This window comes from Ruegeria sp. BC3 (assembly GCF_056539265.1).
In genome coordinates this window covers 57,077-110,342 of record NZ_JBQFUP010000010.1, presented here as the reverse complement: position 1 = coordinate 110,342, position 53,266 = coordinate 57,077, and the positions used below count along the sequence as shown (strand labels likewise).

General features: G+C 55.1%; 49 protein-coding genes (1 of these 49 only partly in view). 18 read left to right on the top strand and 31 right to left on the bottom strand.

Annotated elements, in window-relative coordinates; genetic code table 11:
- Positions 1-501: 501 nt before the first annotated feature.
- Positions 502-1,197 carry a porin family protein gene (locus tag ACR0MV_RS20245; RefSeq protein ID WP_480703485.1) on the bottom strand — a complete coding sequence of 232 codons (696 nt, stop codon included), beginning with the start codon at positions 1,195-1,197 and terminating at the stop codon, positions 502-504.
- A gap of 538 nt (positions 1,198-1,735) precedes the next feature.
- Positions 1,736-2,299 (bottom strand): lipocalin family protein, encoded by a 564-nt coding sequence (locus ACR0MV_RS20240; RefSeq protein WP_480703483.1) that lies wholly within the window; start codon positions 2,297-2,299, stop codon positions 1,736-1,738.
- Positions 2,300-2,690: 391 nt separating this feature from the next.
- Between ACR0MV_RS20240 and ACR0MV_RS20235 the strand changes: the two genes are divergently transcribed.
- The gene (locus tag ACR0MV_RS20235; RefSeq protein WP_480703482.1) at positions 2,691-3,014 is read left to right on the top strand and encodes a hypothetical protein; all 324 of its coding nucleotides are present in this window, start codon (positions 2,691-2,693) and stop codon (positions 3,012-3,014) included.
- Positions 3,015-3,232: 218 nt separating this feature from the next.
- Here ACR0MV_RS20235 and ACR0MV_RS20230 read toward each other — a convergent pair whose 3' ends face one another.
- Both ACR0MV_RS20230 and ACR0MV_RS20225 read right to left on the bottom strand, forming a co-directional pair.
- Positions 3,233-4,057 (bottom strand): hypothetical protein, encoded by an 825-nt coding sequence (locus tag ACR0MV_RS20230; RefSeq protein ID WP_480703481.1) that lies wholly within the window; start codon positions 4,055-4,057, stop codon positions 3,233-3,235.
- Positions 4,058-4,138: 81 nt separating this feature from the next.
- Positions 4,139-5,452 carry a serine hydrolase domain-containing protein gene (locus ACR0MV_RS20225; RefSeq protein WP_480703480.1) on the bottom strand — a complete coding sequence of 438 codons (1,314 nt, stop codon included), beginning with the start codon at positions 5,450-5,452 and terminating at the stop codon, positions 4,139-4,141.
- Positions 5,453-5,926: 474 nt separating this feature from the next.
- Between ACR0MV_RS20225 and ACR0MV_RS20220 the strand changes: the two genes are divergently transcribed.
- Together ACR0MV_RS20220 and ACR0MV_RS20215 are read left to right on the top strand one after the other, a co-directional pair.
- Positions 5,927-6,733, top strand: coding sequence for a VOC family protein (locus ACR0MV_RS20220; protein ID WP_480703479.1), 807 nt, complete (start codon positions 5,927-5,929; stop codon positions 6,731-6,733).
- Positions 6,730-7,059, top strand: coding sequence for a hypothetical protein (locus ACR0MV_RS20215; RefSeq protein ID WP_480703477.1), 330 nt, complete (start codon positions 6,730-6,732; stop codon positions 7,057-7,059). Before ACR0MV_RS20220 ends, ACR0MV_RS20215 begins: the two co-directional genes overlap by 4 nt.
- Before the next feature lie 420 nt (positions 7,060-7,479).
- Here the strand turns inward: ACR0MV_RS20215 and ACR0MV_RS20210 are convergent, their stop codons facing one another.
- Both ACR0MV_RS20210 and ACR0MV_RS20205 read right to left on the bottom strand, forming a co-directional pair.
- A complete protein-coding gene (locus ACR0MV_RS20210) occupies positions 7,480-7,983 on the bottom strand; it encodes a hypothetical protein (RefSeq protein WP_480703476.1) in 504 nt (167 codons plus the stop codon).
- Complete coding sequence (locus ACR0MV_RS20205) at positions 7,980-9,161, bottom strand: tyrosine-type recombinase/integrase (RefSeq protein WP_480703475.1); 1,182 nt, start codon at positions 9,159-9,161, stop codon at positions 7,980-7,982. The genes ACR0MV_RS20210 and ACR0MV_RS20205 overlap by 4 nt, the downstream gene beginning before the upstream one ends.
- A 167-nt stretch (positions 9,162-9,328) precedes the next feature.
- On the opposite strand from ACR0MV_RS20205, the gene ACR0MV_RS20200 reads away from it, so the two are divergent.
- Positions 9,329-9,736, top strand: coding sequence for a DUF6538 domain-containing protein (locus ACR0MV_RS20200; RefSeq protein ID WP_480703473.1), 408 nt, complete (start codon positions 9,329-9,331; stop codon positions 9,734-9,736).
- Here the strand turns inward: ACR0MV_RS20200 and ACR0MV_RS20195 are convergent.
- The 13 genes from ACR0MV_RS20195 to ACR0MV_RS20135 form a co-directional block, all read right to left on the bottom strand.
- A complete protein-coding gene (locus ACR0MV_RS20195; protein ID WP_170602883.1) occupies positions 9,721-11,502 on the bottom strand; it encodes a thiamine pyrophosphate-binding protein in 1,782 nt (593 codons plus the stop codon). The genes ACR0MV_RS20200 and ACR0MV_RS20195 overlap by 16 nt on opposite strands.
- Complete coding sequence (locus ACR0MV_RS20190) at positions 11,502-12,911, bottom strand: aldehyde dehydrogenase family protein (protein ID WP_480703472.1); 1,410 nt, start codon at positions 12,909-12,911, stop codon at positions 11,502-11,504. Before ACR0MV_RS20190 ends, ACR0MV_RS20195 begins: the two co-directional genes overlap by 1 nt.
- Positions 12,892-13,806: a sugar phosphate isomerase/epimerase family protein gene (locus ACR0MV_RS20185; RefSeq protein WP_480703470.1), complete on the bottom strand. Its 915-nt coding sequence runs from the start codon at positions 13,804-13,806 to the stop codon at positions 12,892-12,894. Before ACR0MV_RS20185 ends, ACR0MV_RS20190 begins: the two co-directional genes overlap by 20 nt.
- Positions 13,807-13,960: 154 nt before the next feature.
- Positions 13,961-15,151 (bottom strand): Gfo/Idh/MocA family protein, encoded by a 1,191-nt coding sequence (locus tag ACR0MV_RS20180; protein ID WP_480703469.1) that lies wholly within the window; start codon positions 15,149-15,151, stop codon positions 13,961-13,963.
- Positions 15,144-15,818, bottom strand: a complete 675-nt coding sequence (locus tag ACR0MV_RS20175) for a hypothetical protein (RefSeq protein WP_480703468.1) — start codon at positions 15,816-15,818, stop codon at positions 15,144-15,146. Before ACR0MV_RS20175 ends, ACR0MV_RS20180 begins: the two co-directional genes overlap by 8 nt.
- Positions 15,808-16,995, bottom strand: a complete 1,188-nt coding sequence (locus ACR0MV_RS20170) for a Gfo/Idh/MocA family protein (RefSeq protein ID WP_254445877.1) — start codon at positions 16,993-16,995, stop codon at positions 15,808-15,810. Before ACR0MV_RS20170 ends, ACR0MV_RS20175 begins: the two co-directional genes overlap by 11 nt.
- Positions 16,985-17,800 carry a citryl-CoA lyase gene (locus ACR0MV_RS20165; RefSeq protein ID WP_480703466.1) on the bottom strand — a complete coding sequence of 272 codons (816 nt, stop codon included), beginning with the start codon at positions 17,798-17,800 and terminating at the stop codon, positions 16,985-16,987. The genes ACR0MV_RS20170 and ACR0MV_RS20165 overlap by 11 nt, the downstream gene beginning before the upstream one ends.
- Positions 17,797-18,669 (bottom strand): shikimate dehydrogenase, encoded by an 873-nt coding sequence (locus ACR0MV_RS20160; protein WP_480703465.1) that lies wholly within the window; start codon positions 18,667-18,669, stop codon positions 17,797-17,799. Before ACR0MV_RS20160 ends, ACR0MV_RS20165 begins: the two co-directional genes overlap by 4 nt.
- A gap of 1 nt (position 18,670) precedes the next feature.
- Complete coding sequence (locus tag ACR0MV_RS20155; RefSeq protein WP_480703464.1) at positions 18,671-20,557, bottom strand: bifunctional sugar phosphate isomerase/epimerase/4-hydroxyphenylpyruvate dioxygenase family protein; 1,887 nt, start codon at positions 20,555-20,557, stop codon at positions 18,671-18,673.
- Complete coding sequence (locus tag ACR0MV_RS20150) at positions 20,557-21,852, bottom strand: TRAP transporter large permease (RefSeq protein ID WP_170328647.1); 1,296 nt, start codon at positions 21,850-21,852, stop codon at positions 20,557-20,559. The genes ACR0MV_RS20155 and ACR0MV_RS20150 overlap by 1 nt, the downstream gene beginning before the upstream one ends.
- The gene (locus ACR0MV_RS20145; protein ID WP_170460347.1) at positions 21,849-22,424 is read right to left on the bottom strand and encodes a TRAP transporter small permease; all 576 of its coding nucleotides are present in this window, start codon (positions 22,422-22,424) and stop codon (positions 21,849-21,851) included. Before ACR0MV_RS20145 ends, ACR0MV_RS20150 begins: the two co-directional genes overlap by 4 nt.
- 30 nt (positions 22,425-22,454) lie before the next feature.
- Positions 22,455-23,465, bottom strand: a complete 1,011-nt coding sequence (gene dctP, locus ACR0MV_RS20140; protein ID WP_170429695.1) for a TRAP transporter substrate-binding protein DctP — start codon at positions 23,463-23,465, stop codon at positions 22,455-22,457.
- 100 nt (positions 23,466-23,565) lie between these two features.
- Positions 23,566-24,648, bottom strand: coding sequence for a Gfo/Idh/MocA family protein (locus ACR0MV_RS20135; protein ID WP_480703463.1), 1,083 nt, complete (start codon positions 24,646-24,648; stop codon positions 23,566-23,568).
- 208 nt (positions 24,649-24,856) lie between these two features.
- Here ACR0MV_RS20135 and ACR0MV_RS20130 point away from each other — a divergent pair, with 208 nt between their 5' ends.
- The 4 genes from ACR0MV_RS20130 (at position 24,857) to ACR0MV_RS20115 (ending at position 28,401) form a co-directional block, all read left to right on the top strand.
- Positions 24,857-25,510 (top strand): GntR family transcriptional regulator, encoded by a 654-nt coding sequence (locus tag ACR0MV_RS20130; RefSeq protein WP_170460349.1) that lies wholly within the window; start codon positions 24,857-24,859, stop codon positions 25,508-25,510.
- A 264-nt stretch (positions 25,511-25,774) separates the two neighbouring features.
- On the top strand, positions 25,775-26,722 hold the full coding sequence (locus tag ACR0MV_RS20125; protein ID WP_480703489.1) for a DMT family transporter: 948 nt from the start codon (positions 25,775-25,777) through the stop codon (positions 26,720-26,722).
- 225 nt (positions 26,723-26,947) lie between these two features.
- Entirely contained in the window at positions 26,948-27,178 is a 231-nt protein-coding gene (locus ACR0MV_RS20120) for a hypothetical protein (protein ID WP_480703461.1), read from the top strand.
- Between the two features lie 71 nt (positions 27,179-27,249).
- Entirely contained in the window at positions 27,250-28,401 is a 1,152-nt protein-coding gene (locus ACR0MV_RS20115) for a metal-dependent hydrolase family protein (protein WP_480703459.1), read from the top strand.
- A gap of 173 nt (positions 28,402-28,574) precedes the next feature.
- Here the strand turns inward: ACR0MV_RS20115 and ACR0MV_RS20110 are convergent, their stop codons facing one another.
- Complete coding sequence (locus tag ACR0MV_RS20110; RefSeq protein ID WP_170429673.1) at positions 28,575-28,793, bottom strand: hypothetical protein; 219 nt, start codon at positions 28,791-28,793, stop codon at positions 28,575-28,577.
- A 211-nt stretch (positions 28,794-29,004) separates the two neighbouring features.
- On the opposite strand from ACR0MV_RS20110, the gene ACR0MV_RS20105 reads away from it, so the two are divergent.
- The 4 genes from ACR0MV_RS20105 to ACR0MV_RS20090 all read left to right on the top strand — a co-directional run bounded on the left by ACR0MV_RS20105 (position 29,005) and on the right by ACR0MV_RS20090 (position 33,962).
- Entirely contained in the window at positions 29,005-29,505 is a 501-nt protein-coding gene (locus tag ACR0MV_RS20105; RefSeq protein ID WP_170429699.1) for a Dps family protein, read from the top strand.
- 47 nt (positions 29,506-29,552) lie between these two features.
- On the top strand, positions 29,553-29,840 hold the full coding sequence (locus tag ACR0MV_RS20100) for a sll1863 family stress response protein (RefSeq protein ID WP_480703458.1): 288 nt from the start codon (positions 29,553-29,555) through the stop codon (positions 29,838-29,840).
- 32 nt (positions 29,841-29,872) lie between these two features.
- A complete protein-coding gene (locus ACR0MV_RS20095) occupies positions 29,873-31,147 on the top strand; it encodes a DUF2254 domain-containing protein (RefSeq protein WP_480703457.1) in 1,275 nt (424 codons plus the stop codon).
- An 808-nt stretch (positions 31,148-31,955) separates the two neighbouring features.
- Positions 31,956-33,962, top strand: a complete 2,007-nt coding sequence (locus ACR0MV_RS20090; protein WP_480703487.1) for an AsmA family protein — start codon at positions 31,956-31,958, stop codon at positions 33,960-33,962.
- A gap of 11 nt (positions 33,963-33,973) precedes the next feature.
- Here the strand turns inward: ACR0MV_RS20090 and ACR0MV_RS20085 are convergent, their stop codons facing one another.
- The 7 genes from ACR0MV_RS20085 to ACR0MV_RS20055 form a co-directional block, all read right to left on the bottom strand.
- The gene (locus ACR0MV_RS20085; RefSeq protein WP_254445826.1) at positions 33,974-34,411 is read right to left on the bottom strand and encodes a hypothetical protein; all 438 of its coding nucleotides are present in this window, start codon (positions 34,409-34,411) and stop codon (positions 33,974-33,976) included.
- A 432-nt stretch (positions 34,412-34,843) separates the two neighbouring features.
- Positions 34,844-36,127, bottom strand: coding sequence for a HupE/UreJ family protein (locus ACR0MV_RS20080; RefSeq protein ID WP_480703456.1), 1,284 nt, complete (start codon positions 36,125-36,127; stop codon positions 34,844-34,846).
- Positions 36,120-37,871: a hypothetical protein gene (locus ACR0MV_RS20075; protein ID WP_170427171.1), complete on the bottom strand. Its 1,752-nt coding sequence runs from the start codon at positions 37,869-37,871 to the stop codon at positions 36,120-36,122. Before ACR0MV_RS20075 ends, ACR0MV_RS20080 begins: the two co-directional genes overlap by 8 nt.
- Positions 37,872-37,910: 39 nt before the next feature.
- Positions 37,911-38,747: a transporter gene (locus ACR0MV_RS20070; RefSeq protein ID WP_480703454.1), complete on the bottom strand. Its 837-nt coding sequence runs from the start codon at positions 38,745-38,747 to the stop codon at positions 37,911-37,913.
- Between the two features lie 114 nt (positions 38,748-38,861).
- Entirely contained in the window at positions 38,862-40,010 is a 1,149-nt protein-coding gene (gene gntH / locus ACR0MV_RS20065; protein ID WP_480703452.1) for a guanitoxin biosynthesis MBL fold metallo-hydrolase GntH, read from the bottom strand.
- An 85-nt stretch (positions 40,011-40,095) separates the two neighbouring features.
- The gene (locus ACR0MV_RS20060; RefSeq protein ID WP_480703451.1) at positions 40,096-40,689 is read right to left on the bottom strand and encodes a hypothetical protein; all 594 of its coding nucleotides are present in this window, start codon (positions 40,687-40,689) and stop codon (positions 40,096-40,098) included.
- A 75-nt stretch (positions 40,690-40,764) separates the two neighbouring features.
- Positions 40,765-41,043, bottom strand: coding sequence for a hypothetical protein (locus ACR0MV_RS20055; protein WP_170427175.1), 279 nt, complete (start codon positions 41,041-41,043; stop codon positions 40,765-40,767).
- Between the two features lie 218 nt (positions 41,044-41,261).
- On the opposite strand from ACR0MV_RS20055, the gene ACR0MV_RS20050 reads away from it, so the two are divergent.
- Positions 41,262-43,058 carry a tetratricopeptide repeat protein gene (locus ACR0MV_RS20050; protein WP_480703450.1) on the top strand — a complete coding sequence of 599 codons (1,797 nt, stop codon included), beginning with the start codon at positions 41,262-41,264 and terminating at the stop codon, positions 43,056-43,058.
- An 879-nt stretch (positions 43,059-43,937) separates the two neighbouring features.
- Here ACR0MV_RS20050 and ACR0MV_RS20045 read toward each other — a convergent pair.
- The 4 genes from ACR0MV_RS20045 to ACR0MV_RS20030 are packed head-to-tail and all read right to left on the bottom strand — an operon-like array spanning position 43,938 to position 49,047.
- Positions 43,938-44,882 carry an ABC transporter substrate-binding protein gene (locus ACR0MV_RS20045; protein WP_170427177.1) on the bottom strand — a complete coding sequence of 315 codons (945 nt, stop codon included), beginning with the start codon at positions 44,880-44,882 and terminating at the stop codon, positions 43,938-43,940.
- A 40-nt stretch (positions 44,883-44,922) separates the two neighbouring features.
- Positions 44,923-45,930, bottom strand: coding sequence for an ABC transporter permease (locus ACR0MV_RS20040; RefSeq protein ID WP_480703449.1), 1,008 nt, complete (start codon positions 45,928-45,930; stop codon positions 44,923-44,925).
- Positions 45,927-47,453: a sugar ABC transporter ATP-binding protein gene (locus ACR0MV_RS20035; RefSeq protein ID WP_480703448.1), complete on the bottom strand. Its 1,527-nt coding sequence runs from the start codon at positions 47,451-47,453 to the stop codon at positions 45,927-45,929. Before ACR0MV_RS20035 ends, ACR0MV_RS20040 begins: the two co-directional genes overlap by 4 nt.
- A 40-nt stretch (positions 47,454-47,493) precedes the next feature.
- Entirely contained in the window at positions 47,494-49,047 is a 1,554-nt protein-coding gene (locus ACR0MV_RS20030) for a UxaA family hydrolase (RefSeq protein ID WP_480703447.1), read from the bottom strand.
- 84 nt (positions 49,048-49,131) lie between these two features.
- On the opposite strand from ACR0MV_RS20030, the gene ACR0MV_RS20025 reads away from it, so the two are divergent.
- The 5 genes in view from ACR0MV_RS20025 to ACR0MV_RS20005 are tightly spaced (at most 1 nt apart) and all read left to right on the top strand, a layout consistent with a single transcriptional unit that may run on beyond the window.
- Entirely contained in the window at positions 49,132-49,869 is a 738-nt protein-coding gene (locus tag ACR0MV_RS20025) for a GntR family transcriptional regulator (RefSeq protein ID WP_480703445.1), read from the top strand.
- Positions 49,866-50,918 carry an aldo/keto reductase gene (locus ACR0MV_RS20020; RefSeq protein ID WP_170427181.1) on the top strand — a complete coding sequence of 351 codons (1,053 nt, stop codon included), beginning with the start codon at positions 49,866-49,868 and terminating at the stop codon, positions 50,916-50,918. Before ACR0MV_RS20025 ends, ACR0MV_RS20020 begins: the two co-directional genes overlap by 4 nt.
- Positions 50,908-51,336 carry an RbsD/FucU family protein gene (locus tag ACR0MV_RS20015; protein WP_170427182.1) on the top strand — a complete coding sequence of 143 codons (429 nt, stop codon included), beginning with the start codon at positions 50,908-50,910 and terminating at the stop codon, positions 51,334-51,336. Before ACR0MV_RS20020 ends, ACR0MV_RS20015 begins: the two co-directional genes overlap by 11 nt.
- Positions 51,333-52,163 (top strand): amidohydrolase family protein, encoded by an 831-nt coding sequence (locus ACR0MV_RS20010; RefSeq protein ID WP_170427183.1) that lies wholly within the window; start codon positions 51,333-51,335, stop codon positions 52,161-52,163. The genes ACR0MV_RS20015 and ACR0MV_RS20010 overlap by 4 nt, the downstream gene beginning before the upstream one ends.
- Position 52,164: 1 nt before the next feature.
- A protein-coding gene (locus ACR0MV_RS20005) for a fumarylacetoacetate hydrolase family protein (protein WP_480703443.1) crosses the window boundary here: on the top strand, positions 52,165-53,266 show its 5' portion. It continues 11 nt past the right edge of the window; only the first 1,102 of its 1,113 coding nucleotides appear in the window; it begins with the start codon at positions 52,165-52,167; the stop codon falls past the right edge of the window.

Below are 53,266 nucleotides of genomic sequence, written 5' to 3'. Positions count from 1 at the left end.
GCAAATCCGCCGCATAATCAAACCAACCAGATGAGCCACATCCTCTCTTAGATCAGAGCGCCATCTGTCCCAAAATCCCTGACGACGGACAGTCGCCAAGGTCAAGGCCGCATATACCCTCACCGCTCATCGGGTTGAAGCGTTCTGATCTTTGAACCACGTGGCGAAGCCGGCTCCCTCCTTACTTTCAATAGCAATCCGCGGATCCCACGGCGCTATTGCTTTCTTATTCCCCTCTCTTTCGAATGCGCTTTCGACGATCACGAAGGCGAAACTATCCGCATCACAGACGTTGCTGTTGAGGGTGAGGAATGTAAGCTTTCTGCGCTTGGTGGTGAATTACGCAGTATTTAGTTGCGGACTAAACAGGCGTTCACTCATAGGACTTAACCTCCTATTTCGCTTGGGTCGACTGTTGGAAGCAACATCACGCGACCCCAAAGGGCCGCACCATTATATTTCTGACGCGACCAGCTTGCAGCAATCGCATTGCTCATTAATTCAGAATGCGTATCGCAACCCGACCAGGAATCCACCGCCATCAATTCTTTGAGAATAGGTAGAGCCGTCGCTAAGCGAATAATCGGCCTCTGCGAACGAGCTCACATACCGGTATTCTGCAGACAAGAACACCCGCTCTCCCGTCCAGTACCCAAGTCCGAGAATGGCCTGCGCGGCAGCTTCTGTAGCCCGGTCCTCTAGGTCGCGCATTCCGCCGGGCAAAGTCACGCTTACGCGAGAGTATTCAGAGCTGATGACCCCGAGACCGAAGCCTACATACGGCTGAAAACGCCGGCCCTTGTTGAAGTCATAGTATCCATTGAACATAAGGCTTGTAGTCCGGGCCTCTCCTGCCTCTGCGGCAAGTAAAGAAAAGCTCACTGCTCTGACGTCTGTCTTGAAATAGCTGAGACCACCTTCCAAGCGCCATCCGCTCGGAAACGCATACCCAACCGAAATCACACCCATCGGTCCATAATCCGCATCGACATCGCCGACGACGCCTACGTCCGGAATTTCGAATGAGTTTTCGCTAAAAAAGTCGCCGGCCGCCCCCAACATTCCGCTGACGTAAAACCCTTCGGATTGTTGGGCGTCCGCAGGCGATACACACATACCCCACAGACCCGCCGCAGCACCAAGCAGAACGTATCTTGTCGCCTGAGTTCGAGCTTTCCCAGTAGTGTGCATGTTCATCTGCCACATCCCTTCTTTGTTCGAAAGATACTTTGTGCATACACGGTTTCTTTTCACCGTCAATCGGCCGAATTGCGCGATGCTGTATCTCCGCCCCGAGCTGGGATGCCGTCATCTACCCTGGCTTTGAAGGCGGACCACCGACCGTTCATTGCTATATCTGTGAGTGTCAGAGGTGTGACGCTTCCGGCATGGGCTCAGAGGGGTCGTTCGTTTCGTTCCGTCTCAATTACCGCTCTGTAGATGAAGCTGCCTTGCGCACCTGCGGCTATTGCTGGCGCGGAACTGGTTTGCAGTTGCGGCGCACTTTTCGCTGCTTTGTAGCCAACGTGGTCAGACCGGTCATTCGTTAGTGCCGATTTCTACCGAACTAAGACTGCACTTTCGCTGCAACCTGGTCAGAGCATCGAGACGCGAACAAGGTAGACAAAAAACTCCCAGCCTTTCGCCGACCGCAGGTGAACGATCTCCTCAAAACAGGCTATTCTGGCTCGGCTTTTGGATGAAGTGAAGGACAGCTGATGCGTCCGTAGCCTAGTTATGCCGGAGGCTGCAGTACATTGATTAGTTGCAAAGTGTCGTAGCCGTTTGCCCGTAAAATCGCCTCCGCTTCAGTACGACGTGTCTGAGAAATTTCTGGTGTTCGGGCCAGTATCCAGCCTGCGCCGCCGGAAGGCACGCCGACGACTGCTGTCATGTAATCGTCGTCCACCCACAGAATCCAATAGTTGCCTCGGACGAACGGAACCCCGTCGAAGCTGACTTTAAGTTGTCCCGGTCCAACTACTTCTGCAGCACCGGCAATCTGCTTCGCTGGGCCGTCTGGCGCGCCCTCCCTGCAGGTATTCAAAACACTGATTGAATTGGAGCCAAGCGAAGCGTATTCCGCCGTGGTGGCAGTACAGTCTTGTTGAAACGAGACTGGAAAGCGAGCAATTTCGTACCAAAGGCCTAAATACCGAGCTGCATCGAAGTTGTTAACCGTGGACATCGGAACGGATTTATCTCGATAAGAATTTCCGCACGCGGTTAAAAGAAGAATTAGAACAACAAAAAGATATCGCATACTGCCAATGAAGCCCATTGCTAAGGTTTGCGTCAAGGACGCCACGCTTGACGACAAAAGTACCAACAAAGGCAGGAGCGATCATCTGACTATCTTTCCGAGAGCTTTTTTGCCCGCTGAGCGGCTATTCTTCACGGTAATCCGAACTTTCCGCCGTGAATTAGGGCTTCAAGCAACGGTGAAAACTAACAAAAGCTCGTCTTCTAGAGGTTTGTGGACAAGGCTGCCAACTTTACTCCGCGGCGCGAGCAATTTGACTGGCCGCACCACATAGTTGCTTCGAATTTGCGGTCTATTCAATTTCAATGAGATCGGTGATCCCCTGGAGCAACTCCACATCTTAAAGAGCTTGGAAAGTTGTTTGCCTTTGGTGCTAAGCTATCTGGAGCACGGTGAAATTCTCCTAGAGGAAGTGAGGAATAAAAGAATGAAACCAATACCGTTAGCCGCTTGCGCGATCCTTTTCACTGTGTGTGGTGTCCAAGCTCAAGAGCTGAAAAAGGGCCTAAAAGATGATGCCGCCACGTGTCTAATCGAGGCAGAGTGGCCTTTGATTGAAGAAATAAGCATCAATACCAGACTTTCACAGCCATATCTGAAAGAGGTAGTTGGTATCATAGTACGGGACCTCGAAAACCCAGAGTTTATGATACAAGCTTACAGAAAAGTTGCCGAAGATTTTGGCGATGACCCGTCCGGCTTGAGTGCGTCAAGAAGAGCCGAGTGTTTGGAGCCTTTATTGAGTCAATAACAAGCTCTTGAACGGTAACGGGAGCCGAAGCCAACAACTTGGCTAACTGCATGGGGCAAAGGAAACTCGCGTGTTCAGTGGGCTAATCTAGAACGACGTCCCAAAGCAATTGAACCGAATTCTGGGCTAGTCTGACTTTGTCACCAGCAATCGTGCGAAGTGTCATCCGACGTTCTGGGTGCAATTCGTCTTCATGTTATACAAATGCTATCGATAGTTCAGAAAAAGAAGGACAATCCCAACTTGAACTGCCGATCTGGCCCACCATTTGGCTTGCGTTCCAAGGCGTAGTAACCAACGCTCACGTCCATTGCAGTGCCTTTGGATTCGTTGATTATTGAAGTCTTCCCAACAGTCAAGCCAAGCGGTATCGCCCATGCTTCGTCGTTACTCGCTGCGTTCCAGTTGTAGGACAACACGTTGTTGTATCCAAAGTACCAGCCTTCCCCCAATCCATAGGTCAAAATGGGTTGGAGGATCGTAACGTTAAAATCGTTTTCGCCCCACATATGAGCGATAACACCGCCCCATGATAGGTCACCCGTTTGCCCAAACATGACAAAGGCAGGGCCGGCGCCCCAACCAGCACCCTGTAAAGCGTCATTTGTGTGCGTCGGCAAGGAAACCTGAAGACCATACCCCAATGCGATCCCGCTGGCCCCCGGTGTCGGGGAGTAGAAAGCTTGCACGGTTGAGTCACCTATACCCCAAGTCAGGTCATCCTCCGGCGAGGGGTTGACGATTCCGGGCGGCAAAACGGCTCCGGGCTGAACGCCTTGAATGGGTATAATGCCCCGCAAAACCAACGTCGCGTCTGTCAACGGCACCGAATAAACCGGTTGCAACTGAAAATTATAGCTGTCGTCGTCGTTTGTTCCTGTCCGGAAAGCGACCGTGTTATCAGTGATCAAGGCTTTGGTGTCGGCAAGCGGGTTGGCTGCCTTGCGCGCAGCCTGACACGCGGCGTCGCAAGCTTGGGCGTCACGAATGCCAAACGTGAGGCACATGACAGCAGTGATAGAGGCGAAAAATATCTGCCTCATACTGAATTCAGGTTGCGTCAACATTTGATCCTATCCCGTTCGCTCATGATGTATTGACCAATTTCACCGCCTCTGGTGGTGTCATTCTCCCGCCAAGTAATCGTTGATTGCGTCAATCGCCGCGTATGTGAAATCATCGTAGAACGCGCCTGTCGACTGAGGTTGTGAGGCTTGCCTGATGAAGGCCGTGTTGTTAGCCCGATCAATGTAAATCCACTGACCGTGAATACCGAGCGCTGTGAAGGCTTCACGGCCTTCGTTGTGACGCACCCACCACTGTGCACGATAGCTACCTTCTCCATCGGGCATTTCGTTGACATTGGGACCGTTCGTCCAGGCGTCTCTATCACCCCCTGTTTCCAACGCTTCGATTACGGCCTCAGGTACGACGACTTCACCGTTCACCATTCCATCATTCAGCATCATGGCAGCAAATCGTGCCAAGTTGTGCGGTGTTGCATTCAGTCCACCGCCAGCAAATAGGGTGCCATTTTGATCAAGCAAAACGTAGGTCTCACCTTCAGCGCCGACCTTCTCCATTAGTTCTGTGAGTTGGTCAAAGAAAGACTGATCTGTCACACGATTGGTGACCCAGTTGACCACGTCTGTTTTGGGGGTTTGGTAGTGAAACACTTCTCCATGTGCATGTTCTGGATCAATGTCCAGGGTCGGCAAATACCCATAAATGCTGTCAGGCAAGTCCTCTCCAGGGTTGGAGGGAAGCAGGCCAAGAACGCGTCCATACTGTTGGATACCGGAATTGGGGTCAGCATATTCTTCCGTAAATGCCATAGAATTAGTCATATCCAAAGCTTGTCCAAAGGTCGCTTCCCCAAAAGCTCCAGAGGGTGCCAGTTCCGGAATGATTTCTTTCAAAGGAGCGTCTTCTTGAACAAGCCCTGCATCGACGGCCATCAAGCCAAAGAGACCTGCAAAGGACTTAGTTACCGACATCATTTGATGCGGTTGATCGGCGTGCATTCCGTTCAGATATCTTTCAAAGACAATTGTGTCGCCACTCAGAACCAAAAACGCATCTGTGTAAGTTTGCTCTAGGAAGTCATCGAGACCTACATTCTCGCCATCTGGATGCGCGATGCTTAGTCTTTCAATCCCTCCATCTGGGGAGACCCTCAGCTTGCGTGGAGCTGTGGAGGGAGGGATGTTCGCCGAGGGATAAAATTGGCGCATGTTTTGGTACGACCATCGATTGTATGGCACACCAAACAACGCATTGTTGCGAGTGACACGCTTGTCGGCCGGAGGCGGAAAGCCCTTCATGAGACCGAGTTCATTATGTGTGGCGTAGGGATTGTCCCCATGCTCATCGGCTGACGAAAAAGTCGCTGAAATAGCAAGAATTGCGGCTGTTGTGGCAAGCGTTTTGATCAACATTTTTTAACTCTCCCAAGATGAGATTAACACATCAGGTTTTTTGAACGCTCGCAACTTTCCTGCGCGAGCAACTCTTGAGGAATTGAAAAAATGAAAGTCCGTTCTGGGCTCAAAGCAGTCTTTCGCCGCGTAATGCATCAATGACCGCTGTGCGGACGGAGCTGCCTGATGCGTCCGAAGTGAAAAACACCTTGATTGCTCGACCGATTCACTGTGTTGTCCGCGGCGGCGCGGCATCATTTCCAAAAACCGGACATTCGAATCGTGCAAAAGGTCCAAAACCAATCCGGCCATTGACTGCACGACCGTCGGATGTTTCACATGCGGCCGTAATCGCCGTTTGCTGAAGTGCCGCTCGGGTAGATTTCCTTGGAAACCGGACCCCGACTGACCGTCAAGTGACGGTTGATTTGGCGGAGCCGGCCTGATTAACTCACCGAGTTCGACCAAAGTGAATTGTTGGGATTTGATTTGATGATGAACCGCAGAATGTTGCTGGGAACTTCCCTGGCTGCGTCGGCACTGCTAATCGCCGGATGCGCCGCTACGCGTCAAAGTATCGTGCCCGGCAGTTTTGCTTGGTTTGATCTGATCACCAGCGACCCTGATGCGGCGAAGTCCTTTTATGGCGGCATGTTCGGCTGGCAATTCGGATCCCCGGCCAGTGACGGGTATATTCCTGTCAGCGGAGGTGGAGAGGCGCTGGGCGGTGTGATTGCTTCTGCCGATGCGGGCTCTGATGTCGAGTTTCCGTCGCAATGGGTCCCCGTGCTGACCGTCGTCGATACCATCGCCGCAACGAAGGTTGCCCTGGGCAGGGGTGGCAAGCAGGTCAGGTCTCCCTTCGCCACATCTGCCGGGACGTTCTCGACCATTCGCGACGCAAGCGGGGCGTTGCTGGTGCTGTATGACGGGCCGGGCGGGTTCCCGCTGAACGGTTCACTGCGGGAGAACACATGGTACTGGGCCGATCTTCTGACTGACAACCCCAGCCGGGCCCGGTCTTTTTATCACGCGCTCGCCGGATGGGAGACCGCGCAGAAGAATGGTCAAACCGTCTTTTCCAGCGGTGGCGCCGTCCGTGGCGGGTTGGTGCGGATATCCCGACGCAAAGCGGAACCGACATGGCTGCCCTACGTTGGTGTCTCGGATATCGGTCGGGCCATTGCCCGGTCTCAGGAACTGGGCGGAGGCCCGCTGACCGTCGCAGAAGATGCAGCCGTGCTGCTCGATCCCACCGGCGCGGCGGTTGGGGTGTCGCTGATCGGAGGTGCGGCATGATGGTGCCCATACTGCGCCTGACCTTGCCCGTGGCTCTTGTCGCTGCGACCTTCGCACTGACCGCCTGCGGGCCTACCACTGGCCAGCCCAACGTGCGGACCGGCGTTTCCGTCCATGTCGGCTATGGTCGTGGCCCCTGGTGGCGCTGGGGTGGTTACTATCCGCGCCCGCCGGGCGTTCTGCCGCCCGATGTCTTACCACCTGAGCCCGGCTTGCCGATCGAACCCAGCCCGCCAATTGCGGTTCCGCTCCCGGAACCCGATTTTGGTGGCGGCGATTTCGGAGGGTTTGACGGCGGCTTTGATGCTGGCGGTTTTGATCTCTGACCCGGCAATCCGGCTGAGCAATCAAGGTGATTTCGCTGCATCAGCGACCGGCAAAAACGTCCGCGTTGCAGACACGGCCCCTTCTGTCTTCGCTGCGGACCAAACGAGCGTCCGGTTCTAATGCTGCCTGCGGCTGGCCAAGAGTTACTGCGGGATGCCGCAGTTGCGAACTTGACAGAAGCAGGGTGTCTCCCTTGGCCTCCATTCGGTCATCTGACGGTTTTACCCAGATGTCCGCAATCTGCGCATTTCGGACATTCAATACCAACCTCCACCGCAAAGCGGCATCCGATCGAGAATTTGTTCGCTAGCCTTAAGGATTGCCGTCGTATCGCAAACCGCCATGACCTAGGTGGTGAGCTGTTCCTGTCGGCAATCCGCGTCGTCGCTACCGTCATCTTCTGGTTATCCGGCCAGACCCTATTTCAGCAGGTCGGAAAGTGGTGGACCCCGCCACTGATCTTCTATGCCTAACGCCTTGCACCCTTGTTTGATGCTCTTGCGCATTTTGTCGAAATCCTTGGGCTTCTTAAATATGCCATGAGTCGGAAATGTCTTTTCCGTCTCCTCAATGAGCTTGCGCAACGTGATTTCCAATCCCTCGTCCGGGGCAATCCCGCGCACCTTTTTGATGCGTTCGGCCATTGCGTAGAGACAAAACGCTCGTTTGCTGTGTTTTGTAAAACGCTTGTCTTTTATGCTCGGCCGACCCGGCTGCCTCTTCTGGTTTTCGAGCACTTTGGATATTATCTCAAGCTGCTCATATTCGAGACCCTTCAACACCAACTCTCGCGCCCTTTCAGATGCGCCCAAGCCAAGGCCGATGCCGCGTAGGGGGTCCGGTTTGCCATGGTATTTCTCTGCAATCTCCTCGTCCGAAAGGAAAATATCTAGCAAGCCCTCCGGCTGATGATCATCGCTCATGACTGCGCTCCTATCCTGACAACCTCGCCGCGCAAGGCAAAGAGATAATCGCACCACTGCTCCATCAGTTTGCGCCGCTTCTGGAACAGATCTGAGCGGGCATACGCGGCCTCAACCTTGTCTGCTTTCACGTGGGCAAGGGCTGCCTCGGCAACTTCGCCAGGAACGTTGGTGCGTTCCTGCGCCCACGTCCTGAAAGATGAGCGGAAACCGTGAACCGTGCTGTTGATACCGAGTTCCCTCACCAGCTTGGAAAGGGTCATGTCGGAAAGCTGCTTGCCTCGGGCGGATGGAAACACCAGCCCGGTTCCATCGCGCAGAACTTCCGCTTGCCGCAAAACTTCGACAGCACGGCGCGATAGCGGCACCCGATGTTCGCGGTTCATCTTCATTCGCTCTGCCGGAATGATCCACACAGCATTCCCAAGGTCAACTTCTTCCCAACGGGCACCGCGCACCTCGCCGCTACGCGCGGCAGTCAGAATCGTGAACTCGATTGCCAGCTTGGTGGACGCCCAGGCTTTGGATGCCTTAACGGTCTCGATGGCATCGGCAACCTCATTGTAGGGAAGCGCACGGTTGTTCTTTTGCTTAAGTTCCAGTTTCGGTAGTGCAAGCGCATCACCGGTCGCCGGGTTGGTGTCTCGCAACCCCTCGGCAACCGACCACTTGAACACGCTGAGAATGCGGTGTTGCACCTTCACGCTCAGGTTCGGCACCTTTTCACGGCAAGCTAGAACAGCACGTCTTATGTCGGCAGAGGTTACATCGGCAACGTCGGTGCTTCCGAAATACGGGAAGGCGTAGGTTTTTAAAGACGACAGGAACGCCTGCGGCTCCTTCTTTCCCTTCCATGAAGGCGCCAGTTCATCGCGGGTACGCAGTGCAGCCTCGGCAAATGTCAGTCGCTTCGCGGCCTCGGCCTTTGCTTTCCGTTTTTCCGAAATTGGATCGCCACCGGCAGCGGCAACCCTCTTGTTTGCCAGTGCAGTTTCACGGGCTTCTGCCAGCGAAACTGCAGGATATCCGCCCAGCCCGATATCGCGACGCCGCCCGTGTATCGTGATGCGTTGCATCCAGTTTCGGCGACCGCTGTCCAGAACCCGAAGGATGAGCCCTGTCCCTTGCCCGTCTGGGTAACGCCCCGGCGGTAGCGCAGCGACGCTTCGTGCCGTCAAACTCTTACTATCCAATTTCCGCGTCACTTAATCTGCCCCACAATCTGCCCCACAGAAAAACGTAGAACTCACCGCTTCTTGTTGGAACCCGTTGGAAGAAAAATCAACCTAAATAACGTTAATTTTAATAGTAATTTGGAAGCAGCTGTAACGCTTTGGAAACAGTCATGGCTGCTACCACCCCAGCCACCTTTTCCAGAAAAGCTAGGAAAATAAGGGGCGACAGAGCCTCCGGAAAATTCGATGTGACACAGCCAGCCAAAAATCGACCCAGCAGTCGGTTGCGCAAACCCCGTTACCATGCCGGTCCCTACCTCATGCGCCGTGGCCGTATTTTCTATTTCCGAAAACGCCTGCCAAAAAAACTATCAAACCAGGTCCCAAACCAGTTTCTTTGTCTGTCGCTGCGAACCGACCTCCCGCTCGACGCCGTGAAGCGCGCAGCCGCGTTGCTCACCGTCCTCGAGCAGATGGAGAAAACACACGTGGACGCACTGACCAAAGATTCGCCTATGCATTGGCCCAAGAAACCGGGCGCGTCTGAACGCGCCCAGTTTCGTCAAGTCGCGACGTGAGAAACATCCTTGTCCGGCGAATAAATGTCCAGGATGTTCCAATGACCGGTCGTTGGTGTCGGGTTGTTGATCATTGGCACGTCCAGCACGGTTGGCTTGCCACTGGCGATTGCCGCTTCCAATGCGGGCAACAGTTCGTCGGCAGCGCTGAGTCTGTGCCCTTCCGCGCCGTAGGCTCGCGCTATGTCGGCATAGCCCGGTCCGTTTGCGGGTGCGGCGGCTGATCCGGGGAACGTGGTTCCATAGGTCAATCCGTAATGCGCCTTTTGAAGGCCCGCGATAGTGCCGAAGGCGTTGTTGTTCATAACCAGCCAGATGATGCCCAGATCAAGCTCGACCGCGGTTGCCAGCATCGACGGATTCTGACCGAACCCCCCATCGCCAACAAGACTTATCACCACACGGTCAGGGGTTGCCAGTTTTGCGCCGATCGCGCCCGGAGGACCGAAACCCATCGTCGCGAACCCGCCCGGCGTCAGGATAGAACCCGGTGTCAGAATATCGAACTGTTGCCCAACACCGTTCTTGTTCCAGCCAACGTCCGTGGTGATGATGGCATCCTCAGGCAGTGCCTTACGGGTATCCGCCAGAATACGCTCGGGCATCATCGGAAAGGCCGATGAGGTCGCCATTTCCTCGTTGCGCGCTTTGAAGTCCGTCCGGAAGCCAGCGATCTTCTGCTCCAGCGTGGGGCGCTTGAAGCCGTCCGGATACATCTCGCGGGCGACCCGGTTGAGGACGCGCAATGCGGCCTTGGCGTCAGCAACGGCTCCGATCTCAGTGGGATAGTTCCGACCGATCTCCTGCGGTTCGATGTCGATATGGATGACCTTCGAGCCGGGAATGTTGAACGTATAGCCGGGATACCAGCTGGAACAATCGGCCTCTTTGAACCGGGTTCCCACCGCAAAGATGTAGTCCGCATTCAAGCAGGACTGGTTGACCAATTCGGTGCCCCAAAACCCGGTCATTCCCAGTACAAGCGGATGGTCGTCTCGCAACGCGCCTTTACCCATCAGGGAATGCGCGACGGGCAGGCCCATATGCTCAACAAATTCTCGCAACTCCTCGCTGGCCTGTGCCAGAAGAATACCGCCTCCGACATAAGCGACTGGGCTTTCGGCTTTAGCCAACGCTTCGACAATCTCGCCCGCTGTCTCGTCGTCAATCGACGGTTTCTTGAGAGCGCGCGTGTTGTCGCGAATACGGTCGAAACTGTCCGAGGGGATCACCTCTGAAAAGATGTCCATGGGAACATTGACCAGTACCGGCCCGGGCTGGCCGCTTTCAGCCAGATGGAACGCCTTTTCAAGAATCTCGGCCATTAAATCTGCACGGTCGACCCGCCAAGCGCGCTTCACGAAGGGTCGGTAAATCTCCCATTGGGCTGCGTCTGCATGCAGGTTCACTTCCTGATGCGGATGTTTACCGTAGTAATGCGTGGGAATGTCACCCGCGATCACGACCATCGGGATACAGTCCAGTGCGGCGTTGGCGACCCCGGTGGCGCAATTGGTCAGCCCTGGGGAGAGATGGGACAGCACCACCGAGGCCTTGCCCGTCACGCGGGCATAAGCGTCCGCCGCGTGGCTGGCTATTTGTTCGTGCCGTACGGTGACGAAATCGATGGGGCTTTCCGCCAGCGCGGCCAGAACCGCTATATTCGTGTGACCGCATAGACCGAACACATGTTTGACCTCACGACGCTCAAGGAAATCGACGATGTGCTCAGCAACGGTTTTGCCTTCCAATTTAGCCCCGTCCATCACGCGACCTCCTGTCCGTAGAACTCACCGAACAAGTCCGGCTCCGAGGGGCGATCCTCGGGGATGGGTCGACTGACCCAAGTGTAGTTCATCATGTGTTTCATGGTGACGTTGTCGTTGGTGATGTTGCCCCCCCAAATGCCGCAGCCCAGGCTGCTGGTCATAGGCATGCCATTTGTCCAGGCACCCGCATTGGCCTTGGATTGAGGCTGTCGCACCATCATACGGCTGACCGGAGCCAGACGCGCCAACCGGTCGATGTGATCGTCATTGTGGCTGTAGATGCCGCAGGAATGGCCCTTTCCCCCGGTGTTGTAGATCTGGCTGACCGTTTCCAGCGCATCATCGAACGTTTCGAAGTGATAAAGCGCCATCAGCGTGGTCAGTTTTTCCTTGGAGAACTTGTGCTGCGGCCCGATTTGCCCCTGATTTTCAACCATCAGAAACTTGCGATCTTCGGGGATGCTAAAACCGGCGACCTTGGCCGTTTGCTGCGGCGGACAGGCAATGGTCGGAAACGTACGGTTTCCCTTTTCATCCCACATGGCCGCTTCGAGCATGGCCTTCTCTTCATCCGAACACAGGTAGCCTCCCTCGGCCTGAAGCGCCTTGACCATATCGTCGTAAACTGAGCGCTGGATGATGATGTTGCCGTCGGCCGAGCAGCCCGACCCAAAGTCGGAGGTCTTTGAAATACGGGTATTCCGCGCGGCGATATCCAGATCGGCTGTCTCGTCGATGACGATGGAGGAATTCCCCGCGCCGACGCCATAGGCCGGACGTCCGGAACTATACGCCGCTTTGACCATCGGCTTGCCACCCGTTGCCAGAGTCAGGTCGCAGATCTCCATCAGATGTTGCGTCATTGGAATCGACGGTTTGCGAATGGATTGGAACAAGTCCTCGGGGGCACCGGCAGCACGACAAGCTGCACGCATGACTTCGACCATTTCATAGGTGGTATGGGCGGTTCGTGGGTGCGGACTGAAGATAACCGCATTCCGGGCGTTCGCGGCGGAAACGCCGGTCACCGGTGGCGTCATCGCCGGGTTGGTCATCGGGATCAGCGATGCGATCACACCGGCAGGTTTGGCATATTTGACCAGACCCTTTTCCTCATCAACCTCGACAATACCGGTCGATGGCGTGCGCAGGACATCACGCAATACCATATGGATTTTGAAGCGCTTCGCAGGGCGTCCTTCGCGATCTCCGATGCCGCTCTCGTCCACGCCTTGCTGGGCCAGACGGGTGAAGGTTTTCTCGTTGCCTGCGTACCATGCAATGGCCTGAGACAAGCGGTCCAGCCGATCCTGATCCCAATCCTCGATTTCGGCCATGGCAGCGCGGGCGCGCGCCAGCATATCGGCCGCGATTTGTCGGTCGTTTTCAGTGAGCTCTTTGCCCATGATGATCCTCTTGGTGTTTTGGAATTGCTGCATCGGGCATACGACGCTGTGACCGCGCCTGGCCGAAAGTTCGCTTGGCGTGGCTGAGACAGCGACGCGCGTGTTCTTCATATCCCAACTCGGCAACGCGGCTTTGGTTGGGCAGTTCAATAGAATAGTCGACGGGCGGCATCCGTTCGATGATGCCGGCGAAGTCAATCCAGCCTTCTCCGGGATAGAGCCGCGCATCGCGGGCCAGCTGGATCATGCCCTCTCGCGTATCGGCGATCCCGGGTAGGCAATCGGAGATATGCAGGAAGTGAAACAACTCCGAGGGGACGTGCAGAAGCTCTCCGAGATCAACGCGACTGAGGTGCAGATAAAGCGTATCGACCAGAATACCGCCATTCGGTTGATCAGAGGCGCGGACAATATCCAGAGCCTCATCCAGAGTGCGCAAGCGAGAGAAGCTTGGGAATTCCAAGTCCACTGTTAGCCCGTAGGGCGCCGCCAGTTCGCAGGTTTCAGAATAGACGTCGATCAGGAAGTCACGATCATCGCGGGTGTTTGTCCACGCGCTCATGATCATGCGTTTGGCGCCCAGCTCCCCGCCCACCTCCAACGAAGGCTCAAAACCGCGCGGATCGACATCTTCGGTGATGCGCGCAAGCTCGACATCAAGGACTTTCAAGCCTGTGGTTGAGAGAGCCGTTTTGGTGGCCTGAACCTGCGCCTTGTCGATTGGAGACTGAGTGAATTCACCGGGCACATGCATCGGAATAAACCGAGGGCTGACGGCATCGTAACCGGCCCGCGCGGCGATATAGACCAACTCGGGCGGCGTACAGCCAATCAGCGTCAGATGCGCCAAGGAATAGAGAGAGGGGCTTGCGCCAGCCTCTTCGGGTTTCACCATGAACGACAGCTCCACGTGTCTGCGAATCTCAAATTCATCACACGTAGTAAAAAATATCTGATATTTTTTAAAATATCAACTTTTAATACTGAGCAGGAAATGAAAGCGCCCGGGCAACTGCCCGGGCGTGTTTTACATTCTTGTTGGCAGAGCCTTAGAGAGTAACCCAGTCACCTCCGGACTGGTGAGAGCGCACGGAGGCTTCAATAAACCGGACGCCATCTGCACCTTGTTCGACACTGGGATAAGTAAGCCAATCATCCGGAACGGTAACGCCATCCCGACGCGCGGCTACGGCCATAGCAAATTCCGTATAGAGGTTGGCCCAGGCTTCGATAATCCCTTCTGGGAAGCCGCGCGCGGTCCGGATTAGACGTTCTGCGCCGGGGCCGATGCCATGCCCGTGACCTCGGCTGATGATACGATCCGGCTCACCGAACCGATTGAACTTCAGCTGCTCCGAGTTCTCCAAATCCCATTCTAGCCCGCCTTCGCTCCCGAAGATCCGCAACCGCAACCCACCCCGATTTCCGGGGGCAAGGCGTGTTGCCATCAAGGTTCCCGGAATTTCATTTTGGTAGCGGGTGAACATGAACACCGTGTCTTCCAAAGGCTTTGGCGCGCCGCAAACATGGAACTCGGCCCTCAGGTCGGTCAAGAGCAGACCCGAGACAAAGCTGGCGAGATGCGCGGCATGGGTGCCGATATCGCCGACACAGCTGGTCGGACCAGAAATCTTTGGGTCCAGCCGCCATTTGACGTGGGGCGCATCAGCCACATCATCGGGCGTCATCCAGTCTTGCATGAACTCGACGTGGATTTGGTTGATTTTACCGATGCCGCCTTCCGCCACGATTTGTTTGGCCTGACGGATTACTGGAAAACATGACATCGCATAGCCGACAGCAAAGATGTGTCCCGTGCGCGCGGTAATCTCCTCAATCCCTTCGGCCTCCGCGACTTCGTTGGTCAGGGGCTTATCGCACAGCACGTCAATGCCCGCCTCCAGAAAGGCTTTGGCCGCTTCGAAATGAACGTGGTTCGGGGTGGTGATCATGACGGCATCTACGCCATCCGGGCGTGCCGCCTCGGCCTTTGCCATCTCGTCGAAGGACGCATAGCACCGGTCGGCCGGCAGGAACCACTCGGCCCCGCGCGCCTTGCTTCGCATGGCGTCAGAACTGAGCGCTCCTGCGACGACCTCCCACCGGTCGGTCATCCGCGCGGCCGTTGCCTGCGTGACAGAGATACGTCCGCCGCCAACAACACCCAGCCGCAAACGGCGAGACAATCGGGGGAAAGGTCCGTCAAAGTTCAGGTCTTCGGAAAAAAGTCTCTCAGCCATTCTGAATCTCCATTTCCGGGACCCGTACGCCTTCCGGCAGCATTTCCACCGCCATGAAAATGCTGGGGGTAATCGTCTCGTACTGATGCCAGGGATAGTTGCCTTCGGCGTCATACATCGGTTTGTGCGTCGAGCCGGGGGCCATGAATTCTTCGAGGTAAAGGGATTCAACATCCCGCTCACGGCATTGCTGCATTTTCCCAAAGCCTACGATTTGTGTATGCACTTCGCGAAACCCCGGTACCGGGCAGAACGGATGATCCTTGTGCAATCCGACATTCAGCGGCACCGAGCCGGAATGGTACATGGTCAGCCCAACGTTACCCACAAAGACCTTTGGCGACATGTAGTGGCTGACACCGCGTAAACGCTCCTCTTGGCGAACATCAAAAGCAGATGGCCATGTATCTTTCACCCATGCGAACAACTCGTTGTCATCGGCATGGGCGTCGAAATCGTGGACAATGACTGCACGTTCCACGCCGCTAAGCGTGCTGTCTTGCACGATCACGGAGGAAAGCGGTGCAACGGTTTGATCCTCGACAGAGAGATTTTGCCCCCCAAGGTTAAGGACGATGGCGCGACCCTCGATAGAAATTCTGCGCTCGTCAGTTATGTGCTGGACGCGAAAGAATGGCTGAGCAAAGTCGAGTGTCTCAATCGGCATGAACCAATTCCTTCCTCTCATCGTTAAGGAAATCGACCGGCAAAGGCTCCGGAGCCGCGCAACGGCTTTCTATCGTTTGATAGGCGCCGAATTTCGGTGCGCGTTCAATTGCGTCCATGACCTCGAAAACGTGGTAGGCAAGCGCTCCACTTGCACGAGGTTGGCGTCCTTCTTGTGCCGCCAGGGCCAGATCCAAAAGGCCGAGACCACGGCTGTCCTCATTGAACCCATGTTTGTTGTCGACCACCTGCCAGCCATCGCGACCGGTTGGGCGCGGCTGATGAGACCAGCGCGAGGTCTCCCGCGTTTTCAGCCAGACATCCCCCTGAAAGATGTTGGCACCATGTACCGGGTCAGGGTCTGGGATGCTGATGGTGCCTTTTTCACCGTAGATCTCGAACCGCGGCGTTTCGCTATCCCAGACGTCAAAGCTCATGGTCATCGACCCTATAGCCCCGGAAGAGAACTGCAGCAGGCTTAGGGAATGCGTGTCGACCTCGACATCCATCCATTCACCGTTGCGAGGGCCGTTTTCGATCATCCTTTTGTCGAACGTGCGCCGAGCCATTCCGGCGACCCGGTCAACCGGACCAAGGCAGCAAACCATGGCGGTCAGGTAATATGGCCCAAGGTCCAGCAAGGGCCCGCCACCGGCCTGGTAGTAGAAATCCGGGTTGGGATGGTGGCGTTCCGTCCCGTGGGTACCGACATGGGCAAAAACCCCTGTCGGTTTGCCAATGGCACCCTCATCGATCAAGCGCCGAACGGTTTGCCAACGACCGCCCAGAAATGTGTCGGGTGCGCAACCGACCAGTAGCCCCTTTTCAGAGGCCATGTGCAGAATCGTCTTACCATCCGTTCGATCCATAACCAGCGGCTTCTCGGAATAGACGTGCTTGCCCGCCTCCAACGCACGCAGGCTGATTCCGGCATGCGCCGCCGGAATTGTCAGATTCAGAACGCAGTCAATCGTCGGATCGTCAAACACCCCATCTGGCGCACAGGCCTTGGCGATACCGTATTGATCTGCCTTGGTGCGGCTTTCCGAAGGGTCAAGGCTTGCACAAGCCACGACCTCAACGTTTGAGAATTTGGATAGTGTTTTTAGATAAATATCGCTGATACGACCACAGCCGATAAGGCCGACCCGGAAGGATTTCGATGTCTCACGTGTCATCATTCCTGTCTTCGTAGAGGGGTAAGTAATTAGGGGGCATCGGCCCTTTGTTGCGGCCACCCTGGTTCATCTGTTCCCAAGCGTGGGCGAGTATTCCGACCGAGCGGGACAGGCAGAACAGCCCTCGCGACAAGGGCGCGAGAAAGCCAAGTTCACAGAAGATCACAGCTGTCGCGCCGTCGATATTCATGGCAATTGGCCGACCGCCGCGTTGACGACCCAGTTCGGCTTGAACCTCTTCTCCGATATCGGCAAACCGGCCAGAAACTGTGCCTTCTGCCGCCGCATCTCGAACAAGTTGCATCAATCGTGGTGCGCGTGGATCGACGGGCTTGTGAAACCTGTGACCAAAGCCCGATACAATCTTGCCGTAGGTCTCGCGCCAACTGTCCAAGCCATCCCGAACAGCGTCATTCAGCGAAGCTCCTGCATCCAAACGGACCGCGATATCATAGTACAGCTCTGCACACTGCTCGCCCGCCCCGCCGTGCACGTCGCCCAGCATGTTCACCGCGGTTGCCATCGCATTATTGAGACCTACCCCGCAGGTGGCGGCCATACGCGCAGCCGCGATTGAGGGAGCCTGTGGACCATGATCCACGCCTGCGACCAAAGCAGCCTCGAACAGACGCGCCTGTGCGTCGCTGGGCAGATCACCCCGCACCATCAGCCAGATCATCTGCGGGAAAGATACGCTCCCGATCAGGTCCTCTATGGCGTTGCCACGAAAAGCGATCTGACCGGGCTTCATGTCGATGATGGAGGTACGCCACCATTGGCGGATAGCTTGCTCGTCGTTTGTCATACCGTTGCACCTCTAAACTCGCGCATGCGCTGCTGACGAAGTGAATCGAAAACGCTTTGAAGACGACTGATTGAGGCGGTGCAGCCGGTGAAGATTTCAAAAGACGCTGCAGCCTGATGAACTGCCATTCCAGCACCATTCATCACTTTTAACCCAGTTGTGCGGGCGCTTCTCAGAAGGTGTGTCTCGAGCGGGAAATATACTATATCTGCCACCCAAGCATCCGGCCGCAACAATGATGGATCAATCACCGACCCGGGGTACTTATCCATCCCGAGCGGTGTTGCATTGACCACTCCGTCCACAAATTTGACCCGTTCCAACGAAATCGAGGGGGAACCCTGAAGCTTTGCACAAGGGCGCAAGACCTTTAGTCGACTGACCAGCGCCTGCGCTCGGTGGAAGTCAGGATCGATGATCTCCAGGTTTCGAACACCTGAATCAAGCAAAGCCAAAGAGACTGCACTGCCCGCGCCTCCAGCACCAAACATGAGAACCGTTTCAGCCTTCGATGATCCCAAAAAATCTCCGAAGGCACTGTGGAAACCTATGTAGTCGGTGTTGTGGCCAACCATTCGGTCGTCACAAAAAACCACCGCGTTTACAGCTTGAAGCTCCTCAGCGGTTTTGGAAAGCTCATCGAGATGATCAATGACTGATGCTTTGAAGGGGTGTGTCACGTTGACCGCCGCACAGCCTAATTCAACTGAGTAATGCAATAAATCAGCGACCGACATTCCACGAAATGGCTCTTTTGCCGTGTCGATCCTACCGTAGCTCAGATCGATACCCTGCGCCCGGCCCTCCGCCTCGTGCATCTCAGGCGTCATGGAGCCAGAAATCCCTTGTCCGATCAGTGCGGCCTTCATATTAGGTTGTTCCTTCCGCCACGTGGTGTCGCGTTTGCGCCGCTAATCGAAACGCAGCGTTACGCGCGCCATAGCCGGCGTAACCAGTTCGGCGCTCAACAATTTCAAAGAAAAAGCCGTTAAAGATGGGGCGACTGTAGATCTGAAAATACTCGGCACCCGCCGCCTGGTCGTAGAGTATGTTATCCCTGCGCATTTGGGCGATCAGGTCTTCACTTAACCCGAATGTCGCTTGCAGATCAGCGTAGTAGTTTTCTGGGATGGACAGACTGGGAAAGCCGGACTTCCGCAATTGGGCCGAGGTTTCAAATATGTCGTCCGACTGGAAGGCGATGTGCTGAACACCGGCGCCAAAACCGTCTTCAAGGAATGAAGCCGCCAGTGTTCGACGCCCAACTGCTCCATTCAGGTTTAATCGCACTTCGCCCTCGGGGCTTTCGATGGCTTGGCTTTGCACAACACCCGACGGGTCGGCAACGTTCACGATCGGGGATTTTGCCATCTCAAAAGTCGAAATGTAATAGAGCAGCCAGCTTTGCATCTCATCGTTACGCATCGTCTGTGCCAGATGGTCGATGCGGCGCAGACCGGCGGGCTGGATCGCTTTGGTCTTGGCGACTGGCTCGAACTCGATGTCCCAAACCCTATGCAGATCGGATTTCTCATCTATGAAATGGACAACATTGCCACCAACACCTCGGATGGCCGGGATGTCCAGTTCCCCGGTCCCTACCGGCTGTGAGAAATTCGGCGCGCCCAACGCGGTCGCTCGCTGAACCGTCTGATCCGCATCTTTGACACGCAACCCCATATCACAAACGGACGGGCCGTGACCCAGAAACGCCGAATGGGCAAAACCTTCCTTTTCGGTATTCACGACGATGTTTATCGCGCCCTGCCGCCATAGCTCGACGGACTTGCTTACGTGTTTTCGCTCCATTCGAAAACACATTGCTGACAGCATATCTGCCAGCTGCGCACCGCTTGTTTCGTCGGCTGTGAATTCGACGAATTCGAAGCCTGACGCATAGACGCGTTCCGGCAGGTCCGGGGTGCCGAAATCGGTTCCCGGCTCGGTCCGTGATACCTCATCCAAGAGGTTCACCAGCGACCTGTAGCTGTCTCGGGCCAGTGTTCGGCCACCGGGTTGAGGAGCTGCTTCGTTGACGCGCGCAATGGACCAAGGCCCCTTGTACCCGGCGCGGGACAACACGCGTACGAAGCCTGCAAGGTTCAGCGATCCAAGCCCCGGCAGAAGCCCAAAGTGCCGTTTGAGCCGACGTATGTCCATCTCAAGTCGGGGTGCATCGGACAGTTGCACATGGAACAGCCGCTCTCCAGGAATGTCCCGAAGGCGGGCTGGTTTGGAACCGTCGGCAAGCGAGAAGAAGGAATTCAAGGCCAACCCCAGATGAGGGCTGTCGACAGCTTCAACGACGCCTAACGCCTGTTCATCCGAGTGAATAAGACCCGACCACGGCAAGCCCATATAGGCCAGACGCATCCCCATTTCTTTCGCGATCTCGGCCGCCTCGCCAAGATCTGCGATTACCTGTTCTTCGGTCGCGGCGGCATCGACCTCGAAGGCAGACCCGATAAGCAGCAATTCCGTTCCCAGCTCGCTCATCAGGTCGAGTTTGCGCTTCAGCCGATCAAAGGCGTGCTCTCGTCCACCGCCGGACTGGCCTTCAAGGTTATGGAAGGGTTGCAGCAGGCAAATCTTAAGGCCGAGATCTGATGCAATGTTCCGAATTTGCGATGGCGGCCCATCAAAAGCGGTCAAATCCGGTTCGTGTAATTCGACACCCCCGAATCCCGCGTCAGCGATAGCACTCAGCTTTTCAGCCAGATCACCGGGGATCGACGTTGTCGAAACCGACAGGCACATTATCCCTGATATCCAAACATACGCGGCAACCACAGGACCAAATCCGGCATCAGCATCATTATCACCAAGGCGAAGATGAGAACCGCGAGGAAGGCCCAGATTTCGGAGATGATTTCGCGCAGCGGAATGTCCGTCACGGCGTTGATCACAAAGAGTAGAATGCCGTAGGGCGGCGTGATCAGACCGATCATCGAGTTCACGACGACCAGCACCCCGAAATGCACCAGATCAATCCCAAGCGCTTCGCAGGTTGGAATGAACAGGGGCACAATCACCAGGATGATCGTTGTTGCGTCTAACACGCATCCCAGCGCGAGGATCAGCAGGTTAACCAGGATCAGGAACACAATCGGGCTTACATCAGAACCCTCCAGCAGTGCCGAGATCGACTGCGGTATTTGCTCCTGAATAACGATGAAGTTCAGAATAAACGCGCCACCAATGACCACCCCGACCGCTGCGGAAGAGCGCGCGCTGTCGACGAACACTTGATAAAGGCCACGGAAGGTCAGCGCGCGGTAGAATAACGCTGCCAGTAGCAAAGCGTAGAATGCAGCAACTGCGGCGGCTTCGGTCGGAGTGGTGACGCCGCCATATATGCCGTACAGCAGGATTGCGGGCATCAGCAGTGCCGGAAACGCGTTCGCGGTTTTAGCCGGCAATTCGCGCAGCGGAACGGGTTCTTCCAATGCAAAGTTCCGCTTGCCGGCAAGATAGTAGTTCATCGCCATGAGGACGACGCCCATGATCAGGCCCGGAAGAATACCGGCCAGGAACAGCGACCCGATAGAGGCCTTGGAAACGAGCGCGTACAAAACCATCGGGATCGAGGGCGGAATGATCGGGCCAATCGTCGCCGACGCCGCCGTGATTGCGGCTGCGTAACCTCGGCTGTAGCGGCCATCTTTAGTCATCATTTCAATGATAATCTTGCCGATCCCCGCGGCATCCGCGACAGCCGAGCCGGACATACCGGAAAAGATCAGAGACGCTACCACGTTGACGTGCCCGAGACCGCCCTTGAACCGACCAACAGCGGCGACGCAGAAGTTCAGCAGACGGTCCGTGATCGAGCCCGCGTTCATGATATTGGCGGCGACGATGAACAAAGGCACGGCAAGCAGGATCGTGCTTTTGTAGAAGCCTTGCAGGATCTTCTCGCCTGCGAGTGCTACGTCCAGTCCGGCTGTGCCCAGATACACCAATGAGGCCAAAAGGATGGAATAGCCGATAGGTGTCCCGATGCCTGCCAGAAGAAAGAGAGCGAGCAGGCAGGAAAGAAGTTCAAAACTCATTTCTTAACTTCCTCGTCCTCTTCGACGTCGACACGGGGATGGTCGTCAACCACGTTGTACCCAACAACCAGTTCCAACTCTGTCTTTGGGGGGCCATTGCGCATGACGTCGAAGAATAGCCACGCGTAGCGCGCTGCTACGACCAGCATGAATACCGCGTAAATCGAGAATACTGTGCGCAAAGGTATCTTCTCGCCGGAAAACGGATTGCGGACAGTCGATGTCTTGCGGATTTTCATCCAATCGATGTAGTCCCACGTCGGAAGGAAGCTGTAGAGCATACCGACCACGATCGCTGCGGCCGCCAGCATCGCAAAGACCTGCCGCACGCGCATCGGCACGGAAAGGTAGATGATGTCGAACTTCACGTGATCCCGTTCTCGCACTATGAAAGCGCAACTGAAGAAGATCACCCAGACCCAGAGGATGCCGATCAGTTCAAGCGTCCAACCGGCGGGGGTAAAGAAGTAGCGCAAGAGTATTTGCAATAGAAAGATCAAGAAGATTGCCGCCAGCATCCCGCCGGCAATCGCTTCGGTCAGTCGGGAGAACCCCTTTATAAAGGCTTTCATTGTGGTTCTCCCTCCCTTGTCTTTCTGGGCTCAGTTGCCCAGAGCGTTGATCTGATCCAGAACGCCTTCGGGCCAGGAACCCGCGAATTCGCTGTCCAGATACATCGACTGTACCTGATCACGGAACGCTGCGAGATCGGGTTCGTAGATCTCCATCCCCTGCTCTTTCAGGAAGCTGACAAGGTCTTCTTCTTTCTGAAGCTGTTTCTGGCGACCGGATTCAGCCGCTGCATCCGCAGCTTCCTGAACCTTGGCTTGCTGTTCCGGTGTCAGCCCGTCCCAAACCTCTTTGCCGATAGCGATATAGTTCAAGTCGACCAAGTGCGATGTCAGTATGATCTGATTGGTCACTTCGTAGAATTTGGCATCAACAACGGTTGGCAATGGGTTGTCCTGACCGTCAACGGCACCGGTCGACAGAGCTGTGTAAACCTCTGAGAACGCCATTGGTGTCGGGGCAGCACCCAGCGCTTTGCCAAGGAACTGCCACGCATCTGTGCCCGGCATCCGCAGGTTCACACCCTCCAGATCAGCCGGGGTGCTGACGGTCAGTTCATCCTTGGGTTGGCGCAGGTTCACCTGACGACGGCCCAGATACATGACCGACAGCAGTTTGACGCCCAGTTCTTCTTCGGCCTTTTGCTTAAAGGCATCCATCAGGGGATCGTTAAAAACAGCCACCTGATGCGCGGCGTCCTGGTGGACATAGCCTGCTGTAAAGATCGAAAACTCGGGGAAGAACTGTGCCAGTTCCTGAGCCGAGGTGATCGACATTTCCAGGTTACCCCGGCTGATGGCGTCCAACTCCGTACCTTGGGCGAAGATGGTTCCGTTATAGCTGGGCTCGTAGCTTGCGAAATCAGCGACCATGGGTGCGAAAACCTCGGCCATGGCGACCGAGCGCTGATCGGTCTCCGATCCTGATGTTGCGAGGCGAAGTTGCACTTTGTCTTCCGCCAGCGCACCACTTGTTGCGCTAAACAGAACACCGGTTGCGACCAGGGCTGATACAGCAGCCCGGCGGGTAAGTTTGGTAATCACTTTGCTCCTCCCTGAGACATCATGATGCTTCTTTTTTGCGATTCAGAGTTTTGACCTATTTTGGACATTTTGCAAGATTTTTTACAAAATATCTGATATTTTATACAGCAGTTGCATCTGCCATTGGTGTTTTTTGTGAGCTCTTGATCCTGACCGTCTCACCTGTCCTGCAGGAATTCTGAATAGCTTCAATAACTTGAAGCGTTCTGAAACCTTCCCATCCAGACACAATCGGTTCTGCTTCGTGCCGAGCTACTTCAACAAAGTGCCTAAGCTGATTGACCAGGGGGTCAGACGCACCCTTCTTCAGCGCGGTTGATGAGATTGGCGTCCACCAATCCCTTTGCTCACCCTGGTAACTCCACAATCGAAGATCGGGAACGGACAACGACCCATGAGAGCCACCTATCATGTAGCTACTCTCAGTGGTTGAAGGATAGATTGGATATTCCTGAGACGTCATCTCCCAGCTCCACGGGGCGACGATGCTGTCGGACACACTTATGGTCCCTATCGCTCCGCTTTCGAACGTCAATAGAGCACCGGCAACATCTTCGTTGTCGTAACCCCGCTGCGATGCAGCCGACTGAGCCTGTACGGTCATGACTTCTCCGGCCAGGTACCGCAGCAGATCCACATCGTGGACAAGATTGACCGAGATGGGCCCTGCACCGGGTTTCTTGCGCCAGGGCGCAGCATCAAAATACTCGTCTGGCTTATAGAACCAGCAATTCGCATGGACAGCGCGCACATCTCCAATCTTCCCATCGGCAATGGCTTCCTTAGCCGACCGGATCAGAGGATTGTGTCGACGATGATGTCCGACCATCAGTGGCACATTGGCCTTCTCCGCTGCTTGAACAAGCTCAAGTGCAGCGGTGGCTTCTACCGCGATCGGTTTTTCGACAAGAACGGGACAACCATTTCGAACACACTTGAGGCCTTGTTCGACATGAAGCGTGGTCGGGGTCGCAAGAACAGCTCCGTCCGGCGTCTGATTTGCAAACATTTCCTCGAGGGTCGCGTAACATGCGACCCCGTGCTCAACGGCGTAAGCACGACCTTCATCGCTGGGGTCGACCACCGCGACAAGATCAACATGGCGCAACGCTCGGATAGCGTCTGCGTGGCGGCGTCCAACAAGGCCAATGCCGACAATGGCAATGCGAAAGTTCTTAGACACTTTGCTTCCTTCCGGAGGGTCCGGAAAATCCCGAAACCGATGATTGCGATCAGGCTGCTATGCCCAACTTGGCCACGACCGTATTGGGGTTTTCGCGATTCCGCAATAATGTATGATATTTTTATTTATACCATACATCAGTTTGGATTGCTGATGTCTCTGAAAAATGCTAATTGAACGAGGAAACTGATAATATCGGGTGAAACGCATGGCGAAACAGCCGTCTACGATAGGTGCAAGCACCTATCAGCGCATCAAGCGGGACATCATCTTCGGGGAACTGCAGCCCGGCTCCAAACTAAAGCTGGACGCTTTGAAGGAACGCTACTCGGCAAGCCTTTCGACACTTCGTGAAACGCTGAACAGGCTCGCCAGCGACGGATTTGTCGAAGCTCCCGAGCAACGGGGGTTCCTGGTCACGCCGGTTTCACGAGAAGACCTGACCGAGATATCAGAGCTGCGAGTCCTGTTGGAATGCCACGCGTTGGAGTTGTCTATTGCGAATGGCGACACGGACTGGGAAGGCAACCTCGTTGCTGCACACCACAAACTGCACCTGATGGAACAGCAGCTTCTCAGAGGAGATGAATCCGAAAAAGAGACTTGGAAAAGATATGATTGGGAGTTTCACCAGGCGATGATCGCGGCCTGCAATTCCAAGAACCTTCTGTCTCTGCACTCGATCATCTACGACAAATATCTGCGGTATCAGATGCTCGTGCTGACCTATCGTGGCGAAGAGGCCGTCAAGGAGCACAAGGGCATGTTTGATGCGGCACTGGCCAGAGACGCCGACACGGCCAAGAAACTGTTGGAGGATCACATCCGAAACGGCCTCACCCACACGTTAGAGGCTATGTAAGGCGGCAGGCTGATTGCGTGCTTCGACGTCTTCAGGTCGACTTGGCAGTGAAAATCTCAAAATTCTAAATCTAAATCGAGAAGTTTGTGAACGGCCCTTAGCTGCCCTTTGGCCCGGCCACCTGATGCGGCTGTGCGGCCCTTCAGAGGAGACATTCGCCACGAGCGCTACATCCAATTCAACCCGAACTCGTGGATTGCGGGACTTTTGCCTGTCGTCGTATTGAGAACAGACAAGCATTTGGCGACATCTCTAAATGAAACGATGACCTCTGCTGAACCCATACCTCAATCTCCGGATCGCACCCTTGTCGGCGTTGCGCTGATGCTGGGATTTTGCCTAACCGCTCCTTTGCTGGATGTGTCTGCGAAACTCGCGTCGACCAGTGTGCCGGTTGGGCAGATTACGGCGGCTCGGTTTGTGGTGCAATGCGCCTTGATGGCGCCTTTCATCTGGATAATGGGACTGTCGTTGCGCGTGGCGAAAGGTCAGGTGATGGTGCTGGTTTTCCGATCATTGCTGTTGGTTTTCGCAACATTTTGCTTCATCGCCGCGATCCGGGTGATGCCCCTTGCCGATGCGCTGGCAATCGTGTTCGTGGCCCCGTTCATCGTCTTGTTGGTCGGCAAGTTCTATCTTGGAGAAGCCGTCGGCCCGCGTCGCGTTGGCGCAGCGCTTGTGGGGTTTGTGGGGGTGTTGTTCGTCATCCAGCCAAGTTTCGCAGCTTTCGGCGCGGTTGCTATTATTCCGCTTGGCACGGCAGTTGCCTTCGCTTTCTACATTCTTTTGACCCGGGGGTTGTCGCGTCGGGTGCACCCTGTGACCCTGCAATTCCACACCGGCCTGATCGCCAGCCTGCTTTGCATTCCTGCTCTATTTTTTGCGCAAGATTCCGGCTCTGATTTGTTTGATCCCGTTTGGCCGACAGACATCGCGTTGTTATGGCTTTTAGGCGCTGGCTTTTTCGCGACGGTGAGTCACATGATGATGACGTATGCGCTGTCTTTTGCGCCTTCCGTCACGCTGGCTCCGCTGCAGTATTTTGAGCTGCCGGTCGCAACATTGTTCGGCTATCTTGTCTTCAGCGACTTCCCGAACGCGCTTAGCCTGTTAGGCATCGCCATCATCATCAGCGCTGGGCTGTATATGATACATCGCGAAAGGGTGGCGGCCAGACAGTTGGTCACCGTACGTGCCGTACCTCCAATCTAAGGCTATTAGCCCGACCCAAAGCAGCCATTTGCGCCAGCCGCATCGAAGGTCCGGTTCGAGCACAAAGCGATCAAAAAAACCGTCGTCCATCCACGAGACTTTGCCCTTTGGAGCGCACGTCAGGTCGTTTCTCTTTTGCGCAGCACGTCGCTTGGCATGCCAATCATTTTTTGTTTGGTCTAACAGGCGCATGCTACTCGTAAGAAAGACGGGGGGAAAACTATCATGACCTTTTCAAAATCAGGTTTTCTGGTCGCTCTTGCCGCCAGCGTTTCGCTGACAGCACTAGAGGCCGCTGCGCAGTCGGACATTTCCAGTGCATATGCGCCCGGCGAATTGCCTGCGATGATTTTCGACGCAGAGCGGCCTGAGAAAACGCTTATTACAAACATCAATACCTTCGATGGCGTTAACGATGGCTTGAAAGCAGGAAGTGTGCTTGTCGAAGCAGCCTAATCAGTGAGGTTTCTGAGGGAACCATCGATGCGCCGGATGCTGTTGTTATAGATGGCGGTGGCCGCACTCTCATGCCGGGTATGATAGATGGCCATGCTCATGTCATGATCAATGATGACTTCGGGCCAGTAGAGCGCGACCTCGACATTACTGACATCAGCTACAACGCGGTCATCGTTTCTGAACGTTTTGTTAGAGATGGGTTCTCGACCGTGAGGGACATGGGCGGTCCTGCGTTTGGCTTGGCCAGAGCAATCAATTTAGGTCGCGTAGTCGGCCCGCGCTTGTATCCATCTGGCGCTTTCATCTCGCAGACTTCTGGCCACGGTGATTTCCGCGACCGCGCTGACGCAGGTTTTTCGATTAACGATGCTGGCGACCTGTCGAATTTTGAACGCATGGGTATTGGTAATGTCGTAGACGGAGTACCTGAGGCGCTGAAGGCCACGCGCTTGAACCTGCGTAACGGTGCCACACAGATCAAGATCATGGGCGGCGGCGGGGGCTCATCGCGCTTTGACCCAATCGACACGACGCAATTTACCGAAGATGAAATCTGCGCAATTACCGGCGCGGCGGCAGATCGGGGAACATACGTCGCGGCACATACTTTTACTGACCGCGCCGTAAACCGACTTCTTGATTGCGGCGTCAAAACTTTTGAACACGGGTTATTCATTTCCGAAGAGACCATGCAGCGTATCGCAGCGGAAGGCGGGTACATGGTCCCACAAATGTGGGGTATATCTCCTGACCTTGCACGCAACCCTCTTATGCCAGAAGATAAAATCCCGTTGGTGGAAGAACTCGGCCAACAGTACGCTGATTTTGGTCGCAACCTTCTCAAGAACGGCATCAAAGTCGTCTTTGCCTCTGACTACGTCGGCAAGTTCGCCGATGCAGAACGAGCGCGACGCTATGAAATCGGGTGGCGGACGCAGACATTCGACAGCAATTTTGAAGTGTTGAAGCAGTTGACTTCGACCGCCGGGGAAATGATCGCCATGTCTGGGCCAAGGAACCCATATCAGGCTGGCAAGCTCGGCGTGATCGAAGCTGGAGCCTATGCTGATCTTATTCTGGTGGATGGAAACCCGCTCGAGGACATCACCGTAATTGGCGGTACTGATCAGTGGTTCGACGCACCAGAGGAGTGGGAACCAATCGACACGATTGACTTCGTCATGCTCAATGGGGCGGTGTACGTGAACGAATTGGATTAGCGTGTCCGCCGACTGACCAATTTGGTGGCGGTACACAGCCTGCTTTCACTTCGATTGCATATGGCTGTTTTGTCCATAATGCAGACATTCACTGAATTCTGCTTAACAGCCAGCTGAGCGCGGCACTGCGAAACGTCTCGGGGCTTCAGTCGAATGCTCTATGGATGTTCTTGTCACTCGTCTACAACACGAAACTCACCAGAAGGCGCGTCAGTTGGTGGTTCTTCGAACTCATTGGAAATCAGACCACGACGGATGAGTTCCCGAATGGCGGCCGCTCTGGATGGCAGTCTGTTCTCGAACCGCCAATCATCTATGGCTTTAAGCTCTTCGAGGTCGAGCATCAGTTGCAGTTTTTCCGTGCGTTTTGGCGGTCGATTTGGATCAGACACTGGCATGACCTCAGTAGCTTACGTCAGTTACTCCAAGCATGTATGCCAATGGGCCTGCGTGTCTACATCAATCTTGGCATGTTGTGCCGGATACCCAGGATCATGAAGCGCCCCATGATGCGTCGGATACCTATATTAAGTATATGATTTTATTTGAAATTTTATGAATCGCCCTTAGGTTTTACTCCGCAAGCAACGAAACGGAGTGAAAATGATACAGCAAGTCTTGAAGTCTGAAGTTCAGGAAGAATCCAACGACACAGGCATCGACAAGAACGCCTGGATCGCCAACGCGGTGACGGAGGTACTGGCCGAAACCATGGTCCTGATGGTGAAAACGCAAGGCACACACTGGAATGTCGTGGGCCCACTATTCCTGCCGATCCATGAACTGACAGAGCGTCAGTATCGCGACCTGTTCGAAGCTGCGGATGAACTGGCCGAGCGTGTGCGTGCGTTGGGTCAGGTGGCACCGATCTCGTTCACGGACATGGTTAGCCAAGCCAAGCTGACCGAAGAAGAGACGGTTAAAGATGCAGAGGGGATGATCAAACAATTGGTCGCAGACCACGAAGCGATTGCCCGAAACCTGCGTGAGACTGCCGCGACCGCAGCCCGTTATGGCGATGGGGCTACGGAGGATCTGATGAACGCCAGGATGGCGAAGCATGAGGAGGCGGTCTGGATGCTCAAGGCAATTGTCGCGGCCTGATTGGCGGCTCCCCTCGATTTGAACCAAGGTTTGCGAAGAAAGGAAAAATGATGACACGTGTTGGGTACGAGAAAAAGGCACAGCTGCAACTGGATAATTGGAACGCCCAGATTGATGTTCTCGAAGCCAAGCTGAAGGTGGCGGAAGCGGATGCCAAACTCGAGTTCGAGGAACAGCTCAGCAAGCTTTACAAGGCAAGGTCTGACGCAGAGGTCCGACTGGAAGAGTTGAAGTCGACCAGCAATGAAGCCTGGGAAGATGTTAAAAAGGGCTACGAGGCTGCTTGGGGCGATATGCAGAGTGCTTTGAAAGAAGCGGCCGATCGGTTCGCGTAAATCTGGGTTCGTGAACAAAGCTTGTGTCGTGAATGGGGACCGGAATGCAAACACCTAAAGACTTAGTGAGGTACTTTCGCGGGTTCCTAACCATCCCTGCTGCCATAAGTCTTTCAGGGCTTTTGGTGGCTGGGATTGTCTTCAGGACGGAGCAAGCGCTCGTGAGTTGGGGTTGGACCGCTTCCGATTGGATGAGCGTTTCTAATCGTACTGCGAGCGATGTACTAAGCGCAATCTCGGCAGCATCCATGTCCGCGTTGGTTATGGTCTACTCGATTGTTTTGCTGGTCTACACCTTGGCAGCGGGATCTATTGGGCCCAGGCTCTTGCAGCGCTTTGGCGAAGACAGGGTAAATCAGATTGCAGTGGGCTCACTTGGAGCGACGTTTTTGTACAGCTTGATGATCTTGTGGCTGATACGCGATGACACATCCGTCAATTTGGCCGTTGCGATTGGAATAGCCTATTCGATCATCTCAGTTCTTTTGCTTCTGCTCTTCGTTCATACAGTATCGACGCGCGTAACCATTGATCAGGAGGCGGCGCGGATTTCTGAAGCCTTGGATCGCCAAGTGAACACCGCAATCGAAAACAGTGCAGATATCCCATCTTCAGAGGCAGTCCCTGAGGTGGAAGACATGCGCCAAGTCTTGGCTTCAGGCACTGGATATGTGAACTCGATCAATACCGAAGGTCTGGTGAGTGCGGCCAAGGAGGCAGGAGCAGTCGTCGTTTTTGATGTGCAGCCAGGTGACTTCATGGTTCCAACGGACACTTTAGCCAATGTTTATGGTGATAGTGACGAAAGCCTTTATGATCTGGTGCAAGCGGCAGCTCCGTTGATCCCCGCGCGTGATCCGAACGGCGATATTCGCTTTTCTGTCCATCTGCTCATTGAAATCGCACTTCGGGCGTTGTCACCGGGTGTCAACGACACTTTTACCGCAATAGTCTGCATCGACCGTCTATCGGCATCACTGGCCCGTGCGTGGTCGTCCAAGCTCTGCACGGGAGTGTATCGGGATGATGACGGAAACGTGCGGGTGGTTTACCCGTCCATCACGGCCGAGGCACTGTTTCACGACTCGATGCCGGCACTGAGACGCGCAGCCCGGGGTAATGGCCTCGTAACGGCCGCCCTTATTCGAGCTTTGGTGCGCATGGCGGAGGCAGCTCCAGAAGAAGATTTGCGGGCTGTTGTGGATGAACTATCTGCGGTCAGAGATGAGACCCGAGAAAGCGATATGCTTGAGCGCGATATTGATAAGTTTTGTGGGCAGGTAGAAACCGCAATTGAAGGGTTTTAGTCAACCGTCCTGGACAATTGCAGCCCAGTGCGGCTGGGGGGGGGTGGTTTGTGAGTGGGCCATCCCCCAACTTATTGAAAAGTGCTCTTCTATAGGTCTTAGTTACATTTCATCGAAAGGTAGTCAGTGAGTGGCGAAACCAAACGGCTACTTTGGCCTGACTGCACTTATCGAAACTCTGTGTTCCATTGCTCTGGCGAGGTACTCTTGTGTCTGACGTCAGAGCCAATGGGACAGTTTAGGTTTATTTGATAAGAGAGGGTTTCTGGCTCATCGTAACCGCCAAGGAGTGGAGATGAGAAAGAAAGCCGGAACCAAGCAGAGCCACGGTGAGAAGGTCGTAAAGGACATTCGCCGTGCGACCCGCAAACAGTATTCCGCAGAAGAGAAGATCAGGATCGTGTTGGACGGCCTAAAAGCAAATCTTCTGACGGCCGAAGACGGCACCACAAGCTGGCGAAAAGGCGCTCCAACACCCAAGCCAACTTCAGGGGAAACAGTATCAGCGGATGATCAAAAAGACGTCGCGAGCGGTGATGGTACCGATGAGATCGACACAGAAACCAGTGGAATCCTGAATTTCCTGAGCGACAAGAACGTCAGTTTCAAGTCAATCGGGCTAAACATTGACGACAAGGTCTCTGGCTTCTCATTTGTGTTTGACCTTCGGTCCCTCGCACTCGAACAAGTAGATAATGGACAAAGAACAAAGGTCTCTGGTTCCGGCTCCGTCAACGGTCAGGGGTTCGAAATCGAAGGCGACTACCCACACGCCTCACCGTTTACGACACGCGCCAGTTTTGGAGAAATGACCGTAAGCTACGATGGCGAGCCCTTTTCAGCAGATGAAGGGGGTGGCTATCGGGCTGTCTTGGAAATGGACACAGGTGAGTTCGGTGATTTTCTGGACGTCATAGGGCTGGAACGCGTTTTAGAAGGCAATGGGCAGCTGCAAGCAGAACTCGTGTCTCAGGACGCTCTGAAGATCGAGGCGTTTACAACAACTGTAAGTCTTGAAGATGGGCAAGAACTCAAAGCTGAAGGTTCAATGGATGACCTCTACAGCGCTCAGGGCGTCGATCTGCTTTTCAACGCGCGGCTTCATCCCGAAGGACAGCCTCCACCAGCAGCGAAAAGTATCCAGGAACTTAAATTCACTGGCTTTGAAATGCATATGGTCGGATCGCTGGCTTCCTTCGAATTCGAGAAGTTGCTGTTCCAAACCAATGCATTTGACCAGGGGCTGGACGTAATCGGCCCAGCCTCAATCGAAAGCATTCGCCGCATGCCAGACGGCCGGCTCGCCATGCTGGGCATCGCGCTGCAAGCCGGTCCAATTGAAGAGCCTATCCTTAGAGCCGAAGGTGAAATCCTCGATCTGCTTCAGCTTCAGGACGTAACTTTCGATGGTGAGCTAAACGGGCCCGCCAAAATGATTTTGCCCAACCTCGATGACGACTATGTTGACCAATTCGGCGGCATCAAAGCCGATTTCAACATATCCAATGCAGGCGGGCCGGTTTCACTCAATAGGTTTAACGCGACTGCTTACGACACCGATCTCTGGGCACTCGATCTCGCACTATCTGTCAACGAGCTAAAAGGGCTAGCCGGTTTCGATTTCGACGTTGAACTGGATGTCGACGACGGTGCCCAGTTTCTGACCGCGCTCAACTTGCAACCTGTCGAAATCGGAGCACTAGCTATCGATGCTGAAACCTCTAGGCAGGGCGAAGACTTTGATGCCGCAATCGAGTTCGAAGCCGGATCTTCGCATCTTCTTGCAGCATTGGATACAAAGTTTCCCGAAGGTGCACCCGTCGTCCGTGGTAACATCACAAGCGAAAAACTCGATCTCAACGACCTGAAGAACCTGACTGCCCTACTGGATCAACTGCAAAGCTTGGTAGGCGAGGCCACAAAAGAACCTGAAGTCGAAGTTCAGCCTTTGGTTTTGCCGAAGGAGACAGACGTTCAGCCCCTGGTGTTGCCAAAGGAGAAAGGGAAACCTGCCGATCTTTTGGATGTACAACGTGTTCTGAGAGAAGCTGACGTCGAAGTACAGATCGACTTCAAAGAGATTATAGGCCAGCAAGGGGTAACATCTGTTTCAAGCCAACTGTCTGCAAAAGACGGAACCGTGGATCTCGGCCCTCTCCAGATGGCCTATGGCGGCGGAAACTTCAGCCTGAGGGCGGTCATGGACCTGGTTGACTCGCCCGATTGGCTTTCATTGTCGGGATCAACTTCGGGATGGGAATTCGGTGAGATCCTTGATGAACTAGGTATTGGTATTGATGCCTATGGGCGTTTGAACGGTGAATTCAACGTTTCTGGCAGCACCGCCTCGGGCAAAGCCTTCATCAACTCCATGCGCGGCAACGCGTCTTTGTCGATGTCGCAGGGCTATATCAGTACCAGCCTATTGGAACTGGCGGGGTTGGGTGTTTTCCCTTGGCTGTTTTCAGAGGAGTTTCGACAGGGTTACACCGACATCACTTGCGTGGTCGCCCCGGTTGATATCCAGGCCGGACGGGTCAGTTCGAACTCCATCGTCATCGAAACAGGATCGGTTCAACTGGTGGCCAGGGGGCAAGTGGACTGGCTGAACGATAGCATCGCATTAAGAGCGGAGCCTCGTCGCGTCGGCAAACCCCTATCCCGGAGCGCTTGGCCATTTGATGTAACGGGTCAGCTTTCGTCGCCAAAGTTCAAGCTGGACGTGGGTGGGTCTAGAAGCAAGGCTCCAGAGGGCGCTGATGCTATGCCTGCCGACAGGCAACCGTGCGTGCCGGACATCAATCAATTGCAGTAGTTGGATGCGCCCTAGTTCTTCAGCGGTTCCGGCTGTTCGGTCTGACACGCCAGAACGGCCTCAATGGCTTTTGCAGATCCGCTGAGATCGAGTTCAACCTCAGCCCCGCTTTCGCCAATAATCGTGACGCTTTGGCGTTTTCCAAACTCGGTTACAAATGCCGGGTTGTCGAAAAAGGCGTAGCCACCTGGAACGCCATTCTTGAAGATTCCAACTGCTTCGCCTTCAAACTTCGCATCACCAAAGTCGAACTGTACGACCCCGGTCGCCCCGTCCTCGATTTGAACCCAGGCCGGATTAAAGGCTGCAAAAAAGCCACCAGCCTGATTGGGTGCCGCGCCGATTTCAACGGTCATTTCATTTTCAAAGGGTTTCCAAGCAAGACAGCCGTTGCCCTTTTCGGGATCAATCAGGATTGTCCAGTCCCCGGATTCACCCCACCGTTCCATACCAGCAGCATGAAGTAAGCTTGCACAACACAAAGCCAACGTTGTCAGCACATATCTGTACATTTTTGACCCCGGATTAGTCTTGAAGGTTTACCCATCCTACCGATCAAAGAAGATCAATCAAACGATTCAGGAAAAGTTTCACCAGGACACAAATTGTCAGAGCGCAACCGTGAAGTCTGCTTCCAGCTCAAAGCCGCATAAGAGACATTCACGATATCCGAAGTCGCTGTACTGCAGCTTTCCTGAACCGGACATTGGTGTTGAAAGTACATACTTGCTCAGGCAAGCGCATAGTCACTTTTGGTGCGGATCGCAGCTTTGACGCCTGCCTGCATTCGCATTGACCGGTGCCAAGCAACACTGACCGTGAGGAAATGCGTGTTCTACAAACTTCAGACAGGATTCTTGCTTGGCGTCAGTATCTTAAATTTAGCTTAGTAGCATCTCCAGAAAATCTTTTCCGCGCACAAAAGTCCACCAGCTTGCTATCGTTCCGCAACTGATCGCAATCGACACCCTTAGCGACATCTCCGGGGTTGGGCCGAACCTTGCAAAAAGGGACAAAAGCGGCCAAGTCATCAGCACAATTGCCAGTTGACCAACTTCAACGCCAACGTTGAAAGCCAATAGGCTCTGCCAGATATTCGGAGACGTTACCTGCAGAATTTCGTGCAAAACGAAACTGAAGCCAAGACCGTGAAGGAGGCCCATCAGGACGGTAATGACAAAAACCTTTCTGTTGGAGTCGATATCCGAGCCGACCTCCAACACTGCCAGAAAAGCCGCATAGATTATGGACAAAGCGATACCCGTTTCCACGAATGGGACAAACCATGCGCCCGATGGCACGTAGCCGAAGAAGCCAAGCGACAAGGTAACGCTGTGACCAACTGTAAAGCCGGTGACCCGCCATAAAAGCGCATGCAATCCGTGCGCTCCGATGACCAGACAAACAACAAACAGGACATGGTCGATGCCCTCCAGAATGTGGCGCACACCTTCCCAGACAAAGGTAACGATCCCCGCCATTCTGGATCTGGAGACCTCGATCGGATCCTTCATCAGTCCCCGTGTTCGAAAAACCAATGGATCGCTAACACCGTAATCCAGGATAAGGTTCGCGGTCATATCCTGGTCTGGCAAACCGGGATTAAGCAGGCTGGATAAGGTGTAGGCCGAAGGTGCATGCCCGAAATTGTAGTTTATTACAGTATCAACAACCACGTCGCCGACATAGGCAAGCGGATTGTCCTTCAGGGTTGAGCCTTGAGATACAGCGTGTTTGGCTTCATTCAACGTTGCAAAGCCAGGTTCTTCGCCCACACGATGAAGCGCAACATATTCAACATTACCAGGAACATGCGTTTCCCTGGCCATTAAGACTGTGCCGGTTTCAGCGATTTGGCCGAGCCCAAGCGGGTCTACGGCAATTTCGGCGGGATCGACAAAGTGAACCACGCGGCCATCCTCAAAAGCATTGGTCGTAAATGGTGCAACTGAGGGAAGACCGCCCTCGATTGGTTCGCCGGTCTTGTCCGCGACAAGATATGGCATCGGCACGCGCATAAAGATGCGGAGCCCGTCATTTGTGTGCTCAACATGGAAGATCCGCACATTTAGGTTCAGAAGAAAATGCGCCTGGCTTGCGACTGCAGAGACGATCAGAAAGGCGGTTACACTAACCAACAGGGTATTTCGCAAACGATCAGACATCTGGCGAACGTGCCTCCAACACAGTGATGGCGGACAGGGCCCAGTTTCCTCGTTCGGGCTGGAACTCTACCCGGGCGCGATACTCCACGCGCCGGCGGTGATCATGACCCCAATGGCCGGCCTGCGCGTCGACGCGCCACTGTACAACGCCTTCGAACTTTCCTCTGCGGGTTATATCGCCGTCTACAATGACGACATTCGTGACGTCGACAATTTGCGCACGCCCGCCCCCGGGCACCTGGATCGTCAAACTGGTTTCCAGCTCAGCAGCCACATCAGAGAGCGACGCGCCTATGACGATCGGCGCAAGCGCCAGTTTCCTCTCTTCGGAAGATACTTCGAGAGCGGCTACATATGTATTGGACAGAAGACGGGATAATGCGTTCGTCACAATCTGTGTTTCAGATTGGCCAGAGATCGGGTTTAGGACCGGAATTGCGTGTTTCCCTGAAAAAGCGATGCCAGCAAAAAGAGATATTGCTGATAGAGCCACAACGCCGATCCACATCATTGTCCTGGATGATCGGAACGCGATCACGCCTGCGCCTACAGACAGGGCAACAGACAGTACTATCCACAAAGGTATAACGAAGATACCCGCTGCTTGAATCGGCGTGACTTCTGGATTGTTGTATCGTTTCAGATGGTTGGTCCATGTGACGACAGGTTCGTCCGGTGATGCCCAGGCGAAGAACGGGCCGGCAATGTCTGTCAGTGTTATTGGGACTTTCTGAATCGCATCATCAAACATCTCCCAGTTGATTGATGCTGTAGTCGGCAACTCCGAGATCGGATAGGTCAGTATAACGCCGACAAACGTTGTATCGGCTATGAGCATTGGATTGCCTTCAACGACTTGAAACCCTCGTTCTCCTAACGTCAGAAATGTTCCACGAGCAGAGGCAGGGTGGACGACGTTTCCCGAGATGCTCAGCGAATTACGGATTTTGAACGCCTCTAACGCACCGGTTAGAATCCGCGACTGACGCGCAGGTTCCAGCTTGCTACCGGTCATAAACTCTTGGTTAATCCACGGTGCGAGATCCCGAACCCGGATGAGTACTTCATGCCGAAGCTCTCGCGGCGTCACATACAGGAATGAAGTTGTGCCACTTTGTGACGGACGATTGAGATTGGGGTTCGCAAATACCGTAAACCACGGGTCAGGCCAACTGATCGCCAGATGCATGTCTTTGTTCAGAAAACTGAACCGCGTGATTGGGACGTGGCGGTCAAATACCATAAAACCAATTGATGCTACGGGCGATCCGCCATCAGCATACGGAGGGTGAACGATCAGAGACTCAGGCCGCGCGCCCTCAAAACTATAAAACACCTCAAGATACATAACGTCCGAATTTTCGGGCGGACCGGGGATTGGCCTTCCGGTGAGGGGATCGGTCTTTCCGGCAAAAGGCGAGGCCCGGTCAATTCTCTGTCGGTGTTCCGCACGTATCACGTCAAACGGCAGCGGCTTCCCGTCAGCGCGAGCGACCATAAGGCTTTCCGGAATCTCACCGAGTGACTGATGAAACTTGGCCGGTGCCGCAACGGATGCCGTTATAAGCTTCAACTGAAAGGCGTGTTCGAAAACCTCCAAATCCTCGGGGTAGATTTCCAGCTCCAGACGAATACCCTCGTCTTCAATTCGGAACACAGCGATGTTTTTGGCGACTTCTGCCCCGCTGTACGGGATCACATCACCCTTGACGTAGGTCGCAAGGATGGAAACCACGAGCGCCATCAGTAAGCACCCGATATGTTGCGATAGTCTCGTCATTGGTCAAAAAACGGTACAACGCCCCCCTGTAATCATCACGGATACACAAGTGTCGCGGACAGCCGAGCCCCCCCAACCATCCGGGCCGGACTCTGGAGAAGCCAGGTAGTAACGCCCGCCGGCCTGTAGAGGCACGCGCTGTTCCCCAAACCTGACCACCTTTGAGATCATGAAATTCACAGGCGCGGTACACTCGTCCGTGGTCCAATCATAGGTGGCTTCGGAATTCACCGTGTATGTCCAAGCGTCTTTGGTGGTGTGCGCCAGAAAAGGCTGAAGATAGGTAGAATTGATGTCGCTGCTTTCGAAAGACCCGATATGGTTGCCCAACCCGCCGATGGTCCATGGCCCTTCCTGAACCAGTACGACACCTGTTATTCCTCCGCGCCACTCGCCTGCGCCCAGTTCGCGGTTACTGGATGTGGGCAAATAGAAGATGGGTCCGACGCCCCATGTGAATGATGACTTGTTAGGGCTGAACCAAAGGCTTACCGTTGAATCGCCGAAACCCTGGTTGCTCCCGGACGCGTTGAAAACACCGTTTTGCCATTTGTATGGAATGATTGTCCGGGTGATTAGGTTCAGGTTATCGGTCAGGGGAAAGGGTATTACAGCTTGAATGTTCAAAGTTGTCTGATTGCCATCTTCGCTGCCGTAACCGGTGTCGTAATTGAACTGGAACGGCACTGAGATCAGCGACGCCAGCGGGTTCGACAATTGCTTGGCCAGCTCAGAGTCATCTGCTGCAGCGGGGCTCGATGCCAGAGCGGTAGGAGCAACCGACGCCAATATGCTTGATCGAGCCGGTTTGGATAAAAGCGATTTGGCAAGAGCTGTCATAAATACGTTCTTTCCTTGAAGCACTTTCCCTCACGCAGTCGGACAGAGACGTATCGACCTGCAATACTTGGGTTTACGGGCGCGCCAGGCGGAGACGCGCCCTCCAAGTGCGGGCTACTTGTCATCCGGCATCTTCGGCGGGGTGTAACCCTTCCATTTCCCTGCCAAAACTTTGTCGGACGGTTCCTTTTCCTTGGACCGTGGCGCGTCGATATAGGCCTGCGACACGGAAGGGGGCAGCGCGTATTCGTCCACCGATGCTTCTCGTACCACGATCTTGTCTTTGGTCACGTTGATGACTGTCAGGTCTCGGGCCAGTGTCAACTCACCGTCATAAGTTGAACGGATGCCCTCTAAGATTGCCTGATAGTTTTCCGGCGACAATACGGAGTGGTACCCCATGGCGTGGCGCGGTTTGACCTCTGCCATGACTTTCCCAAAAGCTGCCGGTTCGGTATGAACGCGCGTTGAAACATACGTGGCTTGTCCGAGGCTCCAGCCGAAATAAGGCGCCAGTGCTTTAGGCGGCAGGAATGCCTCATGAGTAGCGAGATCGGCACCTTTAGCATATTTCACGTACCATTTGTTTGGATATGTATCGCCACCGAACACGTACTTCAGCCCGTTCCATTCCAGCGAATAGCTTACCGATCCATCCAAACTGTGAATCGCAGGCCATGACCGGATCGTCACACCGTTTTCTTGGTAGACAATTTCATTTTCCTGCATGTAGTCGAATTCGGTGACTTCAATCTTGGCTCCATCATCCGGCAATGCGCCAGTGCGCCCGTCCAGATCCCAGGCGTAGGCGGCCTTACTGTTTTCAACGAAGGCCTTGATGCCCATTTCCGGAGTCGATCCGGAGGGACCATAAATCCGTAAAGGAGTGTACCGACCCGACAGCCAACTGCCGATGTGTAGCCCCATGAAGTCGCCGACATGATCGACATGCAGGTGGCTGACGAAAACTTTGTCAATTTTCGAAAAGTCTGGCCGAAGGGAAAATAGATTGCCCATCGAGCCCATCCCGATGTCGAACAGGAATACGTCGCCATTGCCAAGTTCAACGAGAAACGAAATGGATACTGCAGCCTTGGTTTGGTTCGGCATTCCAGTCCCCAGTGCGGTGATCCGCATTTCATCGGTTCCCAGAATTTCGGTATTTGGGAAATAGCTTGCCGGATACTCTTCGTCACTGATCTGCGTGGCGGTCCGGCCGGTCGGCAAGTTTTCGGCATAACCTGCGGCGACGCCAAATGACATTGCCAAGGTTGTGCAGACAAATGCCAATTTGTGAAATCTTCTACCAATGCAATAAAACATATTCTCCTCCATCATTTCTATTATCTCAGTTGCAGACGAGGCCGGGCCCGCAGTTGCAAAGATCGTTCGGGTTATCGGGGTTGTCGGCGGCGCAGTGACGAACCTCGCGGCGGTCGTGCCGGCGATGCACGCCTGCCACCGATCCCGGCGACATTGGTCGACCGAAATGGTCGATGAACAACGTGCCCGGGCCTGTGGCTTGTGGTATGTCACCCTTGATGACCTTGACGCCGGGATAAGTCATCGTTCCCTGATCGTTCAGTGGCCGTTGCGACAACTCCACGACCACATCAACAGGCGGTTCACCATCCGCAACGATGGTCAGTAAGGCGTTGGGCGGGTCCACGGCAAAGCTGTCGTCGCCTTCGGACACCATGTCCAGAAAGCCCTGTATGCTTTGCACGCCCGCATACCGCACCGGCCTGTCACAGAAGAATGTGACGATCGGGCTGACATCTGTCATCGTTATCGTTTCAGCGGTCATCGACACTGAACTGGCATTTTGCACAAACAATGCCTTACACTCCTGGTCATCACCGTCTTGTGCCTGAGCAGTGGACATAAGGCCGAGCACCATTGGACATACAAAGAAAAGCGTCTGGCAGGTTCGTCTAATCATTCCAGTCTCCTTGCTTGTTGGAATTCAAGTCACGGTGTCGGGCAAGTTGCCTGTTCGAATGACCGTCGCGCCGCTTCAATGGTGACCATGTGCCTTGGGTTTGACCTTGGCCGAGTTCACGTATTCCATCAGTTCAAGCCTCAGATCCTCGCAGATCTGATTGTATTCGGCCGCTCGGGCTCGCCCGTTTTCTCCCTCGGCTTGAAAACTGTGAAAAGCGGTCACTGCTTCGCCCAAGTCACGGCAAATCGCCTGAAACTTTGGATCGCTCCGCGACAAAGACACGATTGTGAATTCGTCGTTGGGCGATTGTTTCACCAATTCGGAACATCCGGCAGCAAGAAAGTTTTCCACTTGCTCCCCTCCCGTCAAAGGCCATTGGCCGTGAGTCAGAATCTGTTTCCAGGGTTTGTCTGCCAAGGCACTCCCTGGAGACACCATCTTAACATCCGGGGGCTGCGGGCTGGGGTAACGAACATGTTCTGAACGTGTTTTGAACGTTAAAAATTCTTTTGTTTGAATGTAATACTGGACGCGGCCCGAATAACACGGGTATCGTTAGGTGAGTTTGGATGGAACAAACACAGCCGACAGATACTGCTATGGAAAGTCAGCTATCCGAGCGGAAGTCAGAGCCGCCTCTGGAACAGGCGGCCATAGACGAACAGCTCGACCGTATGTTTGAGAGTTCTCAGTTTGGTGCGAATGACCGCCGACGCGCGTTCCTCAAATACATCGTCGATGAAACACTGGCTGGGCGTGCTGACCGGTTGAAGGGATATTCAATTGGCGTTTCCGTACTGGGCCGATCCGAGGATTTCGACGCGACCTCAGATCCGGTTGTACGCCTTGAAGCGCGGCGCTTGCGGCGCGAGCTGGAACACTATTACCTGACAGATGGAAGCAACGATCCCTTGGTGGTTACCATTCCCAAAGGGTCTTATGTGCCGTCGTTCGAATTTCGGGATGTAACTTCGGCGCCTTCCGATAAGCCAGATCGGACAGGTCGACGCGGCAGAAGCGGCTGGCGGGCTCCGAACTGGGTCGTGTTGCTTTTGTCGGCGTTGTTAGTGGCCGTGACAGCTTTCATGCTGTTCCAAAGTTTCGAAACTGAAAGCCCTTCTAACGACCAGGCGACCACGGGCAATGACCTTTGGGGGGATTTACCTGTCGTTGCCGTGATGCCGTTCAATCCATTGGGAAACAGCGCTGTTACATCCGTAGCGGCCCGTGGCATCGCCGAGGATATTACAACTGATTTGGCGCGGGTGCAGGGCTTGCGCGTGATCTCGTACGCATCGACAGCCGAACTGTCCGACGGAGCCGTCGACCTGATCGACGAAGGGCGCAATCTGGGTGCGACCCATGTTCTGAGGGGCAGCCTGCAGACCATGTCGGATGGCTATCGACTAAACATCGGCCTCGTTGACGTAGACAGCCGGGGCGAAATTTGGGCCAAACGTTTCGACTATAAAACGACAGATCGGTTCGAAACTCAGACTGAGATTTCGCGCGAGATCAGTTCAACCTTTTCTATCGAATTGTTCCCCGAACTGACTTCGAGTATGGAGGATGCACGATGGACACGCCGGGATGCCCGGATCCTGTACCAGCAGGCGTTGGACATCATTCACCCGCCAAGCGACCCATCGCGTTTTGACGCCGCACACACCTTGTTGCAGCGTGTAGTGCGGTTGGAACCGGACGCCCCGCACGGTTATGCCGGTTTGGCCTTTGCAGAAGCGCACAGAACTTGGTTTGGACTTGCTGCAAATACGGATGAAACGCGGGGTCTGATCAAACGATATGCTGAAAGCGCATTGGAAAAAGATCAGGCAAATGTTCGCGCACTTTTAACCTTGGGTATTCTCGAAATCTTGATGGGCAATCCGCAACCCGCAATTGATTTCGGTGAACGCGCAGTCGAGCAAGAGCCGAGCTCAAGTTTGGCTCATGGTTATTTGGGCATGTTCCTTCTGTACGCAGGCAAGCCAGAGCTGGCAATAACACCGTTGCAGCGAGCGCTAAGCCTTGATCCCCTCAGTATTCGGCGACCCTATAGGAACATTCTGGGCGTTTCTCAATTCCACGCTGGAAACTATCCAGAGAGTCTGGCCACACTGCAGGAAAACCTGGATCTCGAAGGGCCGTTCGGTCCCCATATGATGGTCTACCAAGCCGCTGGAAATGCTGCGATCGGGAAAGTCGACCAAGAAACGGAAATTCTGGAAAGCCTCGCGGCTATGATCGCCGAAGGCGAGACCTTTCCGCTCAGACGGTGGCTGGAAAAGGTGATATATGATCCAAAAATGATGCAGCCTTTGCTGGACCAGTACGAAAAGGCCAAAGCGCTGGCAGACACTCGGTAACGGCCAGCAGTATTGCGTGGCGTGTTTTGGCGACCTCTGCATTTGTGATCTTATGTCCGGTTCAAGGACAATTGTCGATCTATTTTGCATTTGCCGCGAATGACAGCTTTCCGCCCTTCTGTTGAAAAACAACGCAGTGCTATCGCTGAATGAAAGGCGTTGAACGAAGCGTGAGTACCTGCTCCGGCTTTTTTATGTTTGCCGCCGTGCAGGAAAGATCTTGGCCACTTTACGGAGGTTTTAAGTGGTGGCGGCAAGGCGGGATTCGTCTTTTTCGCCGCATGGGCCACGTAATCGGAGGCGTCCCAGCCCGTCCGTCGCCTGGAGCTTTGGGACAGAAGTCGGCCTGAGTTAAAAGAGGATCGGCCTATCTGTTTGGTCTAAGAAACCGCCAGACACTCATCCTCTTTGCAACATTGGCCAAGTTACTAAGGCAAATTTCTGTTGTGGATACAAACCGGGATACAAAAATTCGAACTTGACCCCATGTCCTCTCCATTTTACTTATATAAACGATATATATCAAAGACTTAGCATTACACCCGCCACCCCAGCCAGTTCATCAGAACATGGAACGACTGTAGGCTCTTGGGGCTAAACCCTCCGAGAAATGCCATAAGTGAGATTTCGACACCTATCCGCCTTGGCAAGGGTCAATCCGTTACGCCTCATTGACGATTCCGCATTTCACCTTAGCGTTGATCGACAACCGGCGCGAATTTGTCATTGGTGTGCTAATAGCGGCGGCTCAGCTGCAGGCCAGCGTTGCGACCCGAATGCCACTGCCCCGCGCGCCTTGGTATCAATTCGTCTGACAATCTGCAGATGAAGCTATCCGGCCCGCCCGAAAGGCAGGCCGGACAGTGTGAGTGGTTGTACTTAGTCGTACAGAACGGCCGAGATCTTCGGGTCGTCAATGTTCGAGGCATCGTAGTAGTAGAAGCCTGTGTCGATCAGACCTGGAACCTCTTCCCCGTTCAGAGCCGCAACTGCTGCCTTCACCGTCTCGTAGCCGATGCCCACAGGGTTTTGCGTGATCGCGCCGGCCATCAGACCGCTCTTGATTGCGTCTTTCTGAGCTTTGCCGCTGTCATAGCCAATGATGACCAGACCCTCGGTGCCCAGTTCCTGAACGCCGTTCACAACACCGATGGCCGAACCTTCGTTGGTGCCGAAGATGCCATTCAGATCAGGGTTCGCCGTCAGGATCGCCTTGGTGACTTCGGTCGATTTCAGGTGGTCGCCTTGGCCGTACTGAACCGTGACAACTTCGATATCCGGGTACTTCTCAGCCATGCGATTGACGAAGCCATCGCGGCGGTCGATGCCGGTGCGGCTGGTTTGGTCATGCGCAACAACTGCGACTTTGCCTTTGCCACCAATTTTCTCTGCCATCTTGTCAGCGGCAAGCCCGGCTGCTGCCAGGTTATCCGTAGTCGCGGTCGAAAGCGGAATGTCACTATCAACGCCGCTGTCGAAAGCGATGATCGGAATGCCTTTTTCGTTGGCCTGCTTCAAAAGCGGGATTGCGGCTTGGCTGTCCAGAGCGGCAAAACCAATGGCCTTGGGGTTGTTGGCCAGAGCGGCAGCCAGCATGTCGATCTGACGGTCCACCATGGTCTCATTGTCCGGGCCTTCGAAGGTGATGGTGACATTGAACTCGTCAGCCGCCTGCTCCGCACCCGACTTCACGGCCTGCCAGAACTGATGCTGGAAGCCTTTGGATACCAGCGGGATATAAATTTCTTCGGCTGCCGCCATTGAGGCGGGTCCTGCCAGGGTGGCTGCACTCAGCGCACCCAGTATGAAACGACGTGAAAACATGTTTTTCTCCTCCACAGTTGGTCGTTTTTTGTTGAGTTTCTCAACCTGACTTTTTGCGCCGCGCCATGTCGGCATAGACGGCCAGGATGATGATTGCTCCGGTCACAACGGTCTGCCATTCCTGCGCGACGGACAGCACACGCAATCCGTTGGTCAGCACGGCCATAATCAAGGCACCAATAAGTGTACCCAGGATCGTCCCGCGCCCGCCGGACAGAGATGTCCCTCCGATGACCACAGCGGCGATCGCCTCCAGCTCGTAACCCAGTCCCAATGCCGGTTGTGCGGAATTCAGACGTGAGGCGATGAGGATTCCGGCGATTCCGCAGATCGCGCCGGCCAGCGCATAAATGCGCATCTTCCACATGTCGGTATTCACCCCAGACAGGCGCACCGCTTCTTCATTGGAGCCAAGCGCGAAGGTGTAGCGGCCCAGAACCGTGCGCCCCAGAATGTAGGATGCCGCGATGGCCACCAGGAACAGGATCAGCACACCGTTCGGGATGGGCAGCGACGGGAAAACCTCTCCGATCAGTGACCCGCGCGAAATCAGGTCGAAACCCGGCGTGTCGTTGAAATATATTGGCCGCGTCTCCGAAATCACCAGTGACAGGCCTTTGAGGATCAGCATCATACCAAGCGTGGCGATGAAGGGCGGAATTTTCATTTTCGCGACGAAAGTGCCTGAGCAAAGTCCGCAAAATGCGCCTGCTGCAATGGCTGCGGCCACGCCCAACAGAAGCGGCATTCCAAGATACGTTAGAACCACCCCTGCGATCACAGCGCAGAATGTCATCAGTGTTCCGACCGACAGGTCAATCCCGCCGGTAATGATGACCAACGTGGCCGCGACAGCCAGAACACCATTTACCGAGGTGGCTTGCAGAATGGCGATCATGTTCGAGGTCTGCATGAAGTTGGGTGAAGCAATGGAAAAGCCGATCAGCAGAACGATCAAACTGGCAAAGGCCAACAGCTTTTGATACGCGCCACTGTCCGCAAGGCCCGAGAGTGGCTTTTTCTTTTCGATGTCGGTTGCTGTGGTCATTGGACTGTCCCTGTTACCTGCATCGCCGCCGCACGTTGCGTGGCCAGATGCATGATGTCTTCTTGTGTGGTGTCTTTTCCGCCGGGCAGAATGCCGGTCAGTCGCCCTTCACACATCACGGCGATGCGATGGCTGAGGCGCATGATTTCGGGCAGTTCGGATGAGATCACGATGATCGTCTTGCCCTGTCCCGCCAGTTCTTCCAGCAGCTTGTAAATCTCGGATTTTGCGCCGACGTCGATGCCGCGGGTGGGTTCGTCAAAGATCAGAATATCGCAGTCACGCAGCAGCCATTTGGCGATGACAACTTTCTGCTGGTTGCCGCCTGACAGCAGGCGAACCTCCTGCACATCCGATGGTGTTCGAATGCCCAATTGCTGGATGTAGCTTTTTGCGGTGTCGCTGATGTCTCCATCATGCAGAACTCCGCCTGCGCCGGTGAACAGGTCCATCGAGGCAAGCGCGATGTTGTCGCGCACGTTCATTCCAGTGGCGAGGCCGAAGTGCTTTCGGTCCTCGGAAAGGTATCCGATCCCCGCTTTGACGGCGTCAGTGGGTGATTTGATCGACACCACCTGACCATGTACCCGTATTTCGCCGCTATCCTTGGGATCGGCCCCGAAGATAGCCCGTGCAACCTCTGTACGACCTGCACCCATCAGACCGGCAAAGCCCAGAATTTCACCCTTTTGGACCGAGAAGCTGACGTCCTGAATTTCGCTGCTCCGGCTCAGCCCGGTGACCTGCAGAGACATCTCAGCATCACCCAGATCGGGCACGTCCAGCGGTTCTTCTTTGACCTCGCGGCCCACCATCATAGCGATGATCTGGCTGATCGGGGTTTCGGCGGCCCCTACCGTTCCGACATATTCCCCATCGCGCATGACCGTCACGCGATCCGAGATCTGCTTGAGCTCGTCCATCTTGTGGCTGATGTACACGATGCCCACGCCCTCGGCCTTGAGGCGACGGATGATGACGAAAAGCTCGGCAATCTCGGCGTCATTCAGGGCGGCAGTGGGCTCGTCCATGATCAGCACTTTGGATCGGAACGACAAAGCCTTGGCGATCTCGACCATTTGCTGTTTCGCAATGGTCAAGCTGCCCACCAACGCCTTCGGATCAAGGCTGAGATTCATCGAAGCAAAGATTTCGGCGGTCTGCGCATTCAGCGCGGCCTCGTCCAAACGCCCAAAGCTTTTACGCGGTTCACGCCCGATAAAGATGTTTTGAGCGACGGTCAGGTCGTTCATCAGGCTCAGTTCCTGATGGATGATCCCGATGCCCAGATCCTGCGCCTCACGGGGGGTTGTCGGGCTGACTTCGCGCCCTTCGATCTTCAGCGTTCCACCATCGCGCTGATAGATGCCTGACAGGATCTTCATCAGCGTGCTTTTCCCGGCCCCGTTCTCACCCATCAGCGCGTGAACTTCGCCCGGTTCAAGATCGAACTGCACGGATTTCAGCGCGTGCACGCCGGGGAAGAACTTATCAATCCCCGTCATTTCGACCAATTTATTCATTTTCCCTCCCATGTGCCCCTCTCCCTTGGGCCAACGCGGATCACATCACCGCGCCTATTTGCCAGGGGACGAATTCAACGCCCCCAAAGCCAAGTTCCTCGCTTTTGGTTTTTTGGCCCGACGCAACGCGGATGAGCATTTCGAACAGCTCTTCGCCTTTTGCCTCGATGCTGATCCCGTCAGTCACGATGTCACCGCAATTCAGGTCCATGTCGTCGGCCATGCGGGCATACATCTCGGAATTGGTGGCCAGCTTGATACAGGGCGTCGGCTGATACCCCGAAACCGAGCCGCGCCCGGTAGTGAATACGATCAGGTTTGAACCCGACGCCACTTGTCCGGTGACCGAACACGGATCGAACCCAGGGCTGTCCATGAAGACGAACCCGTGCTTGTCGACCATTTCACCGAATTTGTATACGTCGCGCAGAGGGGCTGTACCTCCTTTGGCGACGGCCCCCAGCGATTTTTCCAGAATGGTCGTAAGGCCACCGCGCTTGTTGCCGGGGCTCGGGTTGTTGTCCATCTCACCGCCGTTGCGGGCGGTGTAGTCCTCCCACCAGTGGATGCGTTCGATCAGCTTTTTGCCAACTTCGACCGTTTCGGCCCGCCGCGTCAGCAGGTGCTCTGCCCCGTAGATTTCCGAGGTCTCCGACAGGATCGTCGTACCCCCGTGGCGCACCAGCAGATCCGAGGCATACCCCAGCGCGGGGTTCGCAGTGATCCCTGAATACCCATCCGAGCCACCGCATTGCATGCCGACCGTAATGGCACTGATCGGAGCAGGGGCGCGTTCGGCGTGATTGGCCAGTTCGGCGATGCCGCGCAGCTCTTCCAGCCCCCGTTCGATGGTGCGCCGCGTTCCCCCCTCGTTCTGAATAGTCATGTAACGCAGGGCACCGTCAGCGCGGATTGGACGACCGCCGACAAGGTCCGCGACCTGCATGACCTCACACCCAAGCCCAATCAGCAGAATACCCCCGAAATTCGGATGCTGTGCATACCCGGCCAGCGTTCGGAACAAGGTGGCATAGCCCTCATCCTTGCCGGACATTCCGCAACCGGTCCCGTGCACAATCGGCACCACACCGTCCACATTTGGGAAACTGTCCAGCAGGCCGGATTTTTCTGCCGCCTCAGCGATAAAACGAGCCACCGATCCCGAACAGTTCACGGTGGTCAGAATGCCGACATAGTTTCGGGTGCCCACCTTACCGTCGGCGCGATGGTATCCGTCGAATGTCCGCTCTTCGGTCAGAGTGGGTAGTGGCGCGTTCGCGCTGGCATGTGCGTAGTCTTGCTGATGCGCACCCATACCAAGGTTGTGCACGTGGACATGTTCGCCCGGCGCTATATCGGATTTTGCCTGTCCGATAATCTGGCCATAGCGAACAACGTTTTCGCCCGCCTGGATTGGTGACACCGCAATTTTGTGACCGCGGGAAACAGGCCCAACCAACGGCAACGGAACATACGCTGGTTTCTCACCCGCCTGCAGGTCGCGCAAAGCAATGACGATATTGTCCTGCGGATTAAGCTTCACGACGTCGCGCGTCGCCTCTTCCAAAACATCTATGCCGCCGTGTGCTTGCATCTCTTCCCCGCTTGCTTGGCCAATGTTGCTAAATCCAAAATCACCACTTGTCAACTAACATGTTAGAATGCTAAATTGCTGAGCATGAGCAAACACCAAGATATTGATGCCGCGCTGCTGCCTGAGATCACGACGATCGAAGGGCCGCTGACTCAACGGGTTCACCACTCTTTGAAGCAGGCGATTCTCTCGCTTGATTTCCCTCCCGGAGCGAATCTCCGGAAAGCGCCTGTGTGTGAGCGATTGGGCGTATCTCGTGCGCCTGTTGCCGACGCGATCGCGCGTCTGGCCTCTGAAGGGCTGGTGGACGTAGTGCCGCAATCCGGCACCCGCGTATCCTATTTCTCGATGGACGAAATTCGCGAAGGCGTTTTCCTGCGCGAGGCGCTTGAGCTTGCAACCGTCGCCAAGGTCGCGCGCGATCTGACCGACGATCAGCGCAAACGGTTAAGCCGCAACATGCGTCTGCAGGAACTGCTGATCGAGGATGAGGACATCCCCGGCTTTTATCAGGCAGACGAAGAATTCCACGGCTTACTGATGGAGTTCACCGGATTCCGACGCCTCGCGGACGTTGCGCAAACCGTATCGCTCCAGGTTAGCCGCGCCCGTATGTTGCTGCTGCCGACACCCGGCCGAATAGCTGAGACACTGGCAGAACACCGGGCGATTTTCGAAGCAATCAGCAATCGCGATGAACAGGCTGCGCAGGACGCCATGCGCACCCACCTTGGGCAGCTGATGCCGCGTATCGAGCAGCTGGAACAGCAACAGCCCCATTTGTTCAACCTTACTCCACAGTCGAAGAGCGAGGCAGGATGACCGTTTCCCAGACAGAATTACTGAACAACCGCACTGCGCGGCCCGTTCCTCTGACCCGAATGGGATTCGGTGGGGCACCGCTGGGCAATCTGTACCGGAAAGTCTCGGATGAGGACGCGCAGGCAGCCCTGCAGGCCGCCTATGACGCAGGCATCCGGTTTTTTGATACCGCACCCCAATATGGGCTTGGCCGGTCAGAGCATCGGTTTGGAAAAGCGATTGGCCGGTTCGGGCGCGAGAACATTCAACTTTCGACCAAGATTGGCCGCCTGTTGCTGGATTGCGAACCGCATGAGGTGACACCTGAAGCCTTCGTCGATGTGCCGCAAAAACGGATCGTGTTCGACTATACCTATGACGGGGTCATGCGGTCTTACGAGGCCAGCCGCGACCGGATCGGTGTGGCTAATTCAGACATTCTTCTAGTTCATGATGTCTGTGTCTTCAGCCAGGGCAGTCAGGAAATGTCGGATGCCAAGGTGCGAGAGCTTTTTGATGGCGGGGGATACAAAGCGCTGACGGAATTGCGCGATGCGGGAGAAATCGCGGCAATCGGCGCGGGCGTAAACGAATGGCAAGTCTGCGAAAGGCTTCTTGGGCTGGGGGATTTCGACGGGTTCCTGCTGGCCGGACGCTATACGCTGCTGGAGCAGGAAGCGCTCGACAGTTTCCTACCGCTTTGTGAGCAGCGCGATGTCGGGATTATCCTCGGAGGACCGTACAATTCAGGCATCCTCGCCACCGGAGCTGTACCCGGGGCCAAGTATAATTATGCGGACGCGCCCGAGGACATTCTGGACCGGGTCCGCAAGATCGAAGCTGTGTGCGCAGCCCACAACACTCCGCTGATTGCGGCGGCGTTGCAATTTGTTCTGGGCCATCCTTGCGTCAAAACAGTTGTACCCGGGGCTGTAAACGCATCCGAAGTCCAATCCAATGTGGCATTGATGGAGCGTGACATTCCCCCGGGCCTGTGGTCGGACCTACGATCCGAAGGTCTGATCCGACCGGACGCGCCTTTGCCAAGTGAGGCTGCCGATGCTGCGTAACATCGACCCGATCCTGTCGCCGGAGCTGCTGTATACCCTCAGGGCCATGGGCCACGGGGATGAAATCGTCATCGCAGATGCAAACTTCCCGGGCTCCAGCAGCAGGCCGGACTGCATCCGGGCGGATGGGTCTTCGGCCAGTGAAGTGTTGCAAGCGGTCTTGTCGGTGATGCCGTTGGACACATTCGTTTCTGATCCGGCGTTGACAATGCAGGTTGTCGGCGACCCGGACGCAGTTCCTGACGCAGTCGCGGACTTTCAAAGTATCATCGACTCGACCGCCGATAACCCGGCCAAAGCTCAGGGCTTGGAACGGTTTGCATTCTACGAGCGTGCGGCCAACGCTTTTGCCATCGTTCAGACAGGCGAGCGCAGGCTTTACGGCAACATCATCCTGAAAAAGGGTGTGATCGAATGAGGATCGACGCGCATCAGCATTTCTGGGCTTTGGCGCGCCGCGACTATGGCTGGCTGACGCCTGATCTGGACGCAATCTACCGCGATTTCACGCCGGACGATCTATTACCCCTGCTTAAGGCCGTTGGGATCGACGGCACCGTCCTTGTCCAGGCGGCACCCACCGTGGCTGAGACCGAATACATGCTCTCGCTGGCCGACCAGAATGCGTTCATCAAAGGTGTTGTCGGCTGGGTTGATTTTGAAGCCGATGATGTTGGCGCGCAGATTGCTGCGTTAGCCGCGCACCCAGCATTGGTCGGTCTCCGCCCGATGATACAGAACATCGCCGATCCTCATTGGATGCTTGGTGATACGCTGCTACCGGCGTTCGAAGCGATCCAACAGCACGACCTGACATTCGATGCGTTGACCTTGCCGCAACACTTGGGCCCGCTCAGACAACTTCTTCAGCGCCACCCCGATATGCGTGTGGTCATCGACCATGGTTCAAAACCATTGATCAAAGACGGGATCTTGGACGATTGGTCCGACAACATGGCTGCCTTGGCCCGAGATAGCAGCGCATGGTGCAAGCTGTCCGGTCTTGTGACGGAAGCCGCAGCAGACTGGACTACCGAAGACCTGCGCCCCTACGTGGATCACCTGCTGAACACTTTCGGGCCGTCGCGTCTGATCTGGGGCAGCGATTGGCCGGTTTGCACCTTGGCCAGCAGTTACGAGCGTTGGTGCGAAACCACCGACACGCTGCTGACACAGCTCAGCACCGCAGAACGCCAGGCGATCATGGGTGGTAACGCCGCCCGCGCCTATAACCTCAGGGATTGAAATGACCATACCTACATTGGAACCAAACGGGCTGTGGCTCGGCCGTGTCGAGCGTGCTGGGGTCGGACCCAGCGTGGTCACCCTGCGCAATGGGCAGGTTGTCGACATTACGACGAAAACGGCACCAACCGTCCGGGACATTCTGGAACGCGACGACGCAGCGGACTATGTGCGCAACGCCCAAGGGGAAGATATCGGCCCTTCGGACGCCGACCACCAATGGCTCGCGCCGTGCGACCTGCAGGCGGTTAAGGCCTGTGGTGTCACATTCGCCGGCTCCATGGTCGAACGTGTGATCGAGGAACAGGCCGCCGGTGATCCCGCCAAAGCCGATGCGATCCGCGCGCGCATCGGGGACCGGATCGGAGACAGCCTCTCGAATATCGTACCGGGATCGGACGCGGCGGGAGAGGTCAAAGAAGCACTGATCGCTGAAGGCCTCTGGAGCCAGTATCTGGAAGTTGGGATTGGTCCAGATGCCGAGGTGTTCTCGAAGGCGCAGGTCCTTTCCTCAGTCGGGTTTGGCGCGGATATCGGGCTACACCCCGTTTCGACTTGGAACAACCCCGAGCCCGAAGTTGTTCTGGCCGTGACTTCAAAGGGCGAGATCAAGGGCGCAACGCTGGGCAATGATGTGAACCTACGCGATGTTGAGGGACGGTCAGCTCTGTTGCTGAGCAAAGCCAAGGACAACAATGCCTCTTGCGCGATCGGGCCGATGATCCGGTTGTTCGATGATGGATTCACTCTGGATGATGTACGTCAGGCTGAGCTGACGCTGACTGTCACCGGACCGGATGGGTTTGTCCTAAACGGCAACTCATCGATGTCTCAGATCAGCCGCGATCCTGCTGATCTTGTGAAGCAGACAATCGGACGCCACCACCAATATCCGGACGGGCTTATGCTGTTTCTCGGCACGCTCTTCGCCCCAACCCAAGACCGGGACACTCCAGGCGGCGGGTTCACGCACAAACTTGGCGACGTCGTCACCATCGCCAATGCGCAACTTGGGGCACTGACAAATACAGTGCGCCTGTCGACGGAATGCCCTGAATGGACGTTTGGGGCGTCACACTTGATGCGAAACCTCGCCCATCGCG

Coding starts and splice junctions, on each gene's coding strand:
- ACR0MV_RS20105 (WP_170429699.1), top strand. CDS start 29,005: ATGATACAGCAAGTCTTGAAGTCTGAAGTTCAGGAAGAATCCAACGAC.
- ACR0MV_RS20160 (WP_480703465.1), bottom strand. CDS start 18,669: ATGAAGGCCGCACTGATCGGACAAGGGATTTCTGGCTCCATGACGCCT.
- ACR0MV_RS20085 (WP_254445826.1), bottom strand. CDS start 34,411: ATGGAACGGTGGGGTGAATCCGGGGACTGGACAATCCTGATTGATCCC.
- gntH (WP_480703452.1), bottom strand. CDS start 40,010: ATGTCATTTGGCGTCGCCGCAGGTTATGCCGAAAACTTGCCGACCGGC.
- ACR0MV_RS20035 (WP_480703448.1), bottom strand. CDS start 47,453: ATGAATAAATTGGTCGAAATGACGGGGATTGATAAGTTCTTCCCCGGC.
- ACR0MV_RS20165 (WP_480703466.1), bottom strand. CDS start 17,800: ATGACAAACGACGAGCAAGCTATCCGCCAATGGTGGCGTACCTCCATC.
- ACR0MV_RS20015 (WP_170427182.1), top strand. CDS start 50,908: ATGCTGCGTAACATCGACCCGATCCTGTCGCCGGAGCTGCTGTATACC.
- ACR0MV_RS20175 (WP_480703468.1), bottom strand. CDS start 15,818: ATGCCGATTGAGACACTCGACTTTGCTCAGCCATTCTTTCGCGTCCAG.
- ACR0MV_RS20025 (WP_480703445.1), top strand. CDS start 49,132: ATGAGCAAACACCAAGATATTGATGCCGCGCTGCTGCCTGAGATCACG.
- ACR0MV_RS20060 (WP_480703451.1), bottom strand. CDS start 40,689: ATGATTAGACGAACCTGCCAGACGCTTTTCTTTGTATGTCCAATGGTG.
- ACR0MV_RS20185 (WP_480703470.1), bottom strand. CDS start 13,806: ATGGTGAAACCCGAAGAGGCTGGCGCAAGCCCCTCTCTCTATTCCTTG.
- ACR0MV_RS20230 (WP_480703481.1), bottom strand. CDS start 4,057: ATGAGGCAGATATTTTTCGCCTCTATCACTGCTGTCATGTGCCTCACG.
- ACR0MV_RS20145 (WP_170460347.1), bottom strand. CDS start 22,424: ATGAAAGCCTTTATAAAGGGGTTCTCCCGACTGACCGAAGCGATTGCC.
- ACR0MV_RS20010 (WP_170427183.1), top strand. CDS start 51,333: ATGAGGATCGACGCGCATCAGCATTTCTGGGCTTTGGCGCGCCGCGAC.
- ACR0MV_RS20100 (WP_480703458.1), top strand. CDS start 29,553: ATGATGACACGTGTTGGGTACGAGAAAAAGGCACAGCTGCAACTGGAT.
- ACR0MV_RS20210 (WP_480703476.1), bottom strand. CDS start 7,983: ATGAGCGATGATCATCAGCCGGAGGGCTTGCTAGATATTTTCCTTTCG.
- ACR0MV_RS20245 (WP_480703485.1), bottom strand. CDS start 1,197: ATGAACATGCACACTACTGGGAAAGCTCGAACTCAGGCGACAAGATAC.
- ACR0MV_RS20030 (WP_480703447.1), bottom strand. CDS start 49,047: ATGCAAGCACACGGCGGCATAGATGTTTTGGAAGAGGCGACGCGCGAC.
- ACR0MV_RS20020 (WP_170427181.1), top strand. CDS start 49,866: ATGACCGTTTCCCAGACAGAATTACTGAACAACCGCACTGCGCGGCCC.
- ACR0MV_RS20080 (WP_480703456.1), bottom strand. CDS start 36,127: ATGTCTGATCGTTTGCGAAATACCCTGTTGGTTAGTGTAACCGCCTTT.
- ACR0MV_RS20115 (WP_480703459.1), top strand. CDS start 27,250: ATGCCGGGTATGATAGATGGCCATGCTCATGTCATGATCAATGATGAC.
- ACR0MV_RS20225 (WP_480703480.1), bottom strand. CDS start 5,452: ATGTTGATCAAAACGCTTGCCACAACAGCCGCAATTCTTGCTATTTCA.
- ACR0MV_RS20180 (WP_480703469.1), bottom strand. CDS start 15,151: ATGGCTGAGAGACTTTTTTCCGAAGACCTGAACTTTGACGGACCTTTC.
- ACR0MV_RS20235 (WP_480703482.1), top strand. CDS start 2,691: ATGAAACCAATACCGTTAGCCGCTTGCGCGATCCTTTTCACTGTGTGT.
- ACR0MV_RS20215 (WP_480703477.1), top strand. CDS start 6,730: ATGATGGTGCCCATACTGCGCCTGACCTTGCCCGTGGCTCTTGTCGCT.
- ACR0MV_RS20095 (WP_480703457.1), top strand. CDS start 29,873: ATGGGGACCGGAATGCAAACACCTAAAGACTTAGTGAGGTACTTTCGC.
- ACR0MV_RS20125 (WP_480703489.1), top strand. CDS start 25,775: ATGACCTCTGCTGAACCCATACCTCAATCTCCGGATCGCACCCTTGTC.
- ACR0MV_RS20075 (WP_170427171.1), bottom strand. CDS start 37,871: ATGGCGCTCGTGGTTTCCATCCTTGCGACCTACGTCAAGGGTGATGTG.
- ACR0MV_RS20150 (WP_170328647.1), bottom strand. CDS start 21,852: ATGAGTTTTGAACTTCTTTCCTGCCTGCTCGCTCTCTTTCTTCTGGCA.
- ACR0MV_RS20220 (WP_480703479.1), top strand. CDS start 5,927: ATGATGAACCGCAGAATGTTGCTGGGAACTTCCCTGGCTGCGTCGGCA.
- ACR0MV_RS20130 (WP_170460349.1), top strand. CDS start 24,857: ATGGCGAAACAGCCGTCTACGATAGGTGCAAGCACCTATCAGCGCATC.
- ACR0MV_RS20200 (WP_480703473.1), top strand. CDS start 9,329: ATGGCTGCTACCACCCCAGCCACCTTTTCCAGAAAAGCTAGGAAAATA.
- ACR0MV_RS20090 (WP_480703487.1), top strand. CDS start 31,956: ATGACCGTAAGCTACGATGGCGAGCCCTTTTCAGCAGATGAAGGGGGT.
- ACR0MV_RS20120 (WP_480703461.1), top strand. CDS start 26,948: ATGACCTTTTCAAAATCAGGTTTTCTGGTCGCTCTTGCCGCCAGCGTT.
- ACR0MV_RS20170 (WP_254445877.1), bottom strand. CDS start 16,995: ATGACACGTGAGACATCGAAATCCTTCCGGGTCGGCCTTATCGGCTGT.
- ACR0MV_RS20050 (WP_480703450.1), top strand. CDS start 41,262: ATGGAACAAACACAGCCGACAGATACTGCTATGGAAAGTCAGCTATCC.
- ACR0MV_RS20155 (WP_480703464.1), bottom strand. CDS start 20,557: ATGTGCCTGTCGGTTTCGACAACGTCGATCCCCGGTGATCTGGCTGAA.
- ACR0MV_RS20040 (WP_480703449.1), bottom strand. CDS start 45,930: ATGACCACAGCAACCGACATCGAAAAGAAAAAGCCACTCTCGGGCCTT.
- ACR0MV_RS20190 (WP_480703472.1), bottom strand. CDS start 12,911: ATGGGCAAAGAGCTCACTGAAAACGACCGACAAATCGCGGCCGATATG.
- ACR0MV_RS20045 (WP_170427177.1), bottom strand. CDS start 44,882: ATGTTTTCACGTCGTTTCATACTGGGTGCGCTGAGTGCAGCCACCCTG.
- ACR0MV_RS20070 (WP_480703454.1), bottom strand. CDS start 38,747: ATGACAGCTCTTGCCAAATCGCTTTTATCCAAACCGGCTCGATCAAGC.
- ACR0MV_RS20195 (WP_170602883.1), bottom strand. CDS start 11,502: ATGGACGGGGCTAAATTGGAAGGCAAAACCGTTGCTGAGCACATCGTC.